This window comes from Lentzea xerophila (assembly GCF_051094245.1).
In the GTDB taxonomy this organism is placed as follows: Bacteria; Actinomycetota; Actinomycetes; order Mycobacteriales; family Pseudonocardiaceae; genus Lentzea; species Lentzea xerophila.
In genome coordinates, this window is the sequence record NZ_CP194934.1 from 507,056 (window position 1) to 564,482 (window position 57,427).

Consider the following 57,427-nt stretch of genomic DNA (forward strand, 5'->3'; position numbering starts at 1 on the left):
CGGCCCCCTATCCGAAGGTGCCGCTGCGGGAACTGTCCCCTGTGGACCTGGTGACGAAGATCGGGCAGGACATCGGCGCCACCCACCGCCTCGTCACCGCGGTGGCGCCGATCATGCTCGAACGGGAGTACGGGCGGATCATCCTGGTCGGTTCCCTGCACGCCGACGGCCCGTCTGCACCCGGCATGGCGGCGAACGGCGTCACGAAAGCCGCGCTCGCCGCCTACGCCGCCTTCGTCGCGGACGAGCTCACCGGGCCCGGCGTCACCGTGAACACCCTCCATCCCGGCTACATCGCGACGGACGCGAGCAGCCGGCTCCCGGCCGAGATCCCCCGCGCCCTCGAGGCGCTCACCCCCGCGGGCCGGACGGGAACGCCCGACGACGTCGCGGGGGCGGTGGCGATGCTGACGCGGAAGGAGGCCGCCTTCGTCAACGGCGCCTGCATCCCCGTGTCGGGAGGCCTGAACCATCCCGTGTCGTTCCGCCGCATGACGGCAGGTGCCGCACCCGCCTCGCGGTGAACACCTCGCCTCACCGACGCCCCTGCGGCTCCGCCCGTCCCGTCGCCCAGGCCCAGGCGGCGATGCCGACCCGGTTGGCGACCTCCAGCTTGCGTTGCACGTTCGCGAGGTGGTTCTTCACGGTCCCGGCGCTGATGAACAGCTCCGCGGCGATCTCGGCGTTGGTGCGGCCTTCGGCGACCAGGCGCACGACCTCCAGTTCCCGTTCGCTCAGCGGATCGCGTTCCGGCGGGGGAGGGGCGGCGGGGATCATCCGCTTGAGCAGCCGGACGGTGATCTGCGGGCTGATGAGGGTGTCCCCGGCCACCGCCGCGCGGACCGCCTCGATCAGCAGCGTCGGTCCCGAGCGCTTCAGCAGGTAGCCGCAGGCCCCGTCGCGCAGGGCGGTGTGGACGTACTCGTCGAGGTCGAAGGTGGTGACCACGATGACGCGCAGGGGGTCGGGGACGCCGGGGCCGGCCAGCTTCCGGGTGAGCTCCAACCCGTCCAGGCCGGGCATGCGGATGTCGGCGAGCACCACGTCGGGCCTGAGGTGCCGGGCCTGGGCGAGGGCGCTCTCGCCGTTCGCGGCCTCGGCCACCACGGTGAAGTCGGGCTGGGCGTCGAGGACCATCCGGAAGGCGGCGCGGATGCCCTCCTGGTCGTCGGCGATCAGGATGCGGATCATCGGCCGTCCAAGGGGATGTGTGCGGACAGGACCCAGCCGCGGGGTTCCCGCGGACCGGCGGCGAGCGTGCCGCGCAGGGCTTCCACGCGCTCGGTGAGACCGGTCAGGCCGAGGCCCGCGTGCGTCCGGTCGCTCGATCGGGCAGCGCCGTCACCGTCGTCGGCAACGGTCACGTGCAGGGCGTTGTCCTCCACCGCGACCGTGACGTCCACTGAGGACGCCGAGGGTGCGTGGCGCCGAACGTTGGTGAGGGCCTCCACGACGATGCGGTAGGCGACGGCGGCGGCCTCGCGCGGGACCTCGGCCGGCGTGGCGTCGAGCAGGACGTGCACACCGCCCCGGGAGAAGCGCGAGACCAGCTCGGGCAGGTCGGAGAGGACGCCGACGGGCGCGCGGGCCGCCTCGCCGGGGTCGCGGAGCATATGGACGGTGCGGTCCATCGACGCCAGTGCGCGCAGTCCCGCGGCCTCGATGCGCCCGAAGGTCTCGGCGACCCGCGGGTCGTCACCGGCCAGGACCATGCGGGCCGCCTGGGCCTGGGCGACGATCTCGCTCACGTCGTGGGCGACGAAGTCGTGCAGGTCGGAGGCCAGGTCCAGGCGCTGCGCGTGGCGGGCCTCGGCGACGGCCCGCTCCCGCAGCTCGTCCATGTGCCGCGGGTACCGGGCGACCAGACCGGCGACGACGCCCGGAACCAGCCAGAGGAGGCTCCCGGCGACCGCCTCCACGATCGCGCCGGGCGGCAGGTACCGCTGCACGGTCAGGGCCAGTGCGAGCACGGCGGCCCCGCCGCAGGCCAACGCGGCACGCGGCGGCGACCAGCGGAACGCCACGTACACGTGGACGGCCAGGACGGCCGACTCGAGCAGGATCCACGGCTCCCGGCCGTCGTCCGACCCGCCGGGCCGCACGACGAGGTAGATCGTGGTGACGGCGATGGAGAGGACGGCGGCGGCGCCGGTAGTCCACGGCACAGCGGCCAGCGCCCTGGGCCAGAAGGCGAGCAGGACGGCCAGTTCCAGGCAGAGCGCGACCGGCGTGACGACGTCGATGAACGGTGCCGGGACCAGCAGCGTCCCCGCACCGAGGGCGAGCACGCCGCCGGCGGCGACCGCACGGCGGAGGTGCATGATCACCAGCCTAGGCGGCGGCCGCGGAGATCCGCGATGTGCCGATCGGCCTATCGACGAGGGCGAGGCGTCCGAGGATGCGCCTGTCGGCACATGTGTCTCAGGGCTCCTGCTCCCCAGGCTTATGGACATGCGGAAGAACATCGAATACCTCACCGCGGGCTTCTCGTTCCTGTACGGCCTCGCGGGCCTGTTCTGGGCCGTCACCGGCAGGGCCTACCCCTTCGGCGTCGGCGATCCCCTCATGGTCGAGGCGGGATCCGACGCGATCCACGCGAACCTGCTCGGGCTGTCGACGCCCGAGGCGGCCGGGCCGGTCATCGCGGTTCTGGGCATGTTCGGCGGGGTCGTCGCCCTGCTGATGGCACGTGGCGTCGGCCGAGGCAGCTGGCGGTACGCCCTGATGGTGCCGGCCTGCAGCTACGCCGTCGGCCTGATGTTCGTGATCCAGGACTACCGCCCGCTCACCATCGTCGCCTACACACCGATCCTGGCGGTCAGCAAGACCTTCTTCGACTTCCCGGCGAACGCGGGATGGGGCGAGCTGATCCAGTGGCCGGGCGCGAACCTCACCCTGCTGCTGCTGGCCGGGATCGGCTGGGCGCTGACCGCGCTGCGGTACGGCCTCCGCGGCGGCGAGCCGGATCTCGTCCGCTTCGGCAAGCCCGCCGTGGTCGTCGCCGTCGTCGTCCCGCTCGTCTACTGCGCGACCAGGTGGGCATGGGCGCTCGGCTGGAGCGTGGGCCTGGAGGAGGAGATGTACCGCGAGGGCGTGGAGAACGGCCTGTGGCTGGCCGGGGCGGCCCTGGCCAGCCTGGGGGCGGGCGGCGCGCTGCTGACCGTCGGTCTCGTGCGGCCCTGGGGCGAGCGCTTCCCGCGCTGGATGATCGGCCTGGCCGGCAAGCGCGTGCCCATCAACCTCGCGGTGGTCCCGGCGACGATCGTGGCGATCCTCGTGACGTCGGCCGGCGTGATGTACATCCGCCTCGCCTTCGGGACCGGCGTCGAGGGCAAGTGGGTGACCAACATGCCCGAAACCCTGTGGCCGCTCTGGGGCCTGGGACTGTTCGTGGCCGCACTGGCCTACCGCCAACGGCGACTCGCCGCGGAGAAGACCGCCGAGTAGCCGTGGACCCTGGAACGTTCATCCGTCATGGCTTCGCCGGTTGCGCCGGCGCCCGCCGCCCTGATGCGGAAGTTGCATGCCCGGTACCGAATCTGCATTGGACAGTCCGGAGCCATGGCCAGCACGATCGTTCCGTGGTGCAGACAACGCGTTTCGCGCGCTTCCCCCTCGGACACTTCCCGACTCCGCTCGAGCCGCTGGAGCGGTTGACCACCCGGTTGCGTCGCAGCCACAGGAAGGTGCCGAACCTCTGGATCAAACGTGATGACTGCACCGGACTGGCGACCGGAGGAAACAAGACCCGCAAGCTCGAGTTCCTCGTCGCCGACGCGCTGGAGCAAGGCGCCGACGTCCTCGTCACCCAAGGCGCGACGCAGTCCAACCACGCCCGGCAGACCGCGGCGGCCGCGGCCCGCGCCGGTCTGGAATGCCGGCTGCTGCTCGAACGGCGCCAGGTGCGCGACGAGGACTACGAGCGTTCCGGCAACGTGCTGCTCGACGAGTTGCTCGGCGCGCGCATCGTGGAGCGGCTGCCGGCGGGCACCGACATGGCGGCGGCGATGGAAACCCTGGCTGCGGAGCTGCGCGCCGCAGGACGGCGGCCCTATGTGATTCCCGGCGGCGGTTCCAACCCGATCGGCGCACTCGGCTACGTCGAGTGCGCGGAGGAGGACTTCGGCGGCACGCCACAGCCCGAACTCGCCGTGGGCGCGGGGCACAACGATCCCGCCCCTCCCTCCCCCCGTGCCGATGCGGGCGTACTGGTGAACAGCTTCTCACCCTCGTCGAACTCGTCGGCGGCGGCGATGGCCCAGGGCCTGTCGGCGATCCGTAACCGCCGACAGTCTCCCGATTCCTGCGCGGCCCAGTCGTAGGTCGCGGCATGCTCTGTGAGTTGCGGGTCGTCACCGGCCGGGCCGGGTTGGCGAGTGGGCTGTAGACGAGGCGCGAAGCACGGCTGGAACGTGCGGTGTGTTGGCTTGGCGCAGGGCTTCGCGCCGAGGGTTCCGCGGTTCGTTGCTACTGCTCCAGTTCTGGGCGGGACCGACTTTATGGCCTCCGACGCGTGTCTGGGGAGTGACTGCCACGGGCATTTCGACGCCGTGGCCGTGGGGGTGAACCGGTGTCGGGCAGGCGGAGGGGTGAGGGGCATCGCGTTTTCGTCTGCTCGTGTGGAGGTGGGGCGCCGGACACCCGGTTCGAGTGGGCGCGGGGTCAGGCGCGCAGAGCGCCGCGCGTGAACAACAGCATTGTGGAGTCGATGATCTCGTGGCGCGGCATGCTCTGCCTGCGTGGCATCCCCCAACCGGTGTACAGCAGGGACCAGAAAGACTTCCGCAACCAGGAGGCGGACAACTCGGGGCGGAGGTCGGCGCCCAACCGGGCGAGGGGGTCGCGCATCTCGGTCCCGCTCCAGAAGTCCGCGTTCTCGGCGAGGCCGAGACCTCATAGAGGTGCAGCGGGATTGGGCCCGGGTCGTAGTGCGCCTCGGCGAGCCTGCGCAGGGCCTCCAGCGGTGGCCGTAGTCGGGCCGGGCCCGCTCGACCGACGCGTCCACCAGCGCCATGACCGCCACCCCGGTGCCGACGACGATGAGGTGTGGGCGGCGCTGCGCGCGGTGCGCCTCGAAGCCAAGGTGCGTGCCCTGCCCCTGCGGCTCGACCAGCCGGTGTCGGGTACCAGCCTCTCCGGCGGGGAGCGGCAGCGGATCGCCCTGGCCCGCGCCGTGGTGCGCCAACCCGAACTGCTCCTGCTGGACGAGGCGACGGCCCAGCTCGACGGCCTCACCGAGTCCGCGATCCAGGACGTGATCCGCGAGGTCGCCCACCACGGCAGCGTGGTGACCATCGCCTACCGGCTCTCGACCGTGGTCGACGCCGACCGGATCTACCTCATGGAGTCAGGCCGGGTCCGTGCGGCGGGCACTCACCAGGAGCTGCTCGCCACCGACCCCCTGTACCGCGACCTGGTCGAGGCGCTGACCATTCCCAGCCAGGATGCCCTGCCCGAGGCGTAGTGGCGCGGCGCTCGGACGCTCCCGGCAGGCGCGCGTGACCCGCGTGCCCCGAGCCCCTGCCGCGATTCGGCCATCGAAATCTCCCGCGTGAGCGGCGCGGTCCTGCCGGACCGGGCAGAAGGCGCTACCTCACCGGTGTTCAAGGCTATTCGCTCGGCGGTGGGGCGAGATGGTCCCACGCGGTGGCGTTGGTGGTGAGCGTGAGCAGGAGGACTTCGAGGTTGCGCAGGGCTGCGGGGTGGGCGTGGCTCCAGAAGGGGGTGGTGCTGATGCCGTCGGCGGCGGCGATGACGAGGTCGGTGATGTGGGTTGGAAGGCCGTCCTCAGCGAGGTCGTCGTGCCAACGGCGGGTGTCGGCGTGGGCGAGGTCGACGATCTCGGGGATGGCGGCGAGATGGCCGATGAGCGGGACCAGGTCGTGGAAGGTGTCCGGGTCGTGGGAGAAGGCGGCACTGACGCGGATGTAGGCGCGGGTGAGCCGGCCGGGTGCGGTGTCGTCGGGGTCGACGGCGGCGGTGACATCGGTGCGGAAGCGGTCGAAGAGGTCTTGGGCGAGAGCGCGGACAAGGTCGTCCTTGGTGGCGAAGTGATGCAGCAGGCCGCCTTTGGACACGCCTGCCTGTTTGGCGATGTCGTCGAGGGTGGCGGAGGTGCCGCGGGCGCGGAGGCACACGCCCGCGGCATCCAGCAGCGCTCGACGGGTGTCCTCACGGGTACGCCCGGCTACACGCGGCATGGAGTCACTCCTTGGTCTCGACGGTCTGGGTCTTCTTACCGGAGGGGATGGTGCGCCAGGCGATCAGGGCGGCGACCACGGTGATCGCGGCAGCCACCAGGGAAGTGGTCTGCATGGCGGTCGTGAACGCCGCGCGGGCCGCCTCGGCCAGGCCGGAGTCAGGGCCGACGCTGTTGACCGCGGAGGCCAGCGAGTCCTCGACGGTGGCACGGACGGGACCGGGCACGTCGGCGGGCAGGTCCAGCGACGCCCGGTAGACGAGGGTGACGCCGGAGCCGAGCAGGGCGATGCCGAGGGCTGCGCCGAGTTCGTAGGCGGTCTCGGCGATGGCGGAAGCGGCGCCCGCGCGCTGGGGCGGCACCGCAGAGATCACCGCGTCGGTGGTCAGGGTCATCGCCACCCCGACGCCCAGGCCGAGCGGAAGCAGGGCCACGGCCAGCCAGAGGTAGTGATCGGCCCCTTCGGCGACGGCGATGAACATCAGGCCCAGCGCGGCGACCAGCAGTCCCGCGGCCACGGCACGCCCGACGCCCAGGCGCGTGACGAGCACACCGACCACAGCGACGGCCAGGATGGACGCGACCGTGGTGGGCAGCTCGACCAGCCCGGCGGCCAGCGGACCCAGGCCACGCACGAGCTGCAGGTACTGGGAGAAGAAGAACAGCACACCCATCAACGCGAAGATCGCGACCACGTTGGCCAGCACCGCACCGCTGAACGCCTTGTTGGCGAACAACCCCACATCGATCAACGGCGTCTTCAGCCGGCGCTGACGGCGGACGAACAGCACACCCGCGACCACACCGGCCAGCACAGCCAGCGTCGCCTGAACATCCACGCCTGTGCCGATGGCGTGCTTGACCGCGTAGACCAGCGGAACGATCGCGAGCATCGACAACGCCGCGGACAGCAGATCGAACCGGCCCGGCCGCGGGTTGCGCGACTCCGGCAGCAAAAACGCGCCCGCCACCAGGAACACCAGCACCACGGGCACGTTGATCAGGAACACGGAACCCCACCAGAAGTTCTCCAGCAGCGCTCCACCGACCAGCGGTCCCAGCGCCATCCCGCCCGCCGACGCCGCCGACCAGATCGCGATCGCCCGAGTCCGCTCCGCCTGAACGGGGAACATGTTCCGGATGATCGACAGCGTGGAGGGCATGATCGTCGCGCCCGCCACACCCAACAGCAACCGGGCCACGATCAACATCTCCGCACTCGGTGCGAACGCCGCCAACGCGGACGCCACGCCGAACGCGGCCGTGCCCGCCAGCAGCACCCGCTTGCGCCCGAACCGGTCGGCCAACGTGCCCGTCGTGACCAACAGGCCCGCCAACGCCAGCGCGTAGATGTCCCCGATCCACAGGATCTGCGTCGAACTCGGGGCCAGGTCCGCGGTCAACGACGGCACCGCCAGGTACAGCACCGTGCCGTCGATGGCCAGCAGCAGCATCGAACCGACCAGCACCGCCAATGCCGCCCACCTGCGTGAATACGGCGCCATCACCTTCTCCGCCTCATGGGCGTCTTCATGGATCACCTGGTTATTGTACCGTCCAGACGGTTTATTAAGAGTAGATGGTTCCATCTCGAGATCGGCGAGGTCGGTCACAGGAGCAACCTCACACCAAACTGTCCAGACCCAGACTCAACCGATCAGTGCCCGTAAGCGCACAGAGATCGGATGGTGGCTGACCGGTGCCGCGGTTGTGCCAGATGGCGGCAGTCAGTGCGAGTAAGCGTCGGGCGATGCGAGCGGCGGCGCCGTCGATGGTGCGGCCGCACCTCGCCGGAGAACGAGAATCACCGCGAGATGGATCTTTGAGCTCAGCCCGCCAGCGGTCGACGTAGCCGAGCCACACCTGAACGCCGTGGATCACCCGCGTCCGAGAGTTCAGGCTGGTGGGAACTTGGACGATCGGCTGAAATGTGCTGCTGCACTACCAGCGCTGAGCCCGCCGCGCTGTCCCGGCTGGCTACCTGTCAGGTCCAGTCGTACTCGGCCAAGGTGTCGAGGAGTTGGTGCTGGTTGCTGAACCGGCCGTCGAAACGGTCCGGTCGCCAGGCGTCCAGGTGCGCTGACTTGCCCGGCCCGCCGACAATCCGCCGCGTGAGGGCTCTGGCGTGGCCGGGGCCGAAGGTGATGCCCGCTTCGTTGTCCCGGACAGCACGTAGGCTCCTCTGACACCGGGTATCTCGCCGACCAGCGCCCGCATGTCGGGGGTGTAGCGGGGGCGCCGTGCTTGACGCGTAGGTGCGTGCGGTCCGCCAGGGCAGGGCTGACCCGCGCTCCGCGTCCGGCGATCCGCATGATCTCCAGGACGCCGTCGATCGGCAGTTCGTCCAGCCGGTCCGGCACGGGTGCGCCTACGAGGATGTCCCGCGGGTGGACGTCGTAGGTGCCGCCCCGCAGCAGACCGCCCTCGTGGCCGCGGGCCCACAGCATCGTGCCCCCGCCCGGCTCATCGGGAGCGAGACCATTCAGGAACAGGGTGGGCATGGTGTCCGGCACACCGCGCGGCCCCGTAGTGATCCGCGAGATCACCTGCGCCACGGCGGGCAGGAAGAACCCGAGCGAGGCCGCCAGCTCGCTGTTCCACGCGCCCGCGGCCAGCACGACCGCCTCGCAGGTCACCCGACCGCGAGCCGTCTCAACCCCGCCCACCCTCGACAGTGACCCCGGTGGCCGGGCATCGGGTGTCGATCACTCCGCCGACGGCGCGGACCCGCTCGGCGAGCACGGTCACCACCTTCGGCGCGTGGACCTGCGCGCCGCTCTCGTTGAGCACCCACCGAACACGCCCGAAGCGCGCACCACACCTCCCGTCCGCGCTTCCCCCTCAGCCGGCGTCAACACCGTCGCCGCCGGCCCGTCCGCACGCAGAATCGTCCAGGCAAGTGCACTCGCCGCGACGTACAACATGGAATTCGCGCGGTAGGCGATGTCATGTCCCTCGTGATGCAGGGCGGCATAGAATTCGAGGCCATGTCGGGATGCTTCGATTTCCGGCTCATGCGGTACCCAGTGCCCGAGAAAACCACCGCCCGCAGCGGTCGTCCCCTGCCCGACATCGTCCCGCTCCACCACCCGAACCTCGCGCACACCGGCCTGCAGCAGGTGCAGAGCCGCGGCGCAGCCGAATATTCCGGCGCCGACAACAACCACCTCGGCGTGATCGGTCACTTGTTTCTCCTATGCAAATAGGCAGCGAACTGCGCCACGCGAACTGTTTAGTCGCCGTGTGATCTTTACTGAATTTCGCTGGCTCCGTGAAAGAAACGCTAACCGAAGTGGCGGCCTATGTGTCTAATGAAAATCTTCCTGTGCGGGAGTGACCTAGCTCACGCCAGGTGCGTGTGCGCGAGCGCTGAGCTCGAGCACTGAAGCGGTCAGTCCGCCTGTGTCGTCAGTTCCAGTGCCGCTGAGCGCGGGGGACGGTCTCGACCTGGCGTGCGGTGCGGGTGGGGATGTGCTCTGGCTCACCAAGCGTGGGTGGAGGGTCACGGCTGTGGACATCTCCGACACGGTCGTGGAGCGGGTCGGAGACGCGGCTTCGGCCGCAGGCGTGGCCGAGCGGCTGCGGGTGGAGAAGCACGACCTGGCCGCGACTGCCAAACACTGTGCACACGCACCGAACCGGCTTCGCGGTCTGGGGCTCGCTCCTCTCCAACACTCCGACCTGGCCGTGCAGGCTCTGGACATGTCGTCACCCTCACCGTTGAGGGCATTGGCGCCATCAGCACCACCGTGGGCCCCGGAACGGAGGTCAAGCCGCTCCCGCGCGCCCGTCACAGGCCCCGGACCAGACCGTGACCGAGTTACGACGACGCGTGTTCTACGAGCTTGGGCTCGAACACGTGCCGCTCGTGGTGGTGCTCGGACCCGAGCACGATCTCGTCGGCCAGCAGCTGCGCCGCTGCCTGGCCGAGTTCGTACCCGCGAGGTCAACGTGCCGCAGGTGGGTGAGCAGTCGCCTGGTCAGCGCGGTTCCGTTCGAGTCCATTGGGACCGTTCAGGCATGTTCAACGCGCGGAGTTGCTCCCACTCCGTGCTCCCAAGGCTCATCGGTTCTGCCTCGTCTGCTGCCGGCGTGCACGTTCGGCGGCACGTGAGTGCGTTCCGGGGGACGTCCTCCGGTCCCGAATCCAGACCCGACGTTCGCTGGCTCGGTTCAGCGGTTGAAGGCAGACCTCAGCGTGCCGGGTGGCGGAGGGGTGCCCCGGCGTCGTGCAGGTGGTGCAGGACCTGGGCGTAGGAGTCCCGCAGGGTGGTTTTGCTGTAGGGGATGCCGTGCCGGGCGCAGAAGTCCTCCACGACGGGTTGTGCGTGCCGCAGGTTGGGGCGGGGCATGTGCGGGTAGAGGTGGTGCTCGATCTGGTGGTTGAGGCCGCCGAGCAGCGCGTCGACCCACCGACCGCCGGTGATGTTGCGGGAGGTGAGCACCTGCTTGTGGAGATGGTCCAGGCGCCGGCCGTCGCTGATGATCGGCATGCCCTTGTGGTTCGGTGCGAACGAGCAGCCCAGGTAGACGCCCATCAGCCCCTGGTGCATGGCGATGAACACGACCGCCTTCGCCGGGGAGAGCACGAGGAACACCGCCGTCAGGTAGGCGATCATCGGCAGGATCTGGAGAGCGGCTTCCCTCCACGGGTTGCGAAGTTCGTTGCGGCACAACGCGATGAGGCCGGAGATGCGCAGCACGACCGCCTCCGCGGTCAGCAGCGGGAAGAACAGGAACGCCTGGTGTTTGGTGATCCAGCTGTACAGGCCACGTTTCCGGGCAGCCTGCGCGCGGCTGAAGGCGAGGGCGTGGATCTCGATGTCCGGGTCGTGATCTTCGTGGTTGGGGTTGGCGTGGTGGCGGTTGTGCTTGGCCACCCACCACTGGTAGCTGATGCCGGTGAGGCTGCCGTGCAGGTGCCCGACGACGTCGTTGTGGCGATGACTGCGGAAGATCTGCCGGTGCCCGGCGTCGTGGCCGATGAACGCCAGTTGCGTCGAAGCGACGGCCAGGACGGCTGCCGTGACCAGTTGCCACCAGGAGTCGCCCAACAGCGCGAACGTCACGGCGATCGCGCCGAGCAGCAGCGCGTTGACCACCATCCGCAGCGCGTAGTAGCCGCGTCGGCGGTCCAGCAGGCCGGCGGCCTTGAGTTCCTTGGTCAGGCGGGCGAAGTCGCTGCCGCGAGGGCGGTCGTCTGTGGCTGTAAGGATGTCGTGCGTTGAGGTCATGTTCTGCTCCGGGTAGATGGCTGTGGAGCCGTTGTGGGTTTCACTTCTCGGCTTCGGTGTCCAGGCCGGGTTCGTCCGGTCCGGACTCTGCCGGCTGGCTGGTGTGCACGTCGGCGGGTGCCACGTGTTCGTCTGCTTCGCTGCGCAGGGAGCGGATCGCGGAGTTGAGCACCGCCAGCAGGGGAACGGCGAGCAGCGCGCCCGCGATGCCCGCCACGAGCAGGCCCGCCGCGATGGCCAGCACCACCGCGAGCGGGTGCAGCTTCACCGCGCGTCCCAGTAGGAACGGTTGCAGGACGTGGCTTTCCAGCTGGTTCACCGCGATGACGATGATCAGGACGATCACCGCGGTCAGGGGACCGTTTGCGACGAGCGCGATGAGGACTGCGACGGCGCCGGCCACCACCGCGCCGAAGATCGGGACGAACGCGCAGATGAACACCAGCGCCGCCAGCGGAACCGCCAAGGGCACCCGCAGGACGGCCAGTCCGATGCCGATGCCGATCGCGTCCACCACCGCGACCGCTCCGGTGGCGCGGACGTAGCTGACCAGTGCGGCGAGGCTGCGCCGGCCCGCGACGTCGACCCGCCTGCGGGGGCCGTCGGGAACGACGCGGATGAGGAACTGCCAGATCCGGGGGCCGTCGTAGAGGAGGAACGCGAGCGCGAACAGCACCAGCAGCATCTCGGCGAGGGTCTCGCCGACCGTCGCGGCGGTGGTGATGGCACCCGTCGTGATGCCGGACTGGTTGTCCTGCAACGTTTTCACAATCCGGTCGGCGAAGTCGCGCAGCTGCGTCTCGCTCAGCCGCAGCGGGCCGTTGACGAGCCAGCCGGACACGGCGTCGACGCTGCGGGCCAGTTGCGCCGCCAGGTCCGGCAGGCCGTTGACGAAGGTCATCACGACGAACGTCAGCATCCCGCCGAGCAGAAGCAGCCCGCCGACCAGGACCAGTGCGGTGGCGAGACCTCGGGGAACCCGGCGCGCCATCAGAAAACCGACGGCCGGTGCGAGCAGGGCGGCCAGCAGCAGCGCGATCGCGAGCGGCACGACGAGTGCCGCCAGCCTGCCGAGGATGACGCCGACGACGTAGAGCGCCGCGACCACGACGAGGAACCGCCAGCTCAGCGCTGCGCTGACCTTCAGCACAACGGGAATGGGGTCCCGCGCGGGCGGCGCGTCACCGCGGTCGGTGCTCACAACTTCCGCACCTCCAGTGTCGATCTCCGACGCCGGAGCCTGGGATCATCGATGAGTCGGCAGGTGGCTGCCTGCTCCTGCTGGGAGTTCCCCGCCACGCCGGTCACCAACCCCGGCTGGGCCGCTGGGTGGTCGAAGGCTGAGGTCCGCCTTGCATGAGGGCTCATCGCGGTCAGGCCGTGCCGAGCTCAGGAGGTTCGATCAGCGCACTCGCTCGGGGAGGTGGTCCAGCGCGCCCAGCACGTGCACGGCGAGAGCCCGCGCGGATTCGGTGCTGAGCTCGGAATGCTTGGTCAGAGTGTCTTGTACGAGCTTGAGCCTGCGCTCGTACAGGGACACGAAGGTCGACGCTGTCATCTCTTGTCACTCTCTGGGCTGTGGTACTCGGGTTGGGAGGCAGGTCGAGGAGAACAGGTTCGCGACGGTGTCGGTGTTGTCGGGGTGCGCGGCGCGCTTCATCGCCTCGTGTGCGGCGGATGAGGGCGTCTCCGGGGGAATGAGCAGCAGGGTGAGGCGGTGCCGGCCCGCTGCGACCAGGTCGATGGTGTGGGCGGGCCTGGTCCAGAACCCGTCGAGCCGGACCCGGATTCCGTCGGTGGTGGCGATGCTGCGGGGCGCGGTGCGATTTCGGTCTTGCTCGTACTCGGTTGCGTGGCTTCGCCCGATGGAGACCCTCCGCTGAAGGCTCCATGTGGGCTGGTGTGGGCTGTCGCGCCTTTGGCCGAGGTCACCTGCGGTCGGACTGTGTCCATCGCCCGTGTACCTCCGTGGCGACCTCGCCACGATCTTGGTGTGGCTGCCCGGTGCTGCCCTTCGCCACGGCGTCGGCGTTCGAGGCCGCTCACCGACGAGGCTCGTTGCGCGTCGTGGCGGATCGGAGCGGTTAGAGTGGCGCAACTGCTCGGAGGTAGCCGTGAATGGTGGTGTGCTGCGACCGGGGGATGTGCTGGCGGCGGCCGAGAGCGCACCGCCGGTGGAGTCGGTCGAGGTCGTCGCCAGGGACCTGGCGAGTCGGTTCCAGGCTTTCGACGTGTCGTTTCTGTTGATCGATGTCGGTGACGAGCGGCTGGTGCGGCTGGCCTCGACCACGCGGGACCTCGGCGGGGGCTGCGCGGAGGGCATCGACCTGCGGGGCAGCGTGTACGAGGAGGTGCTGCGCACCCAGCGGCCGTGGCAGGAGCAGAACGACCACGGGGTGCGGGTGGTGCTGCCGGTGACCAACCGCGGCGACTGCGTCGGCGTGCTCGAGGTGACCGTGCCCTCACTCGACGGAGTGGTGCTGGCGCAGCTGGGCGAGGCCGCGCACGCACTGGCCTACGTCATCGTCACCGACCGCCGCTTCACCGACCTCTACCACTCCGGCAGGCGCACCACGACGATGAGCCTGGCCGCGGAGATCCAGCACCAGCTGCTGCCCACGGCGTCCTGCTGCGAGGCCGCGCAGTTCACCGTCGCCGGCGCACTGGTACCCGCCCACGACATCGGCGGCGACACCTACGACTACGCCCTGGACCGCGACGTCCTGCACCTGTCGATGACCGATGCCGTCGGTCACGACGTGGGCTCGGCGATGACGGCGACTCTGCTGGTCGGTGCGCTACGCAGGGCCCGCCGGGCCGGCGACGACCTGGCGGAGCAGGCACGGCAGGCCAACCACGCTCTGCTGGACCACCGCCTGGGATCACTGGCGACCGGACTGCTGGTGCGCGTGGACCTGCGCGGCGGAGCGGTCGAACTGATCAACGCCGGTCACCCCACACCACTGCTGCTACGCGAAGGCGTCGTGGCGCCGCTCGAACTGGAGATCGACCTGCTCTTCGGTGTGAGACCGCACCCCTACCGGGTGCAACGACTGGTCCTGCGTCCAGGCGATCGGTTGATGCTGCTCACCGACGGCATGTTCGAACGCGACGCCGAAGCCGTCGACCTGCCCGCCTTGCTCCGCCACACCGAAGCACTGCACCCCAGGGAGGTGGTCCGGGCCGCGACCAGGGCGGTGCGGCGCGCTTACCGCGATCACCTCCAGGACGACGCCACCGTGCTCTGCCTGGACTGGCACGGCATCAGCCGCACCGAACGCCAAGCGGACAACGGCGCCGACACGGGCTCCGCTTCCCCGTCTCGCCCGACCCGTCCACGTGCTGCTGGACCGGGCGACCACCCTGTCGGCGATCACCAGGGAAGTCGCTGACCGCCGGACGAGGATGCGCGATCCGGATTTTGCAGCGCTGTGCGACAACTGCGGCTAGGTGTATTGCCCAGCGAGGTTCGGATCGCGGCTGGCGGGTGGGTGGCCATCGAGTGCGGTGTGCCCCCCGTTCAGTGTTGTGGTGATCAAGCCAAGGCGCCGGTGCGGCATTGTCGGCCTGCGACTGATCTACGGGACCTGAGCGATACTCGCGCAGTGGCATTTGTGAGATTGGCCTTCTTCCCCGGCGCGACCGCTGAGCACTTCGCCGATCTGGCGAAGGAGATCGGCGACGAGGTTCCGGACGGGCGTCTGCTGTTCGCCGCGGGGCCGGGAGACGGCGGCTGGCAGGTGGTGCAGGTGTGGCAGTCGAAGGACGAACTCGACGCCTTCAACCAAGCGGTGTTGTTCCCCGCGTTCGCGCGGCTGGGTGAACGTGGCTTCCCCGCGCCGTCGCAGGTCACCGACTTCGAGTCGGCATATCTGGCCTGAGGATGCACCGCCCGCACAGCAGAGTCCGGGCGTGGATGGTGATGTCGATGCTTGGGTGCGGGGCGGCGCGGTCGATCCTGACATCGCGGTTCGCCGCGCAGTACCGGGTGATCGTCCACGTCCTGCTGGCCCGAGCAGGACACGTGCCCGACCGGGGTGTCCTATGACCGGGGTTACCGCCGGGGTTCGCGCTGGTCTCGCCGGACAGGTGCCGGCAGACGTGGTCGACCGCTTGCTCGCTCCTGGGTCCTGCACCTCGACGCGCGGTTGGAGCGATTGGTGCGGTGGCGGTTTCTGCCCCGTTGGCAGGAACTCGCCCGCTCGGGAGGTACCGCTTCGGTCACGACGCATCGGCGGCCGATGCGGTGGGCCGGCCGCGAGGCTACCGCCTCGGCCGGGCCGCCACTCGCTCTAGCCTGTCCCGGTGACGCGATCGGGTGGGGGAGCGGACGTGACCGGTGACTTGCTGGCGGGGCGGTACCGGTTGCGCAGCAGGTTGGGCGCCGGTGCGATGGGTGAAGTGTGGCTTGCGATGGACGAGCGACTGCAACGGCCGGTGGCGGTCAAGCAGGTGCGACTCGGCGCGGGCACTGGTTCGGCCGAAGAGCAGCAGGCGCGGCAGCGGATCGCGCGTGAGGGCCGCATCGCCGCACGGCTGCGTCATCCCCACGCCGTCACGGTCCACGACGTCGTGGAGCACGACGGCAGGCCGGTCCTGGTGATGGAGTACGTGCCCTCGCGGAGCCTGGCCGCGCTGGTGACCGAGCAGGGGCCCCTCGCGCCGGAGACCGCGGCTCGGTTCGGGGCGCAAGCGGCTTCGGCGCTGGCTGCCGCGCACGCGGCCGGGATCGTGCACCGCGATGTCAAACCCGCCAATGTGCTCGTGGGTGACGACGGCACCGTGAAGATCGCCGACTTCGGCATCTCGCACGCCGCCGGGGACGTCTCGATCACCAAGGCGGGCGTTCTGGCCGGCACGCCCGCCTTCCTCGCGCCCGAGGTCGCTCGCGGCGACGATCCCACGGCGGCGTCCGACGTCTTCTCGCTCGGCTCGACGCTCTACGCCGCGGTGGAGGGGACGCCGCCCTTCGGCGCGGGTGTGGACAACCCGATCGCCGTGCTGCACCGGGCGGCGGCGGCCGACTTCCCGCCGCCCCGGCTCGCGGGGCCGCTCACCCCGGTGCTGATGGCCGTGCTGTGCGCAGACCCCGACCGGCGACCGACGGCCGAGCAGGTCGCCGACGCACTGCGTGCTGTCGCCGAGAACCGCGCTGCGGCGCTGTCCACAGCGGGTTCGACGGCCGCCCGAACGCAACCGGTCACCTCGCCGGACGCCACCACGGTCCTGGTGACGCCGGTGCCGGCGCAGCCCGGCACCAGGGTGGACCTGCGGCCCGCGCCGATCATCGGCGGAGGGTCTGCCCGACGGAGGTGGGTGGCACCCCTGGGAGGTCTCCTCGCCGTGGGCCTCGCCGTGGGCGGCTTCGCGCTCGCCACCGCGCCGAGCACCCCGCCGCCGGACGCCGGTTCCGCTCCGGCCACGACGACCGCGGTGCCCGATCCCGCCACACTCACCGGGGCGGTCTCGGAGTACTTCGCACTGCTCCCCGACCGTGCCGACGAAGCCTGGCTCCGGCTCGGCCCGGCCCTGCGGACCCAAGGACAGACCGCGTACCGGGACCGCTGGTCCGCCTTCACCGACGTGGTGGTCACCACACCACCGGTGGTGACGTCGGCCACCGCCGTGACCGTCGGCGTGCGGCTCACCCTGGCCGACGGCACGGTCGTCCAGGAAACCCGCGTACTCGACCTCGTGCTCGACGACGGCACCGTCCTGATCAACGCCGACTCCGTTGTCGGCAGTGCGACCAGCGCGCCGCCGCCACCTCCCCCCGTACCGGATCGCGAGAACAAGGGGGAGGAGAAGAAGGGCAGTGGCAAGAAGGACAAGGACGGGTGATCGTCTGACCGTCCTGGGGTCGTCCCTGTCGCGACACGCGGTGCCCGCGTTGGAACGCGGCCGGGAACCTTGGGCTGTGGTGTCCGCGCACCTCGTGGTTACCCTGTGCGGCGTCGGTGGGGAGGATGTCGGTGGTGCAGGACGGAGAGCTGGCGCGGCGGGCCGGGCGTGGTGAGTCCGCGGCCGCCGCGGAGTTGCTGACCCGGATCAGACCTGGTGTCGTGCGGTACTGCTGGGCGCATCTGAGCTCGTTGCGGCACGCCCCGGTCTCACCGGACGACGTGGCTCAGGAGGTGTGCCTCGCGGTGTTCGAGGCGTTGCCCCGGTTCCGCGACCGCGGGATGCCCTTCGCCGCGTTCGTGTTCCGCATCGCCGCGAACAAGGTGGCCGACGCCTACCGCGCCGCGCGTGCCGCCTCGTCCACTCAACCGATCGAGACGTTGCCGGAAGCGGCGGACGCCCGGTGGGATCCGGAGCACCGGGCCGTGACCGCCGACCTGTCCCGCCGGGTGCTGAGCCTGCTGGCCGAGCTTTCGGACACCCAGCGCGAGATCGTCGTGCTCCGGGTGGCGGCGGGGTTGTCGGCCGACGAGGTCGGCGCGGTGCTCGGCATGACGCCGGCGGCGGTGCGGATGTCCCAGTCCAGGGCGCTGGCGAGCCTGCGCGCGCGGATCCGCGACCAGGACGCTGCCGACGAGGTGGTCGCATGAGCAGCTCCGCAGACCTACCGGATGGTCCGCCGATGGACGTCAGCAGGCTCATCGAGGACGACCTGCTGCTGGACCGGCTCGGCCGCGGGGAGGACCCAGCCGGCCACGGGGAGGCCGTCGACACGCTGTCGCAGTGGCGGGCGGCGATGCCGGAGCCGACGACCCCGGAAGAGCCGCTGCTCGCGGCGGCCCTGACGACTGTCAGACGGTCACGCCGCGGCACCCGGTGGGCACGCGGCTCGCTGGTCGTGGCGACCGCGGCAGTGCTGGCCTGTGGTGGCGTGACCGCGGCAGCCCAGGGCGCGTCCCCGGACAGTCCGCTGTGGCCGGTCACCGAACTGGTGTTCCCGGACCTGGCGGCGTCGCGCGTCCTGGCCGACGCCGCGCACGCCGTCGGCCAGGCCCGCGCCGCGGTGGGGGAGGGCCGCTACGAGTCCGCCGCGTGGCTGCTCGACCAAGCGTGGTCGTTGGCCGAGCGGGTCGACGAGCCGGGCGAAGGCGACCGGCTGCGGACGGACATCACGGCCATGCGCGCCGACATCGCGGCGCGGCGGATCATGGTGGGCCCCGGCGGCCACCCGGAGGCCGATCCGGGCGTGCGACCCACCACGCCCACCGTGGTGCCGCCGACGACACCACGACCAGCTGCTGCCACTCCGACGGTGAGCCGCGAACCCGGCCTGAACGATCCGGATGGAGCCGTTCCCACGCGGACCGGTGCCGCGAAGACCACTCTGCCGGGCGGTCTTCCGGCGGTGTCCGCGCCTCGGACGATCCAGCCGCCGAACGACGTGGCACCCGTGTCGGTGGCCCCCGGCCACTAGCGCGAACGGCGCAGTGCCGCTGCGGTGAACGGCGTCATTTCGATCAATTGCGGAACTTTCTCGACCAGGCGCGTTGCGCGGCGGCCGCGTCACCGATCCACAGCGGACCAAGCACGATCCCGCCGAGGGTCAAGGAGCGTCCATGCGTGTACGCCGCTCTCTCCTGACCGCGCTCGTCCTGGCCTGCGCGGTGGCGCTGGTACCAGGCGCCGCGGCCGCAGTCGTCCCACCGGACGTCGCCGCCGAACACGACTCGTGGTTCGACGTCAGAAAAGGCACCGCGGTGCAACCCACCGCTGATCAGCTGAGTGCCGCGCGTGTGCTTGCCGGCGCGGCCGGCCCCGGCACCAGGGTGACGTGGGACCCGAGGTTCGGAACCCCTCGCACCATCCGCCGCGACGGCGGGTGGCTCACCGCTGTGCGCGACGGGGCGCCCGCCGATGTCGCCCGCTCCTTCCTCGCCTCCAACCGTGCCGTCTTGGGGCTCACCGACGCAGACGTCGCCGCGCTGACCGTCGTGCGCAACCACGAGCTCGTCGGCACCGGGACGCGGGTGGTCACGTTCCGGCAGGTGTTCGGAGGAGCACCTGCCGTGCGCGGCGGTCACCTCACGGTCGCCGTGGCAGCGGATGGACGGGTGTTGTCCTATGCGGGCGACCCCGCGCGAGGTGGACTGCTCGCCGAGCACCGGCTCACCTCGGCGCAGGCGCTCGGTGCCGTCGTGGCCGGGCTCGCGCCCGGCGTCTCGTTCACGCCGGCCTCGGCGGGCACCCAGGCCGGGTTCGAGAAGTTCGCCAGGGGGCCGTTCGCCGCGGAGTCCTATGTGGAGAAGGCAGCCTTCCCGACCGCCGAGGGCGCACGCCCGGCATTCCGCGTGCTGTTCGTCAAGGCGCTCGACCAGGCGTGGGACACCGTGGTCGACGCGGTCACCGGTGAGATCCTCTACCGAGCGGGTCTCGTGGAGCACGACGCGGAAGGCACGGTGTACGAGAACCATCCGGGCGCGGTCCGCGGTGGCACACCGGTGATCAAGCCGTTCGGGCCCAACGCGCAGTCCCCCAGCGGGTACGTCGACCCGACCGGCCTGGCCGGGCTGCCCGGCCCGACCACGTTCGGCAACAACGCCAACAGCTACGCCAACCACTCCAACTTCCTGGTGCCCGCCGACCAGGGGCCGCGCCCGGTCAGCCCCACCGGCCAGTTCAACTACGCCTACGCCGACAACTGGGGTCGCAGCGGCGGGCAGACCGTGCCGCCGAGCTACGCCCTGGACGTCGATGCCGCGACCACCAACCTGTTCTGGCACCACAACCGCATCCACGACGAGTTCTACGCGCTCGGTTTCACCGAGTCCGCCGGCAACTTCCAGGTCGCCAACAACGGCAAGGGCGGTAACGGCGGCGACCCGATCCTGGGTCTCGTGCAGGCCGGGGCGGCGACGGGCGGCTCGCCCACCTACACCGGCCGGGACAACGCCTACATGCTCACCCTGCCGGACGGCATCGCGCCGTGGAGCGGCATGTTCCTGTGGGAGCCGATCAACGACGCGTTCGAGGGTCCGCACCGCGACGGCGACTTCGACGCCACCGTCATCGAGCACGAGTACGCGCACGGGTTGTCCAACCGCTACGTCAGCGGGCAGGACAACGCCCTTAACGCCCACCAGTCGGGTTCGATGGGTGAGGGCTGGGGCGACTGGTACGGGCTGAACTACCTGTACGGCAAGGGGTTGACCGACAAGGCCGTGGTCGGTGAGTACGCCACCGGCAACGGCGCGCGCGGCATCCGCAACTGGGACTACGACGCCAACCCGACCACGTTCGGCGACATCGGGTATGACCTCGTCGGCGCCGAGGTGCATGCGGACGGCGAGATCTGGACCGCGACCCTGTGGCAGATGCGCCGAGCCCTCGTCGCGAGGTTCGGCGAAACGACGGGCGCCGAGATCGCCGCGCGCGTGATCACCGACGCGATGCCGCTGTCGCCGCCAGATCCGTCCTTTGTGGACATGAGGGACGCGATGCGCACGGCGCTGGACAACCGCTACCACTCCCGCGCCGACTACTCGACCGTCGTCGACACCGCTTTCGGCGCTTTCGCCCAGCGCGGCCTCGGCGCCGGAGCCACCAGTGACGGCGCTGACGACACCGACCCGGTGCCGTCCTTCGCGCACGTCAACCCGACGGTCAACGGAACGTTGACCGGCACCGTCGTCAACGCGGCGACCGGCAAGCCGATCGCCGGCGCGAAGGTCGTCCTCGGGGTGTTCGAGGCGCGCGTGTCCCCGCTCCGGACGTCTTCGGCGACCGGCGCGTTCTCTGCCACCGTGGCCGACGGCACCTACCCCGTCACCATCACCGCACCGGGCTTCGGCTCCCGCACGTTCACCGGGATCACGGTCAAGGCGGGCAAGACCACCGCGCGGAAGTTCTCGCTCAGCCCGAACCTCGCCTCGGTCGCCAACGGCGCCACCGTCGTCTCCTCGACCACGGCCGACGCCACGCGACTGCTGGACGACACCGAGGCCAGCACCTGGTCGACCACACCGGGCACCGGCAACGTGGTGGTCAAGCTGGCCGCCGCGGCGCCGATCTCCAGCGTCCAGGTCAGCGCGTTCACCACGGCGCGGTTCGAGGGCCTGCGCGGGTTCACGCTGCAAACCTCGACCGACGGCGTCAACTGGCGGACCGTGCGGTCGGCACCCGACGCGTTCGGCTACCAGGCGCCGCGTCCGGTCGCGCCCGACCTGCACTACCGGACGTTCACGCTCGACCAGCCGGTGCAGGCGCAGTACGTCCGGTTCTGGGCCGACTCGGCGCTCGGTGAGACCAAGACCAGCGTCCAGGCGGCGGAACTGCAGGTGTTCACGACCGCCGCCACCGGAGTCGAACCGCTGCCGCCGCTACCGCCCGACGAGCCGATCAGCGACACGGGCACCATCGCCGCCGGCAACCCCGGCACCGGCACGGCGCCCGCGGGCGTCACCGCCACCGCGCTCACCACGAACTGTGCCGTGCCGTCCGCTCCCGTCCAGGGGGCTGACGGCTGGGTGACGCGGTTGCCCGACAGCTTCGGCGACGGCGCCCACCGGGTCGCCGTCACCGGCAGCGGCCCCGTCTACGACGTCGACCTCTACTTCTACAACTCGTCGTGCGAGCAGATCGGCTCGGCCGCGACATCCGCCGCGGACGAGTCCACGACCCTGCCCAGCGGCACCCGCTACGTGCTGAGCCAACTCTGGCTGGGCGCCAACGTGCCGATCACCGTCACCGCAACCGACACGCAATGATCCGCGGGCCCCGGCACACCGCCTGAAACCGCGCCCGGCCCGGCAGCACCCACTCTCCCCAGGGCCGCTGCCGACGACCGTGGTGTCCTTCCCCACTCCCACCCCCACCCCCAGGGGAAGGACACCACGGGTTCCCGCGCGGCGCTCGGTCTCGTCTCGGCCGGACGAGCAGTCGTTCAGGTTGACGATCATCCACTTGTGGTAGAGCGAGGCGGAGAAAAGGAGTGGTGCTGAGAGGGAAGCTCCGCCGGACCCGTGCGGTCTTCGCTACTGGGATCGCCCTGGTGGCTGCCGGTGCTGATCAACATAGGCACCGGCTGCGATGCGCCGTCTCCACTGCGGCCGTAGGAGTCGTGGACTTGGTCTGTGATCGGTGTTCTGGGGTTGAGTGGGATCGCATTTGCTCTGTGGGACCTGTTGGCTTTTGGAAGATGCGAAACCCCACCAGCGGCGCCGTCCGAACGCGTGCGGCAGGCGCTCGGCAAGATCGAACGAAAGGCAGTACTGCACTATCTGGTCTGGTGGCAGGAAGGTGGAGTCTTCGAACACTTCCGCGCTGGTACGCCTCCTGTCGAGCTCGCCCAGGTCGACGCCGATGTCTACCAGAGGTTCTGTGATCACTTCGAGAACAGCTACGCGTCGGCGCTGCTCATGGGACAGACAGCGATGCAGTTCTTCTATGAACAGCAGCACGTGTGGCGCCGCAGCAAAGGGGCGAACGACGCGATCCTCGTCGACGCGTCAAGACGCATCGACGAGGGTCGCGCCGAGCGGCACGACCGGTGGGCTGGAGCCGGTGACGCAGGTCCGCGCGGTCGACATGACCAGGGCGCGGCGCGTCCAAGCAGAAGATTCCGGCGAAGGGCACCCTCAGGGTCAAGCTCACCGCCGGTGGGGCGCCTTGAGAGAGCGGTCGCCAGCGACGGTAGGACCCCGGACGGCACGAACCTGCGCTCGTCATCCAGGTGAGACGTACCCAGCAGCGACTCGTCGAGACCGGGCACAACCGTCTTGAACTGGGAAAACGCTTGATCACTCTGGTGCCCCCAGCAGGGCGCCGCACAGACCTGCTCACCACCTCGCCCAGGCGTCTGAGCGGCAAGTTGGTGCTTGAGAGCGGCTTCGCCGTGGACGAACCGCGTGGTGGGCGATGAGCAGCCAGGTAAAACGCAGCCCAAGTGATCTGGTCGTCCGGGCCGTGATGGCGATCATGGCCACGATGGCGGGCCTGATCTTCTTGTTGGGGTTCGGTAACGCGCTGAGCTTGGGCGTGCTGTCACCACCGTCGGACTGCTCGGCACCAGGTTCACCAGGAGCCGGCCGTTCTACCACGAACGCCTGGAGTCGCGCGGGCTGCGCGTACTGCTGCCGTCCACTGAGGACTGTGTCGCCGTGCACCGGATCATCTACGACGAGCTGTGTGTCGGCATCGTCCGGGAGTTCCTGATCACCCAGGCGGACGTGCCGCTTCCGGTGTTCCCGACCACCCGTCTGCACGTGGAGGCGGTCGTTGAGCGGGTCGTTTGTCAACTTGGTCCGACTGATGCCGTCGCGCCGGGTCAGGTCAGGAGTGACTCGAACAGCCGGCGCAGCACGGTGAGCTGCGCGCGCATGTGGCTGTTGTCGCCGGTTGAGCGGCACAGCAGGAACGCTCCCTCGAACGTGACGAAGACGTGGTCGGCCAGCGCGTCGGTGTCGATGTCATGGCCTGGTCGGCGCCGGTCGAGCGCGGCCCGGAGCATCGCGGACAGTGTCGTGCGCCAGGTCGTAATGGCCCCGACGATCTGCTCGGACGTGCCCGCGGCGGCCAGCTGTCGTTCGGTGAGGATCGAGACGTACAGGCAGTTCGACTGCGCGCTCATCAGCTCGTCGGCGGCGTCCTCGAAGACGCGCACGAAGGCGATCACCTGTTCGGCAGGGTCGTCGGTCGCTGCCCTGGCGCGGGCGGCCGCGTCGTCGAGGTGCGCGATGTCGGCGGCGGCGTAGCGGGCCACCAGTGATCGGGCCAGGTCGAGCTTGGACTCGAAGTGGTGGAAGAACGAGCCCTTCGACGTCCGTGACTCGGCGATCACCTGGTCGACCGTGGTCGCCGCGAAGCCGTTCTCGATGACCAGCCGCTCGGCCGTGTCGAGGATCCGTTCCCTGGTCGGTGTTCCGTCTCTGGGCATAAACCCTTGTACCAGACCACGCAGTCTGGTACGAACTAGACCAGCTAGTCTGGTACGGAGTGAGGATGAAGCGATGGAGCGATCACGAGGCGTGGTCACCGACGGTGGCCTGGAAACCGACTTGATCTACCACCACGGTGTGGACCTACCGCACTTCGCCGCGTTCCCGCTGGTGGAGACCGCCGAGGGGCGCGAGCTGCTGACCGCCTACTACGACGACTACGCGGCGATCGCCGAGCGGGTCGGCGCGGGCCTGATGCTGGAGTCCGCCACCTGGCGGGCGAACGGTGACTGGGGCGCACTGGTCGGCTACTCCGCCGCGGCGCTGGCACAGGTCAACGAGGCGGCGATCACCATGCTGGCCGGACTTCGCGACCGGTACGCGGTGCCCGAGATCCTGATCGGTGGCGCGATCGGCCCCCGCGGCGACGGTTACCGCCCGGACTACGTCGCGAACCCGGACGCGGCGGCGGCCTACCACCGCCCGCAGCTCGAGGCGTTCGCCCGGGCCGGCGCCGACTTGGCGACCGCGTACACGATGACTCACGTCGAGGAGGCGATCGGCATCGTCCGCGCCGCCCGCGATGTCGGCATCCCGGTCGCGATCTCGTTCACCGTCGAGACCGACGGCCGTCTCCCGAGCGGCGACCTCCTCGCACACGCGATCGCCACCGTCGACGCGGCGGCGGCCCCTGACCACTACCTGATCAACTGCGCCCACCCGACCCACATCGAGCCGGCACTGGCCGAGCCGGGCCCGTGGCGCGACCGCATCGAGGGCCTGCGCTGCAACGCGTCGACGAGGAGCCACACCGAACTGGACGAGGCCACCGAACTGGACGAGGGCGACCCACGACAGCTCGCCTCCGACCAGGACCGCCTGCGATCGCAGCTGCCGAACCTGTCGATCGTCGGCGGCTGCTGCGGCACCGACGCCCGCCACGTCGCGAGCCTCTGGCACGCCGACCAATCGGTCCCGGCTTAGGAGCCTCCAGGCGGCGCACGACCGGGCTTTGGCGCGTACCGGGCGGGACGCAGTCGCTGACGGCCGGGAGGTGCTGCAACCGGGGCACGTGCGGCAGGACGGCGGCCACGGGGCCGGGCGAACTCGGTGTCGTAGACCAACCCGAGGTGATCCGCGTTGTCGTACAGGTAGCGCAGCTCGTCGCGGACGTACCGGTAGTTCACGTTGATGGGCACCGCGCGGATCTTCAGCAGCGCCGGCATGGTTCCGAGGTCGCTCATCTCAGCCGCCGGTGAGCGCACGAACCCCGGGAAGGACTCACCGACTCCGTCTTGGAACTCCTGACTCAACGAGAGTTGCCGAGTCGGTGCCGGCAGATGATGCCGCAGGCCAAGCTGAGGAACGCATCGTGGATGTCGTCGTGGATCTCCCAGCCGATCCGCGGCCGACGGACGCCTGAGCACACGGCGGATGGTCGAGGCGGCGATCCGGTGGCTTGGCTTGAGCAGTTCACCCTGGATACGGCGGCAGCCCCAGCCGGTGTTCTCCCGCGCCATCCGCTCGATCAACGCGACAGAGAGGATGTTGTGGCGGAATCGCCTGAGTTGGTCTGACCCTCAACGCAACTGACCGCGGTGACCAGCCAGCCGATGAGGCCACGAGGATCGGATACAGCAGACGCAACGCCACGTTTCACGATCATCCCTGGGGCCGCTCGCCAGAAATCGTTGCTGCTCAGCAGCACAGTGCAGACTTCTGACACCCCGCAGGCTGCCCGAGCCAGTACAGATCTTGGCGTTTCGATGCGAGAACGTATGCCGAGGACTGCGGTTTGAGCGTCATCGCGACGCGCCCGTCGATCTTGTGACTGCTGTCGGAGCAGTACCGGACGTTCACGACCTCACGCGCATTGCGATGCAGCGAGTAGAGCCCCGTAGGAGACCAAGGGGAACAGGACTGACCTGCGGGTTTATGTCCCTCACGATGTCAGCCCCGTTAAGGGAACGGGGCTGACCTGCGGAAACGCTTGATCATTCTGGTGCCCCCGGCAGGATTCGAACCTGCGCTCCCGCCTCCGGAGGGCGGTGCTCTATCCCCTGAGCTACGGGGGCCGCAGCTACGTGGAAGATCCTAGCGCATCCGCGCGACACAATTGCGCACGCACCCCCAGAACGACGTCGGCGCAGGTAGAGGCCTCAAGACGCACCGATGTCCCCCACGAGAGCTACCCACAAGTGTCCACTGCGCGGTGATGATCCAGCCCAGCGGAATCCATAGCGTTTGCGGTGTCAGAGAGCACACAGACGAGCTGGGAGACCCCGATGTTCCGCCACCTCAAGACGTCCGCCGCCATCGCACTGCTCGCCACCGTCGCCTCCGCCGGCGCCGCGATGGCCAAGGGTCAGTCCGACGTGAGGTCGATCGACGTCGACGGCCGGTCGGTGCACGTCTCCTGCTCCGGTGTACAGCAGAAGGGCAAGCCGGTCGTGCTGCTGATGGCGGGCCTCGGTGACGGGCTGGACCGGATGGCGGGGCTGCAGGAGGCGCTGAGCAGCGAGGGGCGGGTGTGCTCCTACGACCGGCTTGGCGCGGGGCTCAGCGACCAGCCGGATGGGCCGCAGACCATGGAGAGCGCCGGTGCGGTGTTGACCAAGGTGATTCGGAACGTCTCCGGCGGCAGGCCGGTCGTGCTGGCCGGGCACTCGCTGGGTGGGCTGATCGCGGCACGTTATGCGCCGGACCACCGGGACAAGGTCAAGGGTGTCGTGCTGATGGACGCCACCTCGCCGACGATGAGCGCCGACCTCGAGCGGGCGATTCCCGAGGGTGCCACCGGGGTCGGGGCCGAGCTGCGGGCGCAGACGCTGGCGGTGTTCCGGGGTGAGAACCCCGAGCGGCTCGTGATCAACGACGGGCCGGTGCGGTTCGCTGGGAACGTTCCCGTCGAGGTCGTCCAGCACGGTCAGCCCTACCTCGCGGCGGTGCCGGAGTACGGGCCCGCTCTGGAGCAGGCGTGGGGGCAGGGGCAGCGTGCGTGGCTCGGGTTGTCCTGCCGTGCCTCGCTCAGCACCGCCGCCGACAGTGGCCACTACATCTACCTCGACCAGCCTGAGGTCGCCGTGCGGGCGGTGCAGCGCGTGGTCGCCAAGGCTTCCCGCAGGTAGCGGTCCGCGCACACCACCCAGCCTTCGACCTGGAGGCTGGGTGGTGTGCGTCTCGGCCCGATTGCACTCATGCGCATGTCGCTATATGTTCCGAGTCATGGGTCACGGCCATGGGCACGGAACGGCGTCGGCGAGCGGTCAGCACGCCGGCAAGCTGTGGGTCGCGTTCGGCATCGGCGCGGTCTTCATGGTGGTGGAGTTCGTCGTCGGGTTCGCCACGTCGTCGCTGGCGCTGATCTCGGATGCCGCGCACATGCTCACCGACGTGCTCGGGGTCGGCATGGCGCTGGCCGCGATCATGGTGGCCAGGAGGGCCAAGGCCGGGAAGAACCGCACGTTCGGCTTCTACCGGGCCGAGGTGCTGGCGGCGCTGGCCAACGCGATCCTTTTGTTCGGGGTCGCGGGTTACGTGATCTACGAGGCGGTTGGCCGGTTCCAGGACCCGCCGCAGGTGCCGGGGTGGCCGGTGCTGATCGCGGCGACGCTGGGGCTCGCGGCCAACCTCGTCAGCTTCGGCGTCCTCAAGGAGGGCGCCAAGGAGAGCATCAACGTCAGGGGCGCCTACCTGGAGGTGCTGGCCGACCTGATCGGGTCGGTGGGCGTGGTCGTCTCCGCGCTGGTCACCATCACCACGGGCTGGAAGTACGCGGACCCGATCATGGGTGTGCTGATCGGCGTGTGGGTGCTGCCGCGGACGTACAGCCTGGCCAAGAACGCGCTGCACATCCTCTTCCAGCACGCGCCGGAGCGGTTGGACGTGACGGAGATGCAACGGAGCCTGGCCCAGATCCCCGGCGTCACGGAGGCGCACGACCTGCACGTGTGGACGCTCACCAGCGGTATGGAGGTGGCTTCGGCGCACCTCACGACCGCGGAGGACGCCGATCACGAGAACGTGCTCACGGCGGCGCAGTCGTTGCTGGCGACCAAGTACCACATCGAGCACGCGACGTTGCAGGTCGAGGGCGGCTCGTCAGCGAAGCGGTGCCGCGAGCTCTCGTGGTGAGGCCGGCAGGTCGCGGATCTCGTCCTTCGTGGACGGCGCGCCGGTTCGTGACGGAATGATCTCCGTCCTCGGTCGTGGCACCGCGATCCGCACCCGGCCTCGCTCGAACGGCACCACAAGAGCCTCCCTGTCACCACGCGCGAACTGCCAAGATCTCATCGGAGTATGTCCGATGGGGATAGATCCTTTCAGGTGAACGGCGAAGGCCGCGTTCCGTGACGGAACGCGGCCTTCGCGATTCGAACCAGCTTCAGTTACGCACTACAGACCAGCGCACTGTCCTGCCTTCGGACCCTTCACCTCGTTCGCGAAGCCGTTGTTCGACGGCGCCGGGTCGTTGCCCGTGCAGGACAACGGTCCGCCGACCGTCGAGAACGCCACGACCGACCTGGTCTTGTTCGACGTCAGTGACACAGGGCCACCGACCGAGGTGTTCTCCACCGCGACCTCGGCAGTAGAACCGTGCACCCTCACCGGACCGCTGACCTTGGTCCCGACCAGCACCACGGAACCCGCGTCAGCCGCCGAGATCGGGCCGTTGACCTCCCCGCCGAAGACGTACAGCGTGGCGCCCTCCGCAACGGTCACGGGACCGCTGATCGTGGCACCGTCCACATAGGTCACGCCCTTGACCTCAAGCGGACCGTCGACCGTGCCCGTCACCGTGGTGGTGGGCGCCGGCAGCGGCTTCGACAGCAGCTCGAACTCGGCCAGCGTCACGTCACCGGAGAACTCCAGCCGGTAGAAGTTGTACCGGCCCGGCGAGGCGATCTTGAACGACCGGGTGTACTGCTGCCACTGGAAGTTCTCACCGGAGCGCTTGTCGACCGTCGCCCAAGTCTTGCCGTCGTAGGAGCCCTTCAGCTCCCACGCCGACGGCGACGTGCCCGTCTTCGCGTTGGTGAGGGTGTAGAACTCCGCCTTCTCCTTGGCGTCCGCCGCCTTGAAGTCGAACGAGCGGACCACCGCGGAGGTCGAGGAGTTGTTGTCGACCAGCGCACCGGCGGAAACGCCCGTGGAGACGTCCCGCAACGGGGTCGGAACCGCGTCGCCCTTGGTGATCGACTCCGGCACGTCGTTCGCTCCCGTGCCCCACTTCGACGGGTTCGGGCCCATGTCGAAGTCGATCGTGCCACCGGCCGCGAGCACGTCGTGCGGCAGCGACGTGCTGTTCCACGCCTTGCCGTTGACCTTCACGCCCTGGACGTAGATGTTCTTCGCGCTGTTCTTCGGCGCGTTGATCACCAGCTTCTTGCCGTTCTCCAGCTTCACGGTCGCCTTGGTGAACAGCGGCGAACCGATCGCGTAGGCCGGCTTGCCCATCTGCAGCGGGTAGAAGCCCAGCGACGAGAACAGGTGCCACGCGGACATCTCGCCGTTGTCCTCGTCACCGGCGTAGCCCTGGCCCTGCTGCGAGCCGACGTACAGGCGCGACAGGATCTCCCGCACCTTCTCCGCCGTCTTCGCGGGCTGACCGGTGTAGTTGTACATGTAGGCGATGTGGTGCGACGGCTGGTTGGAGTGGCCGTACTGGCCCATCCGCACGTCCCGCGCCTCGATCATCTCGTGGATCACGCCGCCGTAGCCGCCGGGGAACTTGGCCGTCTCCGGCAGGGTGAAGAACTCGTCGAGCTTCTGCGCCAGCTTGTCCCGCCCGCCGTACAGGTTCGCGAGACCCTGCCCGTCGTGCGGCACCGTGAACGCCATGTTCCAGCCGTTCGTCTCGGTGTAGTCGTAGCGCCATTCCTGCGGGTTGTACTTCGCCGGGTCCTCGACGCGCCACGAACCGTCGACGTTGCGGCCCTGGAAGAAGTCGATCCGCTCGTCGAACGTCAGCACGTAGTTCTGGGCGCGGTTGAGGTAGTACTCGTACTCCTCGGCGTACCGCTTCTCGCCCGTCCTCTCGTGCAGCGACTTCGCCATCGACGCGATGCCGAAGTCGTTGAGGTAGCCCTCGATCGCCCACGACCACGCCTCGTGCAGCTGGTCGTGCCCGGTCCAGCCGAGGAAGATCGACCGGTCCATGCCCTTGCGGCCGACCGCGCTGTTCGGCGGCACCACCGCGGCGTTCTTCACCGCGGCGTCGTAGGCGGCCTTGATGTCGAAGTTCTCGACGCCCTTCAGGTACGCGTCCGCGAACGCCACGTCGGAGCTCGTGCCGGTCATCAGGTCCGCGTAGCCGGGCGAGGACCAGCGGGAGATCCAGCCGCCGTCCTTGTACTGCTGGACGAAGCCCTCGGCCATCTCGCCCGCCTTGGCCGGGGTGAAGAAGCTGTAGGCGGGCCAGGTCGTGCGGTAGGTGTCCCAGAACCCGTTGTTGACGTAGATCTTGCCGTCGACGATCTTCGCACCGGTCCGCGTGGGCGTGTTCGGCCCGGTCGCGGGTGACACCGGGGACGCGTACTGGAACTTGTCGCCGACCTTCTCGAAGCCCGAGTTCGGGTAGAGGTAGAGCCGGTACATGTTGGAGTACATCGTGATCAGCTGGTCCTCGGACGCGCCCTCGACCGAGATGATGCCGAGCACCTTGTCCCACTCGGCCTGCGCGCGGTCACGCACCGAGTCGAACGTGTCGGAGCCGCTGATCTCCTGCTCCAGGTTCGACTTCGCCTGGTCGACGGAGATCAGCGAGGTGGCGATCCGCAGCTCGACGGACTTGTCCGCGAACGAGAAGTAGCCGCCGACGTTGTCCCGACCGGCCCCGGAGAGCCTGCCGCTCGCCGTCACCGGCTTGTCGACCTTGCCGTAGACGAACATGCGGGTCGTGCCGGCCGATCCGGCGCGCACGTCGGAGTAGCCGGTGACGACGCCGCTGGCCGCGTCCAGCGTGAGACCACCGTCGTTGTTCACGTTGTCGAAGACGAGGTTCTTCTGCGCCCCGTCGTTGAACGTGAACCGGAACACCGCCGCGTGGTCCGTCGGCGCGATCTCGGTCTTGATGCCGTTCTCGAACGTCACGCCGTAGTAGTGCGCCTTCGCGACCTCGTTGTCGTGCTTGAACGGCATCGCCCGCAGCGCGCGGTCCTGCGTCGCCGCCTTGTCGGACGGCATCACCTGGAACGTCTGCCGGTCACCCATCCACGGGCTCGGCTCGTGCGAGGCCGTGAACGCCTGCAGCGTCGGCAGGTTCTGGTCGTTGTTGCGCTGCTGGTACTCGTAGAGCCAGCTGGTGGAGCCCGCGTTCGTCATCGGGGTCCAGAAGTTGAAGCCGTGCGGCACCGCGGTCGCCGGGAAGTTGTTGCCCCGCGAGAACGAGCCGTTCGAGTTCGTGCCGCGCGTGGTCAGCACGTAGTCCGACGGCTTGGCGTACTGCTTGCGCACCGGGTCGTCGACGATCGAGACGTCGTCGAGCCAGCCGCCGAACTCCGTCGGCCCCTTCGGACCGTCGTAGGCGACCAGGATCCGCTTGATCGTCTTGCCGGCCGCGACAGCGCCGATCGTGGACGCGACCTTGTTCCACTGGTTGGCGTACAGGAACTTACCCGCACCCTGACCCTGCGGCGACAGCACCGCGCCGTGCTGGTCCACCGCCTTGAGGTCGCTCAGGTAGGTGCCGTCGGAGAACGCCAGGTCGACCGACGCGTACGTGCTCGGGTAGCCGAGGTTGTCGGTGACGAAGTTCGGGAAGATCATGTACGACAGCTCGGTCGACGGCTTCACCGCGATGTCGACGTCGAAGACCTTGTTGTAGCTGTAGCCACGGCCTTCCGCGGTGTGCCTGCCCTGGTAGCGGAACGCCCGCACGCCGGTCCAGCCCACCCGCGCCTTCGCCGTGTAGCCCCCGGTCGGGCCGTTGCCGACGACGCTGCGCATGTTCGGCGGCGCCGGTGCGTTGCTGCCGTCGGAGAGCTGCACCTCGGCGAGCTGGATGATGTTCGGCGAGCCGTTGTTGCGGGTGATGTCGAGCTTGTAGTGCGTGTACGCGGCGGGGTTCGCCACGTCGAATTCCCTGGTCTGGAACGGCTCGTCGGTGAACGACACGTCGGTGCGGGTGTCGATCACGGTCCAGTCCGTGCCGTTGGTCGAACCCTGGAGCGTCCAGTCCCTCGGGTTGCGCTCCGGCGCGTCGTTCGCCGACGTGAGGGCGTACTTCTTGATCGTCTGCGTGTCGCCGAACCGGAACGACGCCCATCCGGTGTTCGTGAAGACCAGCCACTTGGTGTTGACGCTGCCGTCGACGAGGTTCTCCTTCACCTCGTTCGAGTCCGCGAACTCACCGTTGGCCTTCACCTCCAGCACCTTGTCGGAGACGTTGCCGGGAATGCCCGCGCCGTCCGAGCCGACCACCCCCGCCGACTTCGGCTGGCCCGCCGCGTCGGTCTCGACGGTGTTGGCCCAGTCGGGTTGCGTTTGACCGTCCTCAAAGGACGACGAAAAGCCCACGCCTTGCTCCTCTGGTGCCGCGGCCGCGTGGCCGGTGGTGACGCCGCACACCAGTGTCGCAGTGATCGCAACGCTCAACAGAGTTCTGGTTCGTCTCTTCCCCAGTTGCCTCATTGCAACCCTTCCGCCGCCTTGCCTGCCCCATCTGCGAGGGAGCGTTTCTGCACCTGACATCGTTGTCAAGGAACCCGCCGGAAATTGTCGCGCAACCTGTCTCCTCAACAGTTACGCGACTCCGAGCGGTCAAGATCAAGACTTGGCGGACGGCCGGCCGCAAGCCGCCAGAGGTGGTACATCGGCGGTCGCGCGCGGGCGAACCGGCATGGCGAATTGGTCTACGAAGTTACTCTCTGGGAGTAGTTGATCGGCTCTCACCTGGTGATTCACTCAATTGTCGTAACTGTTAACAGCGTTATGTGGCTTAGCGTTACGGAACCTCCACCTGGAGGGGTTGTGTCCTTCCGTTGCAAGGGGAGCCGGTAGGGGGATGCGGGGGACGTAGCCCCCTACCGGCCGTGCACTGGGCAGGTGCCGCGCCCGCACCACCATCAGCCTGCCCAGTGCAGCAACGGGCTATCGCGGTGTCGGCCGGTGGACGTTCGTCGCGGTCGACTCGTGATGCGTCGAGTCCGCGATCCACCGACCAGGGATGGACGCGTCGACCACGCCGTCCTCCAGCCATGTGTAGTTGCCGTCGAGAACCTGCTTGGCCAGCACCAGGTCGCTGTCGTCGGTGTTCGTCCACAGCTTCTCGAACAGCTCGTCCACCCGGATCCGCGCCTGCCTGGCGAACGCGTCGGCCAGCTGCCGCGCGTTGGGGTTCTTGTCCTGTGCGGCCCGCACGCACGTGGCGCTGATCGCGAACAGCTCGGCCCCGATGTCCACGATCCGGCTCAGGAACCGCTGCTTGCGCTCCATCTTCCCCTGCCACCGCGACATGGCGTAGAACGTCTGCCGCGCCAGCTTGCGCGCCGACCGTTCGACGAACCGCAGGTGCTTCGCGAGCGGCCCGAACTCCGTGTAGCCCGCCGGGGTCTGGCCCTTGCCGACGACGAGCGTGGGCAGCCACTTGGCGTAGAACCCGCCGGCCTTGGCCGCCGCCTTCACCTTCGCCTGGCGGTCGGCGTCCGGGTCGATGATGTCGCCCGCCACGGAGAGGTGGGCGTCGACGGCCTCGCGGGCGATCAGCAGGTGCATGATCTCGGTGGAGCCCTCGAAGATGCGGTTGATGCGGAGGTCGCGCAGGACCTGCTCGGCCGCGATGCCGCGTTCTCCGCGCGCCGCTTGGCTTTCCGCGGTCTCGTAGCCACGGCCGCCACGGATCTGGACCAGCTCGTCGGCCACCAGCCAGGCCTTCTCGGACGCGTACAGCTTGGCCAGCGCGGCCTCGATCCGGATGTCGTGGCTGCCCGCGTCCGCCAGTTCGGAACTGAGGTCCAGCACGGCTTCCAACGCGTAGGCCGTCGCGGCGATATAGGCGATCTTGCCCGCGATGGCCTCGTGTTTGCCGACCGGGAGACCCCACTGGACGCGTTCGCCGGACCACTCGCGGGCGATCTTGAGGCACCACTTCGCCGACCCGGCGCAGAGGGCGGGAAGGCTCAGCCGGCCGGTGTTCAGGGTGGCGAGGGCGATCTTGAGACCGGCGCCTTCCTTGCCGATCACGTTCTTCTTCGGCACTCGGACCTTGTGGAACCTGGTCACGCCGTTCTCCAGGCCCCGGAGGCCCATGAAGGCGTTGCGGTTCTCGACGGTGATGCCCTCGGCGCCGGCTTCGACGACGAACGCCGTGATGCCTTTGCCCGGCACCTGGGCCATGACGACCAGGAGGTCGGCCACTACGCCGTTGGTGGTCCAGAGTTTCACACCGTCGAGGAGGTAGTCGTCACCGTCCGGGGTGGCGATCGTGCCGAGCCGCGCCGGGTCACTGCCCACGTCCGGTTCGGTGAGGAGGAACGCGGTGATCTCGCCCTTGGCGCAGCGCGGCAGGAACTCCTGCTTCTGCTCCGGGCTGCCGAACATCGCGATCGGCTGCGGCACGCCGATGGACTGGTGCGCCGAGAGCATGGCGCCGATCGCGGGGCTGGCCGAGCCGACCAGCATGAGGGCGCGGTTGTAGTAGACCTGCGTCAGGCCGATGCCGCCGTACTCGGGCTTGATCTTCATGCCGAACGCGCCCAGGTCCTTGAGGCCCTTCAGGACGTCGTCGGGGATCTGGGCGTCCCGTTCGATGACCGTGTTGTCGATCGTCGACTCGGTGAACTCGCGGAGCTTCGCGAGGAACGCTTCGCCGCGCTCCCGGTCCTCGGCGCCGCCGCTCGGGTGCGGATGGATCAGGTCGACGCGGAAGTGACCGAGGAAGAGCTCCTTGCCGAAGCTCGGTCGCTGCCAGCGGGTTTCGCGTGCTTGTTCGGCGACCTGCCTGGCCGCGCGCTCGTCGACGGTCATGGTTACCTCCGAGTAGGGGTGTGACCTACGTTACTCAGGGGTAGGCGGTTGTCCATGACCTGAACAAGCGAAAAGGCCGCCCGCGCAGCGGACGGCCTCGCGACGGACGGAACCGGCTACGGCAGCGGGGCGGCTCCGCGCTTGGCCAGGTAGTCCTTCATCAGTTCGGTCTCCGCGGACTGCGACTTCAGCATGTTGTCCGAGAGCGTGCGGACCACGGACTGGCCAGCGGCGGTCGAGGCGTACTCGGCCATCGGTGCGCCGCCCACGTGGTGGCGGAGCATCAGCTGGAGCCAGTACACGTCGAAGTCGCGGCCGGCCGTGACCGTGCGGAGCTTGGTCAGCTCGTCGGTCGTGGCCATGCCGGGCATGATCGGCTTGCCGGCTTCGGGGGTGGTGGCGCCGTGGCCGTGGACGCCCGCGGCGTCCATCCACTTCATGTAGACGCCGGAGAGGTTCTGCTCGTGCTCGTTCCACATCATCAGCCAGCCCTTCATCCGCCCCACCTGTTCGAGCTGGGTGGAGGAGATGTCGAACGCGAGCTGGCGGATCTCCGGGTCCGTGGAGCGGTCCCTGGCGATGTTGGCCATCTGGATGCCCTGCAGGTGATGCATGGACATGTCCTGGCAGAAGCCGACGTCCACGGAACCGGAGGCCGGCGCCGCGGCGGTCGAGGTCGAACCGGGGAGCTTCACCAGCAGGCCGACCGCCGCGCCCAGCAGGAGGACCGCGAGCACGGCGGCGCTGATCACGAGAGTCCGAGCGACCCCTGAGGGCCGCTCGGACAGGGTCTCGTCAGAGGTCATCAGCTCGACGGCGGCGTCGAGGCGGAGCCCGACGCGGGCGGCATGCTGGTCTGCGGCTGGCCCTCGGTCACGGAGTCGTCCTTGCCGCCGTCCATCGGCACGGCGTCGGCGCCCGGCTTCTCGGCCACGAACGGGGCCGGGTTGGCGAGGAACTGCGAGTTCTCGCAGGACGCGCCGACCTCGGGGTAGGCGTTCGGGTTGCGCAGCAGCGAGGAGATGAACTGGTCGACGCGCTCGTCGTCGACGTTGTCCAGCTTCAGCTGGTGGCCCCAGGACTGCAGCGAGAACGGCTTGTCGAGGCCGGGGAACGGCGACAGCATCATGTACGGGATGCCCTCGACCTTGGCCTTGAGCTTGTTCAGCGCGTCGTCCTTGACCTGGTCCGGGTTGTACGTGATCCAGACGGAGCCGTGCTCCAGGCCGTGGACCGCGTTCTCCGTGCGGATCGCCTGGTCGTAGACGACGCCGGTGCAGTCGGCCCACTGGGCGTCGTGCGGGCCGCCGAAGGCCGGGGTCTGGTCGTACGCGACCCGCTGGGTCGGCTCGACGTGGCGGGAGCCCTTGTACTCCTTGATCACGATGCCCGCGAGCTGCGTCGACGGGTCCTTGTTCTCGTCAGAGGGCTTCCACTTGGCCAGGGCGGCCTCTTTGACGTTGTTCGCGTGGATCTGCGAGTACGCATATCCGAAAACACCGCCCGCGAGGCCCAGCACGGCGATCACCGCGATGATCGTGCCCCACGGCTTCGGCTTGCTCGCCACCACCGAGGAACGGGCCGCGGCCACGCTGTTGCGCGTGGCCTTCGTCTTCTTGCCGCTGGTCATGTCCGCCTCAGATGTCGTCCTGGTCAACCGGCGCCAGTGTAGGGACTCCGTGTCGGATCACTGTCAGCGCAGGGCGATACCACGTGCGCGTTAACACTTGCCGTCTCACCCTCCGAGACCCGGTAACCCGGTCGAGACCTGCGACAACGCTTCTCTAAACTCTTCTGTCGTGACCCCTGAAGCGCTCGCCGATCTCGTCCGGTCCACGGTTGCCCAGTTGCTGGCGGACCGCGGCCTGGACGTCACCGCTGCACCCGAGCAGGTGACGGTCGAGCGACCCAGGAACCCCGAGCACGGCGACTACGCCACGAACATCGCGCTCCAGCTCGCGAGGAAGGTCGGCGCCCAGCCCCGTGAGCTCGCGACGTGGCTCGCCGAGGCCCTGCTGGGCCAGGCCGCCATCGCGAAGGCCGACGTGGCCGGTCCCGGTTTCCTCAACCTCACCATCGCCACCGAGGCCCAGGGAGCGATCGTCCGCGCGGCACTGGCGGACGGCTACGGCACGGGCGCCGAGCTCGAGGGCAGGCGGATCAATCTGGAGTTCGTCTCCGCGAACCCGACCGGCCCGATCCACCTCGGTGGCGCGCGCTGGGCGGCTGTCGGTGACGCGCTCGGCAAGGTCCTCCGGGCCCGTGGTGCCGAGGTCACCCGCGAGTACTACTTCAACGACGCCGGCGCGCAGATCGACAGGTTCGTCCGGTCTCTGATCGCCGCCGCGAAGGGCGAGCCTGCCCCCGAGGACGGCTACGCGGGCACGTACGTCAGCGACATCGCCGCCGAGGTCCTGCGGCGCGAACCGGGAGCGCTCGGCGACCCCGAGCTGGTCCGCCAGGTCGGCGTCGGGCTGATGTTCGAGGAGATCAAGCGCAGCCTGCACGAGTTCGGCACCGACTTCGACGTCTACTTCCACGAGGACTCGCTGCACCAGAGCGGCCGGGTGGACGAGGCGGTCGCCAAGCTCAAGGCGAACGGGTCGCTCTACTCCAAGGACGGCGCCTGGTGGCTGCGGTCCACGGACTTCGGTGACGACAAGGACCGGGTCGTCATCAAGAGCGACGGCAACCCGGCCTACATCGCGGGCGACATCGCGTACCTCGTCGACAAGCGCGGCCGCGGCTTCGACCTGTGCATCTACATGCTCGGCGCGGACCATCACGGCTACATCGCGCGCCTCAAGGCCGCGGCGGCCGCCCTGGGCGACGACCCGGACAGCGTCGAGGTGCTGATCGGCCAGCTCGTGAACCTCGTCAGCGAGGGCCAGCCGGTCCGGATGAGCAAACGCGCGGGCACCGTCATCACGATGGAGGATTTGGTCGACGCGGTGGGCGTGGACGCCGCGCGCTACGCCATGATCCGCTCCAGCGTCGACTCCGGGCTCGACATCGACCTCGACCTGCTGCGCAAGCACAGCAACGAGAACCCGGTCTACTACGTGCAGTACGCCCACGCGCGCACGTCGTCGATCCTGCGCAACGCCGCTGATCTCGGCATCACCCCGGGTGAGGACTTCGCGCTGCTCACCCACGAGCGCGAGGGCGACCTCATCCGCACCATCGGCGAGTTCCCGCGAGTGGTGGCCACCGCCGCCGAGCTGCGTGAACCGCACCGCGTCGCTCGCTACCTCGAAGAGCTCGCGGGCACGTACCACCGCTTCCAGCAGGACTGCCGCGTCCTTCCGCGCGGCGATGAGGAGACGACTCCGTTGCACCAGGTCAGGCTTCAGCTCGTCAACGCGACCAGGCGCGTGTTCGCCGCAGGCCTCGGTCTGCTCGGCGTGACCGCCCCGGAGCGCATGTGATGCGCGCGCATCCGGCCGGACCCCGGCACGCCGACGTCATGGCATTCGGCACCACCGCCGGCGACCGCCCCTCCACCGCCGACCAGCTCGACTACCTTCACCCGAACGTGTGGCCGCGCAACGCTTCCAGGAACGCTTCGGGCGTCGTGGAGCTGGCCGGCGTGGACGTGCGCGGGCTCGCCGAGCAGTACGGCACCCCGTTGTTCGTCATGGACGAGCAGGACTTCCGCGCGCGCTGCCGTGAGCACGCCGAGGCGTTCGGCGACCCGACGCTCGTGCACTACGCGTCCAAGGCGTTCCTGAGCGTGCAGGTCGCGAAGTGGGTGGCCGAAGAAGGCCTCTCGATCGACGTCTGCAGCGGTGGCGAGCTGGCGATCGCACTGCGGGCGGACTTCCCGGCCGAGCGCATCGCGTTGCACGGCAACAACAAGAGCGTCCCCGAACTGATCGCGGCCGTCGAGGCCGGCGTCGGCGGGATCGTGCTCGACTCGTACCACGAGATCGCGCGCCTCGACCAGATCGCGCGCGACCGCGGTGTGGTGCAGCCGGTGCTGATCCGCGTGACGGTCGGCGTCGAGGCGCACACGCACGAGTTCATCGCGACCGCGCACGAGGACCAGAAGTTCGGTTTCTCGCTGTCGTCGGGCGACGCCGCCGAGGCGGTGCGCCGCGTGCTGAAGGCCAGTGGTCTCGAGCTCGTCGGCCTGCACAGCCACATCGGCTCGCAGATCTTCGACGCGTCCGGCTTCGAGGTCGCCGCGCGCCGCGTGATCGGGCTGCTCGCCGAGATCCGCGAGGAGCACGGTGAGGTCCCGTCGCTGAACGTCGTCGACCTCGGCGGCGGTCTCGGCATCGCCTACACGCCGGACGACGACCCGCCTCCGCCCGCCGAGCTCGCGCGGCAGCTGCACAACATCGTGCAGAAGGAGTGCGAGCACAACGGCTTGAGCATGCCTCGCATCGCGGTCGAGCCCGGCCGCGCGATCGTCGGCCCCGGCACCGTCACCGTGTACGAGGTCGGCACGATCAAGGACATCGAGCTCGACGGTGGCGCGCGGCGCCGGTACGTCAGCGTCGACGGCGGCATGAGCGACAACATCCGCACTGCTCTGTACGACGCGGTCTACGACTGCAAGCTCGTCTCGCGTGCCGCCGAGCCCGAGTCGCGGGCCGTGCTGTGCCGCGTCGTCGGCAAGCACTGCGAGTCCGGTGACATCGTGGTTCGTGACTGCTGGCTGCCCGACGACCTCGCGCCGGGGGACCTGGTTGCGATCGCTGCCACAGGGGCCTACTGCTACTCGATGGCGAGCGGGTACAACCGACTTCCACGGCCCGCGCTCGCCGCGGTGACCGACGGAGAGGCGCGGCTGCTGCTGCGTCGCGAGACCGAGGACGACTTGTTCCGTCTGGAGGTATGAAAGCCGTGAAACCGATTCGGGTCGCCTTGCTGGGTTGCGGCACGGTGGGCACGGAGGTAGTCCGGCTGCTGACGGACCAGGCCGAGGACCTCACCCAGCGCATCGGCGCGCCGGTTGAGCTCGCCGGCATCGCCGTGCGCAGGCCGAACAAACACCGTGAAGTACCGGAGCACCTGCTCACCACGGACGCCGCGGCGCTCGTGAAGTCGGACGACGTGGACGTCATCGTCGAGGTCATCGGCGGCATCGACCCGACGCGCGGACTGTTGCTGGAGGCGTTGCGCAACGGCAAGTCCGTTGTGACGGCGAACAAGGCGCTGCTGGCCGAGCACGGTCCCGACCTCTTCGAGGCCGCCGACGCGTCCGGGGCCGACCTCTACTTCGAGGCCGCCGTCGCCGGCGCGATCCCGTTGTTGCGCCCGTTGCGGGAATCCCTTGCGGGAGACCGGATCACGCGCGTCATGGGCATCGTCAACGGCACGACGAACTTCATCCTCTCCGCGATGGACGCCACGGGTGCCGGCTACGCCGAGACGCTCGAGGAAGCCTCGCGGCTCGGTTACGCCGAGGCCGACCCGACCGCCGACGTCGACGGGTTCGACGCCGCGTCGAAGGCCGCAATCCTTGCGTCCCTTGCGTTCCACACCCGCGTGACGGCGTCGGACGTGTACCGCGAGGGCATCCGCGCGGTGTCCGCGGCGGACATCGCGGCCGCCAAGGGCCTCGGCCGCACGGTCAAGCTGCTCGCGATCTGCGAGCGCGTGACCAGTCCGTCCGGCCAGGAGTCAGTCGCCGTTCGAGTGCACCCGGCCATGATCCCCAGGACGCATCCGCTGGCGAGCGTCAACGGTGCGTTCAACGCGGTGTTCGTCGAGGCCGACGCGGCGGGGGAGATGATGTTCTACGGGCAGGGTGCCGGTGGCGCCCCCACGGCGAGCGCGGTCGTCGGCGACCTGGTCGCCGTGGCGCGCAACATGGTCGCGAGCGGACGCGGCCCGCGCGAGTCGGCCTACGCCGCGCTGGTCCCGCAGCCCATGGGGAACACGCCCACCCGCTACCACATCAGCCTCGACGTGGCGGACAAGGCCGGTGTCCTCTCGCAGGTCGCCGCGGTGTTCGCCGAGCACGACGTGAGCATCGCCGCGGTGCGCCAGGAAGGCCGCATCGAGGACGCCAGCCTGGTGATCGTCACGCACGCGGCGACCGACGCCGCACTGCGGTCCACTGTGGACAAGATCGGCGGTCTCCCCGTGGTGCGGGAGGTCGTGAGCGTGATGAGGGTGGAGGGCGAGGAATGAGCGGCGCTGCGAGAGCTGGCTGGCCCGGTCTCATCAACGCGTACCGGGACCGCATCGAGATCCCCGAGGGCGCCGAGGTCGTGACGCTGCACGAGGGCGGCACGCCCCTGGTGCACGCCAAGCGCCTGTCCGCGGCCACCGGGTCCGACGTGTGGGTCAAGGTCGAGGGCGCGAACCCCACGGGCTCGTTCAAGGACCGCGGCATGACCGTCGCGATGACGTACGCGCTCGCCTCCGGCCTCAAGGCTGTGATCTGCGCCTCCACCGGCAACACGTCGGCGTCCGCGGCCGCCTACGCGGCCAAGGCCGGTCTGACGGCGGCCGTGCTGGTGCCCAGCGGCAAGATCGCGATGGGCAAGCTCGCCCAGGCCGTGATGCACGGCGCGAAGATCCTGCAGATCGACGGCAACTTCGACGACTGCCTGGAGCTCGCGTCCAAGACCGCCGCCGAGTACCCGGTCACACTGGTGAACTCGGTCAACCCGGTACGCCTGGTGGGTCAGCAGACCGCCGCGTGGGAGGTCGCCGACGTGCTCGGGCAGGCGCCGGACGTGCACTGCCTGCCGGTCGGCAACGCGGGCAACATCACCGCGTACTGGAAGGGTTACACGTCGTACGACAAGGGCCTGCCCCGCATGTTCGGGTTCCAGGCCGCCGGCGCCGCGCCGCTGGTCAGCGGCGTGCCGGTGGCGAACCCGGAGACCATCGCGACCGCGATCCGGATCGGTTCGCCGGCGTCGTGGGCGGGCGCGATCAAGGCACGCGACGAGTCGGGCGGCCTGATCGACGCCGTCACCGACGAGCAGATCCTGGCCGCGTACCGGCTGCTCGCGTCGTCCGAGGGCATCTTCGTGGAGCCCGCGTCGGCCGCGTCCATCGCCGGTCTGCTGATGACCGCCGAGGACGGCAGGCTGCCCAAGGACTCGACGGTTGTGTGCACCGTCACTGGTCACGGTTTGAAGGACCCGGACACCGCGTTGCTCGGCATCACCGAGGTCGAGCCCGTCCCGGTCGACCCCGGCGCCGTCGCGCACGCGCTGGAGCTGGCGTGAGGTTCCTCGTCTCGGTCCCCGCGTCGACCGCGAACCTCGGTTCGGGGTTCGACGCGCTGGGCATGGCGCTCGGCATGTACGACGACGTGGAGGTGGCCGGCGGCGAGGGCGTCGACGGCCTCTCGATCACCGTGGACGGTGCCGGAGCAGGCGATGTCCCGCTCGACGAGACCCATCTCGTCGTGCGGGCCATCCGCGCCACCGGCTACTCCGGTGGACTGGCCCTGAGGTGCCGCAACGCCATCCCGCACGCACGCGGGCTGGGCTCGTCGGCCGCCGCGATCGTGGCGGGCGTCGTAGCCGGGTTCACCCTGTTGGGTCGCGAGTTGGACACGGACGCATTGCAAATCGCCGCCGAGTTCGAGGGGCACGCGGACAACGCCGCCGCTTCTCTGTACGGCGGGGTCGTCGTCGCGTGGTCGGAGGGAGAGCGTTACCGCGCTGTCCGGATGGACGCCGACGCACGGGTGCGCCCGGTCGTCCTGATCCCGTCGCAGGAGTCGTCCACCAAGACGACGCGCGGCCTGCTTCCGGCCGAAGTGCCGCACGCGGACGCCGCGCACGCCGCGGGCCGGTCGGCCCTCACGGTGCACGCGCTGACGTCGGATCCGACGGTTCTCCTTGCCGCGACTGAGGATCGCCTCCACCAGAACTACCGCGAGCCCGCGTGGCCCGACACCGTTCGGGTGATCAACGATCTTCGCAAGCTCGGAGTTCCCGCCTGCGTGTCCGGAGCGGGACCCACCGTGATCGCCTTCGGCGACCTTCCGGCCGAGGTCGACACGCACGGCTTCGACGTGCGGAGACTCGACGTCGACGCCGCCGGCGTGCGCGTTCGTCCATTGGACTGACACGCCCGACCCCGGTTGTTGCATGGCGGAGGACCGGCGTCTACCCTCGGGGGCGATCAGTCACTGCGCGCACGGGCGCCGGTGTCGCACCCGGACATTCGTTCCGAGTGGCAATCCTTTTGTGTTCCGGCTCTGTGCCGTGCGGGCGGGGCGGACGCAAAGAGGCACCCGATCGCCGTGACCTGAGACAAGTCCCGTGCTTGCCGGAAGCGGTGTGTGCTTCCGTCTGCATCGGACTGACCGTCGTTCCCCAGTTGAAGCGGGAAGACGGGTCCGCTGGGCCGCGTAGGAGGCGGGGCCTGGTCAGGAAGGACATGTGTGAGCAACACCGATTTGCTGAGCAGCGCAGCTGCATCTGGTTCTGGAGCCGAGGAGAACGCTCTGTCCACCCCTTCGAACGGCACGACGCCGCGCCGCCGCGCGGGTCTGTCCGGCATGGTGCTCGCTGAGCTGCGTGAGCTCGCGGGCCAAATGGGCATCACCGGAACCGCAGGCCTGCGCAAGGGCGACCTGATCGCGGCCATCAAGGAGAAGCAGGGCTCCGCGGCCCCGGCGAAAGCCGAGAAGCCCGCGAAGCCCGTGAAGGCCGACAAGGCCGCCGCGAAGGCTGAGGCCCCCGCCGAGTCGCCGGCCGCGAAAGCGGTCGAGAAGACCGCCGAGAAGCCCGTTCAGCAGCAGCTCGAGGTAGCCGAGAAGCCGGCCGCCGCCGAGCCTGGCGCTTCCGACGACGCCCGCTCGTCCGAGGACGGAGGGCGCCGTGGAAACCGTCGCCGCCGTTCCGGCCGTGGTGGTGGCGGCGCCGAGGGCGAGGGCCAGCCGCAGCAGGAACAGCGTGCCGAGCGTCCTGAGCGGAGCGAGCGCGCTGAGCGTTCGGACCGCCCTGAGCGTTCCGACCGTGCTGAGCGCTCTGACCGTGGTGAGCGCTCTGACCGTGGTGAGCGCTCTGACCGTGGTGAGCGCTCTGACCGCGGTGACCGCTCTGACCGTGGCGACCGCTCTGACCGCGGCGAGCGTTCCGACCGTGGCGACCGCAACGAGCGCGGCGGCCGTGACCGCAACCGCGACCGTGGTGAGCGTTCCGACCGTGGTGACCGCGGCGACCGCCAGGGTGGCGGCCAGCCGGACGGCGACGACGAGGGCGGCCGTCGTGGCCGCTTCCGCGACCGCCGCCGCCGTGGTGGCCGTGGCGAGAGCGGCGACGGTGGCCGTGTCGACCGCGAGACCGAGGTCCGCGACGACGACGTCCTGCTGCCGGTCGCGGGCATCCTGGACGTGCTGGAGAACTACGCGTTCGTCCGCACCTCCGGCTACCTGGCCGGCTCGAACGACGTCTACGTCTCGCTGTCGCTGGTCCGCAAGTACGGCCTGCGCCGCGGTGACGCCATCACCGGTGCCGTCCGCCAGCCTCGGGACGGCGAGCAGCAGCGGCAGAAGTTCAACCCGCTGGTCCGCGTCGACAAGATCAACGGCCTGGACCCGGACGAGGCGCGCAACCGCCCCGACTTCACGAAGCTGACGCCGCTCTACCCGAACGAGCGGCTGCGTCTCGAGACCGAGCCGCACATCCTCACCACCCGCGTCATCGACCTGGTGATGCCGATCGGCAAGGGCCAGCGCGCCCTGATCGTGTCGCCGCCGAAGGCCGGCAAGACCTCGGTGCTGCAGTCGATCGCGAACGCGATCACGACGAACAACCCCGAGTGCCACCTCATGGTGGTGCTGGTGGACGAGCGTCCGGAAGAGGTCACCGACATGCAGCGTTCGGTGAAGGGCGAGGTCATCGCCTCGACCTTCGACCGCCCGCCGTCGGACCACACGACCATCTCCGAGCTCGCGATCGAGCGGGCGAAGCGCCTGGTCGAGATGGGCCACGACGTGGTCGTGCTGCTGGACTCGATCACGCGTCTGGGCCGTGCGTACAACCTGGCGGCCCCGGCCTCCGGTCGTATCCTGTCCGGTGGTGTCGACTCGACGGCGCTGTACCCGCCGAAGCGCTTCCTGGGTGCCGCCCGCAACATCGAGGGCGGTGGCTCGCTGACCGTCATCGCGACGGCGCTGGTCGAGACCGGTTCCGCCGGCGACTCGGTGATCTTCGAAGAGTTCAAGGGCACGGGTAACGCCGAGCTCAAGCTCGACCGCAAGATCGCCGACAAGCGGACGTTCCCGGCCGTCGACGTCGACAGCTCCGGCACTCGCAAGGAAGAGCTGCTGCTCTCGCCGGACGAGATGGCGGTCACGCACAAGCTGCGCCGCGTGCTGCACGCCCTCGACGGCCAGCAGGCCATCGACCTGCTGCTCGACCGCCTGCGCAAGTCCCGCACCAACATCGAGTTCCTGATGCAGGTCGCGAAGACGACGCCGGGCGCCGAGCAGGACTGACGGCCCGCGCAGGTTTCACGTGAAAAGACCCCCGGTGCTGGTCACCGGGGGTCTTTTCGCATCCGTTCACTCGAACGCCGCTGCGTTCGGGTCAGCGGCAGCCCGCGGTCTGCTGGCTCTCGTCGTTCTGCACCAGGCACCGGAACACCAGCCCCAGCAGCACCGGCAGTCCCACCACGGTCGAAGCCAGCGCGGGAATCTCCACCGCGCCTACGAGGACGCCGAACGCCAGCACCGCGGCCAGGTAGGGCCAGCGCAGCCACGTCCGCTGCCAGGCCCGCTTCCACCGCACCCCGCCGGACACGGCCGCGGTCACGGCGACACCGGCTCCGGTCACGACCGGCGACAGTGGCACCGTGGTCCAGGAAGCCGTGAGCAGCCCTGCCGACCCCATGAGGCCGAACACGGCGGCGGAGAAAAGGAACGGCACAGCCAGCCACAGACGAGGGCTCATTGGCCGTTCGGCGGCACAGAACACGGCACACAGTCTGATGGACGCCGTCCAACAACACGGAGCCGCATCTAGCCGAACGGCGTCAACTTGCGCCGAACGGCCTATCAGGGCGGTTGAACGGTTGTGATTTCAGCCACGCATGTCGGTCGGGAACAACCGCGTTTTTGCACGTGTTGAACGGTCTGGCAAACTAAACGGTCGAGTCCGGCTCCGGTTCACCCGTTCACCAACAGGGACCCGGCGGCCATCCTTGAAAGGGACAAGATCTTGAAGACTGGAATTCACCCCGAGTACACCGTCACCGAGGTGACGTGCAGCTGCGGCAACACCTTCACGACCCGCAGCACCACCTCGGCGTCCGAGGTTCGCGTCGAGATGTGCTCGAACTGCCACCCGTTCTACACGGGCAAGCAGCGCATCCTGGACACCGGCGGTCGCGTGGCGCGCTTCGAGGCGCGTTACGGCAAGCGCAACAAGTAGCTGCTTTCACGGCGCCTGACCTCGGCCTGCTGGCCGGGGCGGGCGCCGTCGCCGTTTCCAGGGAACCCAACGAAAGCAGGAGACGTGTCGCAGTCGCTGGACAGCTTGCTCGCCGAGTACGACGAGCTGGAGAAGAAGCTCGCCGATCCCTCCGTGCACGCTGACCAGGCGGGGGCGCGCAAGCTCGGCAAGCGGTACGCCGCGCTCGGGCCGATCGTGAAGACGGCGCGGGAGATCGAACAGGTCCGCAGCGACCTGGAGGCGGCCAAGGAGCTCGCCGCCGAGGACCGGACCTTCCAGGAGGAGGTCGAGCAGATCCAGGAGCAGCTCCCCAAGCTGGAGGAGAAGCTCAACGAACTGCTGTTGCCGCGCGACCCGCACGACGGCGACGACGTGCTGCTGGAGATCAAGTCCGGCGAGGGCGGCGAGGAGTCCGCGCTGTTCGCCGGCGACCTGCTGCGCATGTACACGCGGTACGCGGAGCGGCAGGGCTGGAAGGTCGAGATGCTCGACGGCACCGACTCCGACCTGGGCGGCTTCAAGGACGTCACGGTGGCCATCAAGGCCAAGACCGCGACGCCGGACGGGGTGTGGAGCCGGCTCAAGTGGGAGGGCGGCGTGCACCGCGTGCAGCGCGTGCCCGTCACCGAGTCGCAGGGCCGCATCCACACGTCCGCCGCGGGGGTCCTGGTCTTCCCGGAGGCCGAGGAGACCGCCGCGGTCGAGATCGACGAGAAGGACCTGCGGATCGACGTCTACCGGTCGTCCGGCAAGGGCGGTCAGTCGGTCAACACCACCGACTCCGCGGTCCGCATCACCCACCTGCCGACCGGCATCGTGACCTCCTGCCAGAACGAGCGCAGCCAGTTGCAGAACAAGGCGCGCGCCATGCAGGTCCTGCAGAGCCGTCTGGTCGCTCTCGCCGAGGAGCAGAAGGCGCAGGAGCAGTCCGACGCCCGGCGCACGCAGATCCGCACGGTGGACCGCAGTGAGCGCGTGCGGACCTACAACTTCCCCGAATCGCGAATTTCCGATCACCGGGTTGGGTACAAAGCACATAACCTGGACCAGGTGCTCGACGGTGACCTGGACGCGGTGGTGGACGCTCTGGCCGCCGCCGACCGGGCAGAACGGCTCGCAGGCGGGTAGTCCGACGTGAGAGGGGCGCGTTGTGGCCGAGATCCTGGTGAATCCGCGGACAGCGCCCCTCGACCAGGCGGTCGACATGCTCGTCGTCGGCCTGAAGCCCGGCCAGTCGATCACCGTGCAGCTCTCCACCGGTGATCGTGCCTCTCATGCCGTCTTCGACGCCGACGACCGCGGTGTCGTCGACCTGACCAAGCACGCGCCGGTCGACGGCAGCTATCGCGGCGTCGACCCGATGGGGCTGTTCTGGTCGCTGGAACGCACCGGGGGCAAGTCCGGTCCCACCGTGCTCTCGGTCGAGGGCGTGGGAGACCGGGTGCTCGACCGGCTCACCGTGCCCGAGGGCGTGCAACGGCAGGAGGTCCGGGAGAACGGCCTCGTTGGCACCCTGTTCGCCCCTGAGGACGACGGTGGCGTCCTGCCGGGCGTCATCGTGCTCGGCGGGTCCGAGGGCGGCCTCCACGAGACTGACGCGGCGTTGCTGGCGGCACACGGGTTCGTCACGTTCGCGCTCGGCTACTTCGGCCTCCAGGGCCTGCCGGAACACCTCGTCGACATCCCACTCGAGTACTTCGGCAAGGCCATCGACCACCTGGGCGAACGCGCGGGGGAGGTCGGCGTCATCGGCGGTTCGCGCGGCGGTGAGCTGGCGTTGCTCGTCGGTGCGACGTTCCCGCAGGTCAAGGCGGTGGTGAGCGTGGTGGGCAGCGGTGTCGTGACACAGGGGATCGGACCCGGCGCGAACCTGTTGCAGAAGCTCTCCTACGAGGCGGCGTCGTGGACGTGGAAAGGCGAGCCGCTGCCGTACCTGCCCTACGAGATCGGCGACGAGCTGCGGGCGAGGATCGTGAACGGCGAACCGGTGCCGTTGCGGCTCGCGTTCAGCACCGAGGACGGCATCCCGGAGGACGTCGAGATCGGAGTCGAACGGATCGTCGGAGGTGTGTTGCTCATCTCGTCCGGGCAGGACGACGGGTGGCCCTCGGCCGAGCTGAGCGAGGTCGCGCTGCGGCGGCTGAAGGACCACGAGCACCCGTTCCCGTACGAGCACATCGTGTATCCCGAGGCAGGACACCTGATCGCGGGCCCGCCGCACCGGCCGGCCACCGACGTGACCTATCCGGGTCCCGGTGTCACCTTCACGGGTGGTGGTGTACCGCACGCGACCGCGCACGCACGGGCGAACGCCTGGAAACGGACGGTTGAGTTCTTGCAGGAGCAGCTCGGGACCTAGGGTGTGTGCTTATGAGCGCACACTTTGATGTCGTCGTCGTGGGTGCGGGTCCCGGCGGGTACGTCGCCGCGATCCGTGCGGCTCAGCTCGGGCTGAAGACCGCCATCGTCGAGGAGAAGTACTGGGGCGGCGTCTGCCTGAACGTCGGCTGCATCCCGTCGAAGGCACTGCTGCGCAACGCCGAGTTGGCGCACCTCTTCACGCACGAGCAGAAGACGTTCGGCATCAAGGTCGAGGGCACCGTCAGCTTCGACTACAGCGCGGCGTGGCAGCGCAGCCGCAAGGTCGCGGACGGGCGCGTCAAGGGCGTGCACTTCCTGATGAAGAAGAACGGCATCACCGAGTACAACGGGTGGGCCAGCTTCACCGACGACCACACGCTGACCGTCGGGGACGAGACGATCACCTTCGGCCACGCGATCATCGCCGTGGGCGCCACGACCCGGATGCTGCCGAACACGCAGAAGTCCGACCGCGTCGTGACCTACGAAGAGCAGATCATGACCGAGGACCTGCCCGAGTCGATCATCATCGCCGGTGCGGGCGCGATCGGCGTCGAGTTCGCCTACGTGATGCACAACTACGGCGTGAAGGTCACCATCGTCGAGTTCCTCGACCGGATGGTGCCGCTCGAGGACGAAGAGGTGTCCGCCGAGCTGCTCAAGCGCTACAAGAAGCTGGGCGTCGACGTGCGCGTCGGCACCCGCGTCGAGTCGATCGACGAGTCCGGCCCCAAGGTCCGCGTCACCGTGTCGAAGAACGGCGCCGAGGAGGTCCTGGAGGCCGACAAGGTCATGCAGGCCATCGGTTTCGTGCCGCGGGTCGAGGGCTACGGCCTCGAGAACACCGGCGTGAAGCTGACCGAGCGCGGCGCGATCGACATCGACGGCCGCGGCCGCACGTCCGTGCCGCACATCTTCGCCATCGGTGACGTCACCGCGAAGCTGATGCTCGCGCACACCGCCGAGTCCATGGGCGTCATCGCCTCGGAGACCATCGCGGGCGCCGAGACGATGGAGCTCGACTACGTGATGATCCCGCGGGCGACGTTCTGCCAGCCGCAGATCGCCTCCTTCGGCTACACCGAGAAGCAGGCGCGCGAGAAGGGCTACGACGTCCAGGTCGCGAAGTTCCCGTTCACCGCGAACGGCAAGGCGCACGGCCTCGCCGAGCCCGGCGGGTTCGTGAAGCTGATCAGCGACGGCAAGCACGGCGAGCTGCTCGGCGGCCACATCATCGGCCCCGAGGCGACCGAGCTGCTGCCCGAGCTCACGCTGGCGCAGCAGTGGGACCTCACGGTCCACGAGGTCGCGCGCAACGTCCACGCGCACCCGACGCTTTCGGAGGCCGTCAAGGAAGCGGTGCACGGCCTGGCCGGGCACATGATCAACTTCTGAGATAGCTTCCTTCTCGCGATGATGAACCGGCAACCGCTCCGCCTCGCCATCTCCGAGGCGGCCAAGATCCTCGCCGAGGCTGGCGTGGACAGTCCGCGCGTCGACGCGGAGTTCCTGGCCGCGCACGTGCTCGGGGTCGAGCGCGGGCGGCTGCCGCTCATCCCGTTGATCGATCCGTCGGTGATCGACCAGCTGCACAAGCTCGTCCGGGTTCGTGCCTCGCGCATTCCGTTGCAGCACATCCTCGGCTGGGCGCCGATGGGCTCGATCTCGGTCGAGGTCGGCCCCGGGGTGTTCGTGCCGCGGCCCGAGACCGAGCTGCTGATGGAGTGGGGCCTGAAGGCCCTCGCCGGCGTTTCCGCGCCCGTCGTCGTGGATCTGTGCACGGGAACGGGCGCGCTGGCCCTTTCGGTCGCCGCCGCCCGGCCGGACGCGGTGGTGCACGCGGTGGAGCTCGACCCGCAGGCGCTGGCGTGGACACGGCGCAACGCGGACGCGCGGGTGGCCGCCGGCGACACGCCGATCCGGCTGCACTCGGGTGACGCCACCGACCCGTCGCTGCTGTCCGATCTGGACGGTCTGGTCGACCTCGTGGTGTGCAATCCGCCTTACGTGCCAGAGGGAACTCCCGTGCAACCCGAGGTCGGCGTGCACGACCCGCACCACGCGGTGTTCTCCGGTGCGGACGGGCTGGACGTGATCCGGCACGTGGTGTCGGCGGCCGCGCGGTGGCTCAAGCCCGGCGGGTCCGTCGGCATCGAGCACGACGACACGCAGGGGGAGTCCGTGCCGGCGCTGCTGTCGGCGCGCCGGGTGCTCACGGACGTCGCCGACCACGCCGACCTGGCGGGGCGGCCGCGGTTCGCGACCGCCCGCAAAGTCGGCTAGTCCGGCCTTCTCGTTTCCCGGTTTTCAGTACAGGGCGTCGAAGGCCTTCGACAGGTCCCGCATCTGGATGCCGAGGCCGCGGTCCGACAGCTTCTCCATGAGGTGGTTCGCGACGTCCTTGCTGGGCTTGGGCTTGCGCGCCTCGGCCCGCAGGTCGTCGACGGCCTCGATGGTGGACGTGGGCGCCTTGGCCTCGTTGAGTTCCTCGCGCAGCTCGTCGAGCAGCCGCAGCACGGTACTCACGTCCTGGATGTGTCCGATGTGGACGTCGCCGGCTCGCGCACGTCCGCTCGTGCCGACGTTGCTGCCGATCACCGGTCCCTTGATCTCGAAGTTCCGGTCGTTCATGAGCTTCCCTTGCTGCCGCTCGTGTTGCCGGCCCGCGCCTTGCCGGCGGTGGCGATGTTGCTGGAGATCACCGGGCCGGTGATGTGGACGTTGTTGCTCGTGACCTGCATGGCCTGTTCCATGAACTCGGTGACCGAGATCCCCTTGCTCTCCAGGAACTCGCCCAGCGTGCGCAACAACCGTGACTCCAGCACCTTGACGTAGCGCTCGATGTCGGTGAGCTGGAAGTAGTTGTCCACCTGGCTCATGCTCGCGAGCTCGCGCAGGCTGGACCTGGCGCCGTACCGTTCCGCGACGAACGTGCCTTCCGCCTGGTAGATCGGATTCATCCAGCCCACCGCCGTGGCGAACCGCTTCGGCAGCGACGCCGGGAACCTCACCAGGTCGGCGAACGCATCGAGGAGCGGCCGCAACGACTGCTCGGGCAGGATGTCGATCTGACGGTGATGGGTCTGGATCGGGTGCAGGATGCAGGGCGTCCACTCGACGTAGAGCATCTCGTCGTCGAGCCCGAACGTCAGATACGCGGACACCACGACGTCCCGATCCCACGTCTCGACCTGGAACGAGCGGAAGTAGCGCATCCACTCCATCGGCGTGGCGATCAGATCGTGCACAACGGACTGACTGACCTCCTTCTCCGGCGAGTGATCCTTGTCCGGCAGCACGATCCGCGCTTCGGCGTCGTCGATGTGGTCGATCAGCTCGACCGAGGAAATCACGACACGATCGCCCGTTCTGAGCTCCCGCAGCCGATGACCGGGAGAGAGCGACGGCGACCGCCCCATCTTGACCAGCTCGCTCGTGATCCGTTCGTACAACTCGGGCAGCATGAACCCTGGCAGCGGCGAGTCGGCCCTGTCCTTGGCGGGCTTGAGAGGCAGCGCCATCGACCACGGCTCGAACATCGTTCCGGAACCCACGAACGGCCGGTAACCGTGATAAACGATTACCTGCGGCTCACTGGGGTCGTCAGGAGCGTCGTCGTCCTCGGTCGGATAGAGCGCGAGCGCTTCTTCGTAGTTCCAGTGCCCAAGCCGCCGGAACTTCCACTCGTTTCGCCACAGCTCCTCCTCGCCCTGGCTGGTGCGAAAACCGGCGCGCCGGAAACTCTTCGTGACCAACAGCCACGTGACGACCCGATCGGCCAGCAGCACCCCGAACATCAGCGCGATCCCGATGATCACGACCGCGAGCCCGGCGCCGCTGCTCTCCTGCCCGCACTCCTCGTACCTGGGACTGCAGTAGCTGGTGGCGGCGTCGAACTCTTCCATGAACTTGTACAGCACGAAGAAGAGCGCGATCACGCTGGCGATCGAGCCGAGCGCGACCGCCCCGCGCGAATGCGGCGAGACCCGCCGCGGCCGCGCGAACGCCACCCGAGCCCCGCCCCCGAGCGCGACCATCAAGGCGATCAGCAGCCACCCAGTGAGCAACATCCCGCTCCCGGCGAACAACACCACGACCGCCAACAGCAGCAGCACCCCGTCGCGCACCTTGCGCCGCGTACGCGCCGCCACCGCCTCCCGCAACACCGCCCCGGCGTTGACGCCGGGCGAGCGCGGAATCGACCGGGTGGACTCCACCAGGTACTCGTGAATGGCCGAATCCGCGAACTCCTCGTCGCGGTGAGCGGCTCCGCAGAGGAAGCGCGTCGTGTCGTCGCGCAACTTCGGAGAATCCTTTCCCTTCGCCGCCGCAGGCGTTGACATTGTCCTGTCCACTTTCTGTCATTGTTTCCGGCACTCTTTGTTTGCGCAGGTCAGAGACATGGTTAGGTGGTGTGGACTCGCTTTTGGTTCCGTCGCTGGAACAATAGTCGTTCCTGATCGGAATGGGATAGGAACGGCGAAATCGAGCGTTGTCAATGCGCCGAACGAGGGTAGTGAAGTTGCCAAAACATGGCCAATAACGAGCCGTCCGGCCGCATTAGGGCCAAACGGTCGTATGTTCTCGGCGGGGAGGGCACGCGGTCACGCGCTACGAGGAACCGCCGCCTCGCGCGTGACCGCGTGTGCGCCTACCTAGCGGAAGTCCTTGCCGAGCGCGCGCCGTGCCGGAGGATGTCACGCCACCAAGTCACTTCGGTCGGTTCGAGCACTCGGACGACCCCAGTCCGATCGATGACGAGGTCGACGTCGTCGCCAGGCTTTCGCACCTCGCCCTGGCTGCCGTTCGGGAAGTGGTTCGAGATCCTCCGTGAGTCACACGCGAGATCGTTGCTGAAGGAAGTCGGCGATCTACTGCTGGCGCTACGACGATCACCGCGAGCGGGGCGGCCAGCAGGCTGATTGAGTTAGGTCGCAGCTTCAGCATCGCGAAGCCTGCCAGGAAGGCGCTCACGATCACGACAGGCACGGCGATGAGCGGTGCCAAGCCTGGCATACCCCGTCAGGAAGCCGACCAGCAGCGCAACACTCAGCATTGTCGTGAACAGTCGGCTGCGCGTAGGTGTTCGGTCGTTGTCACAGGTTCAGGTCGCTTCTGTTCTTTCGAACCTGAGCTTCTGGAGACCGTTGGTCCGAGCTTGGTACTAGTCGGACTGTGCTTCTGTTGCCGCAAGCTCGGGATCGCGGACCGGGAGCCAGGCGACGAACAGCATGAACGCGGCGGTGACCAGCAGGCCTGCGAGGAAGAACAGGTTGTACCGCCAGGAGACCTGGTCGGGCTCGATGCTGGTGAAGAAGCCTGTCTTGTCGGTCACGACGTCCATCTCGGTGTTGACCGGCTTGACCTCGCGGAAATTGGTGGGAAAGAAGGTCAGCTTTCTGTCGCCGCAGAGCAGGTCGGCACTGAACGAGTCAGAGCCCCGACTGCTGTGGTGTCGCTCGATGCTTTCGACGCGGCAGTGTTGAGTCTCGCCGAAAGCTGTGAGCCAGAGCGAGTGCCCGCCGATGCCGGCCGGGAACAGGCTGCCGACAAAGATCAGCAAGGCGGGGATCGCCACCCATCGTTCCCCCTTGGGGCGGAAGTCCCCCAGAGCGATGACCCAGAAGGGCAGCGCCGCCATGGACAGGAACCCCAGGGGGATGATCAACCCGATCTGCCCGGTATTGCTCAGGAACCCCGTGGCTGTGGGCACTGCGATGCTGATGCTGGCGAGCAAGAACTTCTTCGGCTGGAAAGGAGGTCGTCTCCCGGTCATTCGTCCAAGGATCCTTGCTGTCGCGGGAAAGTCCTGCCCTGGTTCTCCAGCTCGTCGTACTTCGCCCATTCGCGAAGATGATCAGCCGTGCCCTTCGCCACCCAGCCCCCGTCCACGATGTTGAGCGAGGAATGCGGTGCCACCGTACCGTCCGTCCGGGTGCGTGGTTTGTAGGGCGTGTAGGCGTCGACTGCATCCCGGAAGGGCTGAGACGGCTGTGGAACCCTTTGCTGATACGGCTCTTCGTACTTGCTCTTCCAGACGTTTCCCGCGTCTCCGTAGCCGTCCCTGAACTCGCGGCCGGCCTGCTTGAGCTTGTCGCCGGCGTCGCTGAGCGACGGGCGCGTGTTGCCCCAGTCCTCCAGTCGCTTGCCCGCATCCGCGAGACCCTCTCCCCGAGTCGACGGGGTGCGCGGCGCAGGCGGCGCACTCGCTCCGCCGCCTCTGCCGAACCTGCCGAGACGCTTGAGTGCGTCGCCCAGTTGTCCGAAGAGCCCTTTGACGCGGCTCATGATGCGCATGACGAGCTTGACCAGCTTGGCCAGCTGTTGCGTGATCTTGCCGAGCACGACCGCACCGCGGCCGACAGCCCACGCCGAGAACGCCGCGATCGAGCTGCCCAGCGACACCACCGAGGACGCGAGCGCGATGACCGCGTTGCGGATGACTTCCCAGATGAACAGCGCGATGAGATCACGGATCATGCCGCGGATCGCCGCCGTGATGGTGCCGGCGGTGGCGATCTCGGACGCGACGTACGCGCTCATCTTCGACACCATCGCGATCTCGGCGGCCAGTTCGCCCTGGCTCTGCCGGAACTTCTCAGCCGCTGTGCCCTGTTCCCAGCACGGAAGCTCGCTCTTCACCGCCTTGTCCTGCTGCTCGCCGATGTTGTGGAGATCGGCTGAGACCTGGTTCCAGGTGGTGACGGCCGCCTTGATCTTGTCGCCGTTTCCGGCCAGCCAGTCCAGGGGCTGGCGCAGGAAGCTGAGGTGTTCGATCAGCCAGCCGATACCTGCGGTTGCCAGTGCGCCTACGGGGTCCATGATCAGACCTAGTAGGTCCAGCCCAGTGGCGGCAAGGTTCATGCCGAACTCCGCGATGTCACCTTCGCTGAGACGACTGGCCGAGTCGACGGTCTGCATCACAGATTCGGCGAGACCACCACCCGCGAAGTTGTCGGGGTTCGCCACGTCCTTGTCGAGTCCGGTCCAGATCATCTCCGCCCTCCGAACCTGTCACGGTTCGTCTCTTCGTGGGACTCGTAGGTCAGCGCGGTTGCCTTGGTGTCTTCGGAAGCGTTGCCCGCAGCCACGGCGAGTTCTCTAATCGCTGCAGTGGTGCCCTCAGCCCACTCTTGCGCGTTCATGGCGAAGAATGACAGCAGCTGACCGAAGGTGTCACCGCCGAGGTCGACCGCGGCAGACCTGTTGGCTGCGGCGTCCAAGGCGTCCTGTCTGGACCGCTGACCCTTGGCGAACCTGTGGAGCTCGGTCGGGTCGACGCCGAAGCCGGTCATCGGAGCACGCTCCCGAACCCGTCCTCGTCGTCATCCGCCGGACGCTGCGGGCGCGGCGGAGGCGTGGACTTCTGCTGCGCCGGGCCGTTCCACGACACCTCACGCATGACCTGGCCGTCCTCCGCCGGTGGCGGCGGCTCCTCTTCCTCCTGCTGCGGGATGAAGCTGCGCAGGAAGTCCATCGCCTCGGTGCCGCCGAACTCGGGCTCCACAATGGACGCGACCTGCTCGGAGGCCTGGATCTGGGCCTTCTGCACGGTCTGCATCACGAGCTGGCCCAGCTGCACGTGCGTCAGGCGCAGCGCGACCGGTGAGAACTCGATGTGCTGTAGCGCGCCGTTCGGTGCCACCCGGACCGTCACCGCCTCGTTGGGTGAGGTGATGGTGCTGCTGGCCTGCTGGATCTGCTCCTGCATCTGCTGCGAGCGTTGCTGGAGCTGCTGCGCCCTGGACTCCAGGTCCGCGATCATCTGTTCCGGGTTCATCGGCCGCTCGTCATCGCGAGGACCTGGCCAAGGTGTCGTGCCAGCCCCAAGTTGTCGGCGGGGCTGATCGTGAACCATCCGCTGCGGGTCTCGACGTTGGAGTAGCGACCCTGACTCGTGTCGATCCAGGTGACCGGTGGAAAGTCCCGCTTGGTGCGGCCCTGTCCCATCTGGACGAGGAAGTGGCCGTTGCCGATGGCCGGTCCGGTCAGCATCTGCTTGGCGATGCGGACGTCGTCGTTCTCCATCGTGCGGACCGCTTGCCGGAAGCCTTCTTGTTGCTGCGGCCGGTTTTCGAACGCCTGGGCCGGCACCGTCACGAGCTTGCCAGGACCCGGCCGACCCGGCGGCATGGCATTCGCAAGGGCCGTCGCGATCTCGTTGGGCTGCACGAGGTTCAGCGTGATGCCGGCGTCCTCCTGGGTCACCAGCACCGCGTAACCGCCGCGCGCCACGACACTGGCGCGGACCAGCCTCTTCTGGTTCATGTCCGGCATGCACAGGGCGACAACGCGGAGTTCGGGACGCGCCAACAGGTTCAGCGCGTCCTCGAGGTCAGGCTCGGGCCTGCCACGCCGCGCCAGGTTCCGGCGTTCGAGCTCCGCGTGCACGGCGGCCTTGATGCGGGCGCGCTCGTCGAGCGTCTCGCCGTGCTGGCTGACGTCGAAGGGGTA

At 68.9% G+C, this 57,427-nt stretch carries 50 protein-coding genes, 1 tRNA gene and 1 pseudogene (2 of these 52 cut by a window edge); 26 read left to right on the forward strand and 26 right to left on the reverse strand.

Annotation, left to right across the window (positions count from 1 at the left end):
* Positions 1 to 524 carry the 3' portion of an SDR family NAD(P)-dependent oxidoreductase gene (locus tag ACRSBM_RS02485; protein WP_434439258.1) on the forward strand. The gene continues 301 nt to the left of window position 1, outside the view, so the window shows 524 of its 825 coding nt (coding positions 302–825); its start codon lies beyond the left edge, outside the window; the stop codon is at positions 522 to 524.
* A 10-nt stretch (positions 525 to 534) separates the two neighbouring features.
* On the opposite strand, the gene ACRSBM_RS02490 is transcribed toward ACRSBM_RS02485, so the two are convergent.
* A complete protein-coding gene (locus ACRSBM_RS02490) occupies positions 535 to 1,191 on the reverse strand; it encodes a response regulator (RefSeq protein ID WP_434439260.1) in 657 nt (218 codons plus the stop codon).
* Positions 1,188 to 2,321: a sensor histidine kinase gene (locus ACRSBM_RS02495; protein ID WP_434439263.1), complete on the reverse strand. Its 1,134-nt coding sequence runs from the start codon at positions 2,319 to 2,321 to the stop codon at positions 1,188 to 1,190. The genes ACRSBM_RS02490 and ACRSBM_RS02495 overlap by 4 nt, the downstream gene beginning before the upstream one ends.
* Positions 2,322 to 2,451: 130 nt before the next feature.
* On the opposite strand from ACRSBM_RS02495, the gene ACRSBM_RS02500 reads away from it, so the two are divergent.
* Complete coding sequence (locus ACRSBM_RS02500) at positions 2,452 to 3,447, forward strand: hypothetical protein (protein WP_434439266.1); 996 nt, start codon at positions 2,452 to 2,454, stop codon at positions 3,445 to 3,447.
* Positions 3,448 to 3,581: 134 nt separating this feature from the next.
* Complete coding sequence (locus ACRSBM_RS02505) at positions 3,582 to 4,322, forward strand: pyridoxal-phosphate dependent enzyme (protein WP_434439268.1); 741 nt, start codon at positions 3,582 to 3,584, stop codon at positions 4,320 to 4,322.
* 340 nt (positions 4,323 to 4,662) lie between these two features.
* Here the strand turns inward: ACRSBM_RS02505 and ACRSBM_RS02510 are convergent, their stop codons facing one another.
* Positions 4,663 to 4,848, reverse strand: a complete 186-nt coding sequence (locus ACRSBM_RS02510; protein WP_434439271.1) for a hypothetical protein — start codon at positions 4,846 to 4,848, stop codon at positions 4,663 to 4,665.
* A gap of 115 nt (positions 4,849 to 4,963) precedes the next feature.
* Between ACRSBM_RS02510 and ACRSBM_RS02515 the strand changes: the two genes are divergently transcribed.
* Positions 4,964 to 5,464, forward strand: coding sequence for an ATP-binding cassette domain-containing protein (locus tag ACRSBM_RS02515; RefSeq protein WP_434439274.1), 501 nt, complete (start codon positions 4,964 to 4,966; stop codon positions 5,462 to 5,464).
* A gap of 145 nt (positions 5,465 to 5,609) precedes the next feature.
* Here ACRSBM_RS02515 and ACRSBM_RS02520 read toward each other — a convergent pair whose 3' ends face one another.
* From ACRSBM_RS02520 to ACRSBM_RS02535, 4 genes and pseudogenes are all read right to left on the reverse strand, one after another.
* Entirely contained in the window at positions 5,610 to 6,200 is a 591-nt protein-coding gene (locus ACRSBM_RS02520) for a TetR/AcrR family transcriptional regulator (RefSeq protein ID WP_434439276.1), read from the reverse strand.
* Between the two features lie 4 nt (positions 6,201 to 6,204).
* Positions 6,205 to 7,704 carry an MFS transporter gene (locus ACRSBM_RS02525; protein ID WP_434452933.1) on the reverse strand — a complete coding sequence of 500 codons (1,500 nt, stop codon included), beginning with the start codon at positions 7,702 to 7,704 and terminating at the stop codon, positions 6,205 to 6,207.
* A 152-nt stretch (positions 7,705 to 7,856) separates the two neighbouring features.
* A pseudogene (locus ACRSBM_RS02530) lies at positions 7,857 to 7,981 on the reverse strand (IS982 family transposase); the annotation flags it as partial.
* A 962-nt stretch (positions 7,982 to 8,943) separates the two neighbouring features.
* The gene (locus ACRSBM_RS02535) at positions 8,944 to 9,384 is read right to left on the reverse strand and encodes an FAD-dependent oxidoreductase (protein ID WP_434439278.1); all 441 of its coding nucleotides are present in this window, start codon (positions 9,382 to 9,384) and stop codon (positions 8,944 to 8,946) included.
* 232 nt (positions 9,385 to 9,616) lie between these two features.
* Here ACRSBM_RS02535 and ACRSBM_RS02540 point away from each other — a divergent pair, with 232 nt between their 5' ends.
* Positions 9,617 to 10,456, forward strand: a complete 840-nt coding sequence (locus ACRSBM_RS02540; protein WP_434452935.1) for an SAM-dependent methyltransferase — start codon at positions 9,617 to 9,619, stop codon at positions 10,454 to 10,456.
* Here ACRSBM_RS02540 and ACRSBM_RS02545 read toward each other — a convergent pair.
* The 4 genes from ACRSBM_RS02545 to ACRSBM_RS02560 form a co-directional block, all read right to left on the reverse strand.
* A complete protein-coding gene (locus ACRSBM_RS02545; protein ID WP_434439280.1) occupies positions 10,393 to 11,433 on the reverse strand; it encodes a fatty acid desaturase family protein in 1,041 nt (346 codons plus the stop codon). The two genes, ACRSBM_RS02540 and ACRSBM_RS02545, sit on opposite strands and share 64 nt — an antisense overlap.
* A 40-nt stretch (positions 11,434 to 11,473) precedes the next feature.
* Entirely contained in the window at positions 11,474 to 12,634 is a 1,161-nt protein-coding gene (locus ACRSBM_RS02550; protein WP_434439283.1) for an AI-2E family transporter, read from the reverse strand.
* 201 nt (positions 12,635 to 12,835) lie between these two features.
* Positions 12,836 to 12,991 (reverse strand): DUF6307 family protein, encoded by a 156-nt coding sequence (locus tag ACRSBM_RS02555; RefSeq protein ID WP_434439285.1) that lies wholly within the window; start codon positions 12,989 to 12,991, stop codon positions 12,836 to 12,838.
* A 6-nt stretch (positions 12,992 to 12,997) separates the two neighbouring features.
* Entirely contained in the window at positions 12,998 to 13,417 is a 420-nt protein-coding gene (locus tag ACRSBM_RS02560; protein ID WP_434439287.1) for a DUF5994 family protein, read from the reverse strand.
* A 142-nt stretch (positions 13,418 to 13,559) separates the two neighbouring features.
* On the opposite strand from ACRSBM_RS02560, the gene ACRSBM_RS02565 reads away from it, so the two are divergent.
* The 7 genes from ACRSBM_RS02565 to ACRSBM_RS02595 all read left to right on the forward strand — a co-directional run bounded on the left by ACRSBM_RS02565 (position 13,560) and on the right by ACRSBM_RS02595 (position 23,066).
* On the forward strand, positions 13,560 to 14,825 hold the full coding sequence (locus ACRSBM_RS02565; protein WP_434439289.1) for a PP2C family protein-serine/threonine phosphatase: 1,266 nt from the start codon (positions 13,560 to 13,562) through the stop codon (positions 14,823 to 14,825).
* Positions 14,826 to 15,038: 213 nt separating this feature from the next.
* On the forward strand, positions 15,039 to 15,314 hold the full coding sequence (locus ACRSBM_RS02570; RefSeq protein WP_434439292.1) for a hypothetical protein: 276 nt from the start codon (positions 15,039 to 15,041) through the stop codon (positions 15,312 to 15,314).
* Between the two features lie 451 nt (positions 15,315 to 15,765).
* A complete protein-coding gene (locus ACRSBM_RS02575) occupies positions 15,766 to 17,274 on the forward strand; it encodes a serine/threonine-protein kinase (RefSeq protein WP_434439295.1) in 1,509 nt (502 codons plus the stop codon).
* 125 nt (positions 17,275 to 17,399) lie between these two features.
* Positions 17,400 to 17,984, forward strand: coding sequence for an RNA polymerase sigma factor ShbA (gene shbA / locus ACRSBM_RS02580; RefSeq protein ID WP_434439297.1), 585 nt, complete (start codon positions 17,400 to 17,402; stop codon positions 17,982 to 17,984).
* Entirely contained in the window at positions 17,981 to 18,808 is an 828-nt protein-coding gene (locus ACRSBM_RS02585; RefSeq protein WP_434439300.1) for a hypothetical protein, read from the forward strand. The genes shbA and ACRSBM_RS02585 overlap by 4 nt, the downstream gene beginning before the upstream one ends.
* A gap of 142 nt (positions 18,809 to 18,950) precedes the next feature.
* Positions 18,951 to 22,097: a M36 family metallopeptidase gene (locus ACRSBM_RS02590; protein WP_434439303.1), complete on the forward strand. Its 3,147-nt coding sequence runs from the start codon at positions 18,951 to 18,953 to the stop codon at positions 22,095 to 22,097.
* Positions 22,098 to 22,463: 366 nt separating this feature from the next.
* Positions 22,464 to 23,066: a hypothetical protein gene (locus ACRSBM_RS02595; RefSeq protein WP_434439306.1), complete on the forward strand. Its 603-nt coding sequence runs from the start codon at positions 22,464 to 22,466 to the stop codon at positions 23,064 to 23,066.
* Between the two features lie 590 nt (positions 23,067 to 23,656).
* On the opposite strand, the gene ACRSBM_RS02600 is transcribed toward ACRSBM_RS02595, so the two are convergent.
* Complete coding sequence (locus ACRSBM_RS02600; protein ID WP_434439309.1) at positions 23,657 to 24,265, reverse strand: TetR/AcrR family transcriptional regulator; 609 nt, start codon at positions 24,263 to 24,265, stop codon at positions 23,657 to 23,659.
* A 73-nt stretch (positions 24,266 to 24,338) separates the two neighbouring features.
* Here ACRSBM_RS02600 and ACRSBM_RS02605 point away from each other — a divergent pair, with 73 nt between their 5' ends.
* Positions 24,339 to 25,250: a homocysteine S-methyltransferase family protein gene (locus ACRSBM_RS02605; protein ID WP_434439312.1), complete on the forward strand. Its 912-nt coding sequence runs from the start codon at positions 24,339 to 24,341 to the stop codon at positions 25,248 to 25,250.
* Here the strand turns inward: ACRSBM_RS02605 and ACRSBM_RS02610 are convergent.
* Complete coding sequence (locus ACRSBM_RS02610; RefSeq protein ID WP_434439315.1) at positions 25,247 to 25,510, reverse strand: hypothetical protein; 264 nt, start codon at positions 25,508 to 25,510, stop codon at positions 25,247 to 25,249. The two genes, ACRSBM_RS02605 and ACRSBM_RS02610, sit on opposite strands and share 4 nt — an antisense overlap.
* 756 nt (positions 25,511 to 26,266) lie before the next feature.
* Positions 26,267 to 26,341 (reverse strand) — tRNA-Arg (locus tag ACRSBM_RS02615).
* Between the two features lie 174 nt (positions 26,342 to 26,515).
* Here ACRSBM_RS02615 and ACRSBM_RS02620 point away from each other — a divergent pair.
* The gene (locus tag ACRSBM_RS02620) at positions 26,516 to 27,394 is read left to right on the forward strand and encodes an alpha/beta fold hydrolase (RefSeq protein ID WP_434439318.1); all 879 of its coding nucleotides are present in this window, start codon (positions 26,516 to 26,518) and stop codon (positions 27,392 to 27,394) included.
* Between the two features lie 97 nt (positions 27,395 to 27,491).
* Positions 27,492 to 28,400 (forward strand): cation diffusion facilitator family transporter, encoded by a 909-nt coding sequence (locus ACRSBM_RS02625; protein ID WP_434439320.1) that lies wholly within the window; start codon positions 27,492 to 27,494, stop codon positions 28,398 to 28,400.
* Positions 28,401 to 28,661: 261 nt separating this feature from the next.
* Here the strand turns inward: ACRSBM_RS02625 and ACRSBM_RS02630 are convergent, their stop codons facing one another.
* From ACRSBM_RS02630 to ACRSBM_RS02645, 4 genes are all read right to left on the reverse strand, one after another.
* Positions 28,662 to 32,897 carry a GH92 family glycosyl hydrolase gene (locus ACRSBM_RS02630; RefSeq protein WP_434439323.1) on the reverse strand — a complete coding sequence of 1,412 codons (4,236 nt, stop codon included), beginning with the start codon at positions 32,895 to 32,897 and terminating at the stop codon, positions 28,662 to 28,664.
* 459 nt (positions 32,898 to 33,356) lie between these two features.
* The gene (locus ACRSBM_RS02635; RefSeq protein WP_434439326.1) at positions 33,357 to 35,231 is read right to left on the reverse strand and encodes an acyl-CoA dehydrogenase family protein; all 1,875 of its coding nucleotides are present in this window, start codon (positions 35,229 to 35,231) and stop codon (positions 33,357 to 33,359) included.
* 116 nt (positions 35,232 to 35,347) lie between these two features.
* Positions 35,348 to 36,037, reverse strand: a complete 690-nt coding sequence (locus ACRSBM_RS02640) for a DUF305 domain-containing protein (RefSeq protein WP_434439329.1) — start codon at positions 36,035 to 36,037, stop codon at positions 35,348 to 35,350.
* A complete protein-coding gene (locus ACRSBM_RS02645; RefSeq protein ID WP_434452937.1) occupies positions 36,037 to 36,861 on the reverse strand; it encodes a DUF3105 domain-containing protein in 825 nt (274 codons plus the stop codon). Before ACRSBM_RS02645 ends, ACRSBM_RS02640 begins: the two co-directional genes overlap by 1 nt.
* Positions 36,862 to 37,030: 169 nt before the next feature.
* On the opposite strand from ACRSBM_RS02645, the gene argS reads away from it, so the two are divergent.
* From argS to rho, 6 genes are all read left to right on the forward strand, one after another.
* Positions 37,031 to 38,659, forward strand: a complete 1,629-nt coding sequence (gene argS, locus ACRSBM_RS02650; protein WP_434439331.1) for an arginine--tRNA ligase — start codon at positions 37,031 to 37,033, stop codon at positions 38,657 to 38,659.
* The gene (lysA, locus tag ACRSBM_RS02655; RefSeq protein WP_434439333.1) at positions 38,659 to 40,077 is read left to right on the forward strand and encodes a diaminopimelate decarboxylase; all 1,419 of its coding nucleotides are present in this window, start codon (positions 38,659 to 38,661) and stop codon (positions 40,075 to 40,077) included. The genes argS and lysA overlap by 1 nt, the downstream gene beginning before the upstream one ends.
* The gene (locus ACRSBM_RS02660) at positions 40,074 to 41,375 is read left to right on the forward strand and encodes a homoserine dehydrogenase (protein WP_434439336.1); all 1,302 of its coding nucleotides are present in this window, start codon (positions 40,074 to 40,076) and stop codon (positions 41,373 to 41,375) included. The genes lysA and ACRSBM_RS02660 overlap by 4 nt, the downstream gene beginning before the upstream one ends.
* Entirely contained in the window at positions 41,372 to 42,427 is a 1,056-nt protein-coding gene (thrC, locus tag ACRSBM_RS02665) for a threonine synthase (RefSeq protein WP_434439339.1), read from the forward strand. Before ACRSBM_RS02660 ends, thrC begins: the two co-directional genes overlap by 4 nt.
* Entirely contained in the window at positions 42,424 to 43,278 is an 855-nt protein-coding gene (gene thrB / locus ACRSBM_RS02670) for a homoserine kinase (RefSeq protein WP_434439341.1), read from the forward strand. The genes thrC and thrB overlap by 4 nt, the downstream gene beginning before the upstream one ends.
* 318 nt (positions 43,279 to 43,596) lie before the next feature.
* Complete coding sequence (gene rho, locus ACRSBM_RS02675) at positions 43,597 to 45,657, forward strand: transcription termination factor Rho (protein ID WP_434439344.1); 2,061 nt, start codon at positions 43,597 to 43,599, stop codon at positions 45,655 to 45,657.
* A 91-nt stretch (positions 45,658 to 45,748) separates the two neighbouring features.
* Here rho and ACRSBM_RS02680 read toward each other — a convergent pair whose 3' ends face one another.
* Complete coding sequence (locus ACRSBM_RS02680) at positions 45,749 to 46,111, reverse strand: hypothetical protein (protein ID WP_434439346.1); 363 nt, start codon at positions 46,109 to 46,111, stop codon at positions 45,749 to 45,751.
* A gap of 267 nt (positions 46,112 to 46,378) precedes the next feature.
* On the opposite strand from ACRSBM_RS02680, the gene rpmE reads away from it, so the two are divergent.
* From rpmE to prmC, 5 genes are all read left to right on the forward strand, one after another.
* Complete coding sequence (rpmE, locus tag ACRSBM_RS02685; RefSeq protein WP_434439349.1) at positions 46,379 to 46,591, forward strand: 50S ribosomal protein L31; 213 nt, start codon at positions 46,379 to 46,381, stop codon at positions 46,589 to 46,591.
* Positions 46,592 to 46,675: 84 nt separating this feature from the next.
* Positions 46,676 to 47,740: a peptide chain release factor 1 gene (prfA, locus tag ACRSBM_RS02690; protein WP_434439352.1), complete on the forward strand. Its 1,065-nt coding sequence runs from the start codon at positions 46,676 to 46,678 to the stop codon at positions 47,738 to 47,740.
* A 22-nt stretch (positions 47,741 to 47,762) separates the two neighbouring features.
* Positions 47,763 to 48,971 carry an acyl-CoA thioester hydrolase/BAAT C-terminal domain-containing protein gene (locus ACRSBM_RS02695; protein WP_434439354.1) on the forward strand — a complete coding sequence of 403 codons (1,209 nt, stop codon included), beginning with the start codon at positions 47,763 to 47,765 and terminating at the stop codon, positions 48,969 to 48,971.
* Between the two features lie 11 nt (positions 48,972 to 48,982).
* Positions 48,983 to 50,368, forward strand: a complete 1,386-nt coding sequence (gene lpdA, locus ACRSBM_RS02700; RefSeq protein WP_434439356.1) for a dihydrolipoyl dehydrogenase — start codon at positions 48,983 to 48,985, stop codon at positions 50,366 to 50,368.
* Between the two features lie 21 nt (positions 50,369 to 50,389).
* Positions 50,390 to 51,256, forward strand: a complete 867-nt coding sequence (gene prmC / locus ACRSBM_RS02705) for a peptide chain release factor N(5)-glutamine methyltransferase (protein ID WP_434452939.1) — start codon at positions 50,390 to 50,392, stop codon at positions 51,254 to 51,256.
* Between the two features lie 24 nt (positions 51,257 to 51,280).
* Here the strand turns inward: prmC and ACRSBM_RS02710 are convergent, their stop codons facing one another.
* The 7 genes from ACRSBM_RS02710 to ACRSBM_RS02740 form a co-directional block, all read right to left on the reverse strand.
* Positions 51,281 to 51,604 carry a hypothetical protein gene (locus tag ACRSBM_RS02710; protein ID WP_434439358.1) on the reverse strand — a complete coding sequence of 108 codons (324 nt, stop codon included), beginning with the start codon at positions 51,602 to 51,604 and terminating at the stop codon, positions 51,281 to 51,283.
* Complete coding sequence (locus tag ACRSBM_RS02715) at positions 51,601 to 53,274, reverse strand: hypothetical protein (protein WP_434439361.1); 1,674 nt, start codon at positions 53,272 to 53,274, stop codon at positions 51,601 to 51,603. Before ACRSBM_RS02715 ends, ACRSBM_RS02710 begins: the two co-directional genes overlap by 4 nt.
* Before the next feature lie 863 nt (positions 53,275 to 54,137).
* Positions 54,138 to 54,749, reverse strand: a complete 612-nt coding sequence (locus ACRSBM_RS02720; RefSeq protein ID WP_434439364.1) for a hypothetical protein — start codon at positions 54,747 to 54,749, stop codon at positions 54,138 to 54,140.
* Positions 54,746 to 55,942 (reverse strand): hypothetical protein, encoded by a 1,197-nt coding sequence (locus tag ACRSBM_RS02725; RefSeq protein WP_434439366.1) that lies wholly within the window; start codon positions 55,940 to 55,942, stop codon positions 54,746 to 54,748. The genes ACRSBM_RS02720 and ACRSBM_RS02725 overlap by 4 nt, the downstream gene beginning before the upstream one ends.
* 23 nt (positions 55,943 to 55,965) lie before the next feature.
* Positions 55,966 to 56,268: a type VII secretion target gene (locus ACRSBM_RS02730; protein ID WP_434439369.1), complete on the reverse strand. Its 303-nt coding sequence runs from the start codon at positions 56,266 to 56,268 to the stop codon at positions 55,966 to 55,968.
* The gene (locus tag ACRSBM_RS02735) at positions 56,265 to 56,753 is read right to left on the reverse strand and encodes a YbaB/EbfC family nucleoid-associated protein (protein ID WP_434439371.1); all 489 of its coding nucleotides are present in this window, start codon (positions 56,751 to 56,753) and stop codon (positions 56,265 to 56,267) included. Before ACRSBM_RS02735 ends, ACRSBM_RS02730 begins: the two co-directional genes overlap by 4 nt.
* Positions 56,750 to 57,427: the 3' portion of an ESX secretion-associated protein EspG gene (locus ACRSBM_RS02740; RefSeq protein ID WP_434439374.1), read on the reverse strand. It continues 75 nt past the right edge of the window; 678 of the gene's 753 nt are visible here — the last part of the coding sequence; the start codon falls outside the window, past its right edge — the gene reads right to left on this strand; it ends in the stop codon at positions 56,750 to 56,752. The genes ACRSBM_RS02735 and ACRSBM_RS02740 overlap by 4 nt, the downstream gene beginning before the upstream one ends.

What these genes read in the sequence shown, in the direction of transcription:
- ACRSBM_RS02720 (WP_434439364.1), bottom strand. Translation starts at nt 54,749, where the DNA reads ATGACCGGGAGACGACCTCCTTTCCAGCCGAAGAAGTTCTTGCTCGCC.
- lysA (WP_434439333.1), top strand. Translation starts at nt 38,659, where the DNA reads ATGCGCGCGCATCCGGCCGGACCCCGGCACGCCGACGTCATGGCATTC.
- ACRSBM_RS02710 (WP_434439358.1), bottom strand. Translation starts at nt 51,604, where the DNA reads ATGAACGACCGGAACTTCGAGATCAAGGGACCGGTGATCGGCAGCAAC.
- ACRSBM_RS02640 (WP_434439329.1), bottom strand. Translation starts at nt 36,037, where the DNA reads ATGACCTCTGACGAGACCCTGTCCGAGCGGCCCTCAGGGGTCGCTCGG.
- ACRSBM_RS02680 (WP_434439346.1), bottom strand. Translation starts at nt 46,111, where the DNA reads ATGAGCCCTCGTCTGTGGCTGGCTGTGCCGTTCCTTTTCTCCGCCGCC.
- ACRSBM_RS02495 (WP_434439263.1), bottom strand. Translation starts at nt 2,321, where the DNA reads ATGCACCTCCGCCGTGCGGTCGCCGCCGGCGGCGTGCTCGCCCTCGGT.
- ACRSBM_RS02555 (WP_434439285.1), bottom strand. Translation starts at nt 12,991, where the DNA reads ATGACAGCGTCGACCTTCGTGTCCCTGTACGAGCGCAGGCTCAAGCTC.
- ACRSBM_RS02610 (WP_434439315.1), bottom strand. Translation starts at nt 25,510, where the DNA reads ATGAGCGACCTCGGAACCATGCCGGCGCTGCTGAAGATCCGCGCGGTG.
- ACRSBM_RS02605 (WP_434439312.1), top strand. Translation starts at nt 24,339, where the DNA reads ATGGAGCGATCACGAGGCGTGGTCACCGACGGTGGCCTGGAAACCGAC.
- ACRSBM_RS02630 (WP_434439323.1), bottom strand. Translation starts at nt 32,897, where the DNA reads ATGAGGCAACTGGGGAAGAGACGAACCAGAACTCTGTTGAGCGTTGCG.
- ACRSBM_RS02500 (WP_434439266.1), top strand. Translation starts at nt 2,452, where the DNA reads ATGCGGAAGAACATCGAATACCTCACCGCGGGCTTCTCGTTCCTGTAC.
- ACRSBM_RS02585 (WP_434439300.1), top strand. Translation starts at nt 17,981, where the DNA reads ATGAGCAGCTCCGCAGACCTACCGGATGGTCCGCCGATGGACGTCAGC.
- ACRSBM_RS02490 (WP_434439260.1), bottom strand. Translation starts at nt 1,191, where the DNA reads ATGATCCGCATCCTGATCGCCGACGACCAGGAGGGCATCCGCGCCGCC.
- ACRSBM_RS02520 (WP_434439276.1), bottom strand. Translation starts at nt 6,200, where the DNA reads ATGCCGCGTGTAGCCGGGCGTACCCGTGAGGACACCCGTCGAGCGCTG.
- ACRSBM_RS02590 (WP_434439303.1), top strand. Translation starts at nt 18,951, where the DNA reads ATGCGTGTACGCCGCTCTCTCCTGACCGCGCTCGTCCTGGCCTGCGCG.
- ACRSBM_RS02635 (WP_434439326.1), bottom strand. Translation starts at nt 35,231, where the DNA reads ATGACCGTCGACGAGCGCGCGGCCAGGCAGGTCGCCGAACAAGCACGC.
- shbA (WP_434439297.1), top strand. Translation starts at nt 17,400, where the DNA reads ATGTCGGTGGTGCAGGACGGAGAGCTGGCGCGGCGGGCCGGGCGTGGT.
- ACRSBM_RS02735 (WP_434439371.1), bottom strand. Translation starts at nt 56,753, where the DNA reads ATGAACCCGGAACAGATGATCGCGGACCTGGAGTCCAGGGCGCAGCAG.
- lpdA (WP_434439356.1), top strand. Translation starts at nt 48,983, where the DNA reads ATGAGCGCACACTTTGATGTCGTCGTCGTGGGTGCGGGTCCCGGCGGG.
- ACRSBM_RS02545 (WP_434439280.1), bottom strand. Translation starts at nt 11,433, where the DNA reads ATGACCTCAACGCACGACATCCTTACAGCCACAGACGACCGCCCTCGC.
- ACRSBM_RS02645 (WP_434452937.1), bottom strand. Translation starts at nt 36,861, where the DNA reads ATGACCAGCGGCAAGAAGACGAAGGCCACGCGCAACAGCGTGGCCGCG.
- ACRSBM_RS02600 (WP_434439309.1), bottom strand. Translation starts at nt 24,265, where the DNA reads ATGCCCAGAGACGGAACACCGACCAGGGAACGGATCCTCGACACGGCC.
- ACRSBM_RS02625 (WP_434439320.1), top strand. Translation starts at nt 27,492, where the DNA reads ATGGGTCACGGCCATGGGCACGGAACGGCGTCGGCGAGCGGTCAGCAC.
- ACRSBM_RS02660 (WP_434439336.1), top strand. Translation starts at nt 40,074, where the DNA reads ATGAAAGCCGTGAAACCGATTCGGGTCGCCTTGCTGGGTTGCGGCACG.
- ACRSBM_RS02510 (WP_434439271.1), bottom strand. Translation starts at nt 4,848, where the DNA reads ATGCGCGACCCCCTCGCCCGGTTGGGCGCCGACCTCCGCCCCGAGTTG.
- ACRSBM_RS02525 (WP_434452933.1), bottom strand. Translation starts at nt 7,704, where the DNA reads ATGGCGCCGTATTCACGCAGGTGGGCGGCATTGGCGGTGCTGGTCGGT.
- ACRSBM_RS02730 (WP_434439369.1), bottom strand. Translation starts at nt 56,268, where the DNA reads ATGACCGGCTTCGGCGTCGACCCGACCGAGCTCCACAGGTTCGCCAAG.
- thrC (WP_434439339.1), top strand. Translation starts at nt 41,372, where the DNA reads ATGAGCGGCGCTGCGAGAGCTGGCTGGCCCGGTCTCATCAACGCGTAC.
- prmC (WP_434452939.1), top strand. Translation starts at nt 50,390, where the DNA reads ATGAACCGGCAACCGCTCCGCCTCGCCATCTCCGAGGCGGCCAAGATC.